The organism is Nostoc sp. LEGE 12454 (assembly GCF_056620565.1).
The window spans coordinates 57,672-115,342 of record NZ_JBWQXL010000012.1 but is presented as its reverse complement, the minus strand read 5'-3'; the positions used below and the strand labels follow the sequence as shown (position 1 = coordinate 115,342).

Genomic DNA, 57,671 nt, shown 5'->3' with positions numbered 1-57,671 from the left:
CAATAACTGTTAGAGGCAATAGTGAGTATATCTGTGGCAAATGGTATGAATATCGAGTGAATGGTCAAGGCAGTAGGAGGACAGAAGAAGAAAGTAGCAATAGATAAAAGCTGATATATTGGCAAACTTTGCACCATTGACTATAAATAGTGGTGTTATTGACGCAAAAACGCAAAAGCTGAACTTAGTGCTTTGGCGTTAAGTTCAAATTTTGAGGTGATGTGTGTTTAAATCTTTCACGAAACTTGATTATCTGCTGAAAGAAACTTTCCTCGGTTTATTGCGGGGAGGTTGGATGAATTGGGCCGCTGTCAGTACTGTGACGGTGTTACTGTTTTTATTCGGCTTGAGTCTGCAAACCTCTTGGCAAGTCGAAAAACTCCTCTATCAGTTTGGTAGCCAGCTAGAAGTATCAGTTTATCTCGAACCAGATACGCAAATCGAAAGTATTGAGCCACTAATCGCCAAAATGCCAGAGGTGGCGGCGATAAAAACCATTACCAAAGAACAAGCTTGGACTAAGTTAGTTAAGGAAATGAGAATTTCTGATATTGAGGGTGCTACCCAGCAGCTGGGTGAGAATCCTTTGGTTGATGAGATGAAGGTGAAAGCACGTAATTCTCAAGTTGTACCAACCTTAGCAACACAGTTGGCTAAATTACGAGGAGTTGAGACGGTGCAGTATGTCGATGAAGCAGTCAAACGCATTGCCCAGTTGCACCGGGGTCTGAACTGGATTACTTTAACAATTACGATGATTCTGACTTTAACAGCGATCGCAGTTACTACCACCACAATTAGGCTGATTGTCATGGCGCGTCGCCAGGAAATTGAAATTATGCAACTAGTGGGAGCGACTTCTGTTTGGATTTACCTCCCGTTTATTTTACAAGGAATTGCTTTTGGTTTGGTTGGTGGTGCGATCGCTTGGAGTTTCATTTCTGTGATTCAACAGTTTCTCGGTAAGTTGCTAGTCAATCAACCTGAGTTTATCCAAGTCATCACCAACAGAGTGCAACTCACGCCAGCAGAAATTTTATTATTGCCTCTGATTCTTTTAAGTTTCGGTGCAGCTGTAGGATTAATGGGGAGCTTATTTGCTGTCCGACGTTTTGCTAAAGGATAGTCATTTGTCCTTTGTCATTGGTCATTTGTCCTTTGTCATTGGAACTTCGACCTCTGAGCTTAGAACTTCGACCTCTGAACTCGGAATTTTGACCTCTGAGCTTAGAACTTCGACTTCTGAACTCGGAACTTCGACTTCTGAACTCGGAACTTCGACTTCTGAACTCGGAACTTCGACTTCTGAACTCGGAACTCCGACTTCTGAACTTGGAACTTCGACTTCTGAACTGGGAACTTCGACTTCTGAACTTGGAACTTCGACTTCTGAACTGGGAACTTCGACTTCTGAACTCGGAATTTTCAAAATTTTAAAAGAATAACTGAAGTTTTGCTTGAACGAATATGAAATTAAACCTACATATCAACTTCTCAGGGCTAATCAAATGACCAATGACAAATAACAAATAACAAATAACAAATAACAAATAACAAATGACAAATGACCAATGACAAATGACAAAATAACTATGAAATCACAATGGGAATGTTTTTTGCAGAATCTTGGTGTTTGGGAAGGTTCATTTACGAATTTTTCCCCCCAAGGAACACTTTTGAATGATACTCCTAGTTGTCTTTCCCTAGAACATTTGAACAATAGCCAGAAAGTGCGTCTCACTCTGAGCCGTTCGGGACAAGATATAATCAGAGAATTTAATTCTGTGGGAGGGGGTCTATTATTTTTTGAAAATGGTTCCTTTTCAGAAGGTTTAATTCAGTTAGGGCCATTTTCCGAATTTGGTGGAGAACTCGCTTTTGTTCATGAAAATCGCCGCTTGCGTCTGGTACAACTGTTTGATAATACTGGTCAGCTAAAGGAATTAATCTTAATTCGAGAACATCTAGCTGGAACCCCAGCAGATGAACGTCCAACTTTGCAGATAAATGATTTGTTGGGAGAATGGCAAGGTCAAGCACTGACAATATATCCAGATTTGCGATCGCCTGATACTTACTCTACAACCTTGAAATTACAACTTGATGATGCTGGGCGATTAATTCAAAGTACCTCTTTTGCAGAACGCACAATTACCTCAACTGCTACCATCAAAGGCCCGATTGTTCTCTTTGACCAAAACCCAGAAAGGCAGGTGCAAGTATTATTTCTACCAGATGGCGCTTCTGCAACATCACCTGTCAAAGTGCAGTTACGCCAACCATTTTTTATAGAAGTGGGTTGGTTAATCCAGCCAAACCTGCGCCAACGGATGATTCGCAGCTACAACGAGAAAGGCGAATGGGTTAGTTTGACATTAGTTACTGAAGAAAGGGTGTAATGAAAAAGCTTTATTTATGTATATTCAAATAGCTGTAGTTGCGATCGCAGTCATCTTAATAGCTGGAGAAAATCTAGAGGCCGTTGCAGACTCGCAATCTTCTACTGAAGATGGCACTAGTAATATTGTGGCAACCAAACCAACATTAGAGATAGAAGGAGGGTATGCAAAATATGGTGACTATATCGGATTAACTCCAGTAGATACCCAGTCTGTGGAATTTTCCCAAAGAATTGTCAAAGACATCCAGATTCGTTTTGTTAATAACAAAGATCAATTGGTCGATGACAAAGGTCAGCCGATCAAAGGACGTACTCAAAAAGAGTTTATCATTGGTCTGCTGAAACTCAAACCTGGTGAGGTATTCCGTGAAGATTTACTAGAAGCAGATTTGCAACGATTGCGGAGATTAGAATCATTTAATGAAGTCAATGTTTATCGACAAGAAGATGGCAACAGCGTTAATCTCATCTATGAAATTAAAGAGCGTAACTTCCCTTCTCTAATATTAGGAGGCGGTAGTAACGAAGATGTTGGATTATTCGGTCGGGTGGGTTATAAAGATGAAAATATCAGCGGTCTTAACGATAAATTAGATACAACTGTGCAAATCAGCGGTAAAGATGTCCAATTTAATGGTCAGTTTACTAGTCGTTATCGTCCTCAAGAACCAAACCGCTTAGGCTACAGCATCAGAGCTTTTCGTAATCGTAATATATCGGGAACCTTCAACGAAGATATCAGATTGTCTAACGGTGACAAAGTACGCGAGGGAAGGTTTGGCGGTTCTGTAGGAGTTTTACGATCTTTTGATGAGTGGGATGCAGCTATAAGTTTGAATTACACCAGAATTAGCCTACGCGATCGCGACTATAACATTGCACAGGTCGATAGTTTAGGGAATCCTTTATCTGTCAGCGGTACTGGCATTGATGACTTATATACAGTATTATTTTCTGTATCCAGAGATCAACGCGATCGCCGAGAAAATCCGACTCAAGGATCGATTCTCACTCTCAGCACAGAACAAGCAATTCCGATTGGATTGGGTAATATTTCTAGCAACCGCCTATTGGGAGATTATATTCAGTATTTACCAGTTAGTTGGATCGGTAATGGTAGACCAACTGACAATCCAGAAATGTTGGCGATTAATTTACAAATTGGTACGACTATTGGAAACTTTCCACCGGCTGATGCTTTTAATATTGGTGGACTAGATTCTGTTAGGGGTTACGGTTATGGAAAAGTTGCCAGTGGTCGGAGTTATGGTTTAGCTTCTGTGGAATATCGTTTCCCAATTTCTTACTCAATCGGAGGAGTTCTTTTTACTGACTTCGCCTCAGATTTCGGGTCTAGCGAAACCGTGCTAGGAGAACCAGGAGTGCTACGAGATAAACCCGGAAGTGGTTTTGGTTACGGTTTAGGATTGCGCGTCAAGTCATCCTTTGGGCTGATTCGAGGTGATTTAGGAATTAGCGATCGAGGAGAACTTAGATTTGAAGTTACAACAGGTCAGCGATTTTAACGGGTGGCGGAAAAGTTCTAGAAAATTACTGAGGATTAGTTTGTAACACACTCAGGGCTGCTTGAGTGTGTCTAGTCCAAAAGGACATAATCAAAATATTGGAGATTACTTGCACATTTGTAACGTGCGGCGATCGCTCGCTGCGATCGAATTTAACTGATAAAAGTCTTGCAGAGCCAGGGAGTAAGCATAAGAATTTGACTCATCCTCACCAACTTTGGGCAGTCTATTGCTTGTAGCTACCTGATTCGATTGTTCAGAACTGGCTTCATTTGACGAAGTATTAACCGTCATCGCCAACTCTCCTGATGGGTTGATTGTACCCTGAAAACAATTCAACTCTGATTGGGGCATATACAACGCACCCCTTACCTTGTCCTGCTGCTTTTGAAATATGATATAACCTTGACCAAGCTGGTTGGGTTTTGGAGATTGACCATAGAGGTAAATCCCATCTTTTACAGGAAAATTTGCTTTTGGTAAAACTCTTGCGCTTTTTGTAGTTCCCCCATCGCCTGGAACCAGCGCTGTGATTGTAGGTACTGTTTTTCCGTCTCCAGAAGCTGCATTAACTTGACTTCTTTGCTCTCGAACTTTTCTAAGTTGCGACAAAAGAGAGTTTTCGGAGGTTTTGTCAATCCGAGCCGATGATAATCGAGAATCTGTAAATGATGTTACTTGAGTTTGCTTGGCTAGAAAGCCCAAACCGAGAAGTAAGCCTAAGCCCGCGAGGGGAATTCCCCACTTTCGGGGAGATAATAACTGATGAAGGTTGTTAAGCACCCTACTTCTCCTGTTAAAAAACTAACTCAGTTCTTTAGAACTTACTTAAATGATAACCAAGTCTTAATTGTTAAAGACTTTATCCACGACTTATATTACTATTGTCCAAAAAAGAAAACTGTCAAAAACAAAAGTTTTTATTGCATTTGGTTCTACAATCTTAGATTACCATCAGTTAGGTCTTTATAACAGAAGGCAGGAGGCAGAAGCCAGGGGGCAGGAGGCAGAAGCCAGGAGTAACCCACGTTTAAAAGCGTGAGATTAAAGTAAGAAGAATTGTATCTCGCTACACTCTACTCAATACAATTCTTCTTTGAAAACTAGGTTTTATACCCAGAACTAAAGTTTTCATATCGTGTCCGGCTAATAGTTATAATTCCCAAATCTACGCAGAAAGCCCAAAAATCCCTCCCTGGTTGTTGAGCATAGTCGAAACACTGCCCCCTGCCTCCTGCCTCCTGCCCCCTGCCTCCTTCAAGAAACTTATATATCTTGTAGCTTTGCCACCATTTCTGCACGCGCGGAAACTTTCAACTTCCGAAACATCCTCTTCAAAGCTTGTTTTACGGAATTTTGCGTAATCCAAAGTTTTTCCCCAATTTCCGCATTCGTTAACCCCTGCGCCACCAAATCGGCGATTTCTAACTCACGCGCTGTTAAAGGACTAACTAAAAGAGAATTGGAGATTTTGGGTTTTGTCCGTAGGGTTGCCATTTTTGATGACAAATGAATACATAAAGCGCTCAAGTCAGCTAAATCGTTACCATTAAAGGCAGGATTTCCCTTGTCACGTGCCAAGTTAAGCGTTCCTACAAGACGACCATCGCAAACAATTGGCCCGGTCATTACGTGTTCGTGGTCGGAACGCGAACAAAAATGCTTCCAGTCTCCTGGCGATAATAATAACTGTTCATGGGCGGGAGCATGACGCTCAACCACATAGCGTCCCACTGGATTGCTCTCTAAGCATACTGCTGGAATGCCTGGAACATTAATCTCAGTGGCTGGCTGCTCATCTAGGAGATAAATACCCCAATTTTGCACGCCAAAATGCTCGCTAATTCGATCCGTGAGAGCGAGTCTTAACTCTTGCTCATTCTGGACATTAGCGATCGCATGAAATACAGCGTGTAGAGAATTAGTCATAAGTGTACCCAGTTGGGGACTATCCAAGCCTCAACAATTACTTCTATGCTAATACCAAGGAAACTAAAACGCTAATTACAGTAGCGACTAGGAGAAGCACATGACAGTTACACAACTCTCTGCTCAGGAACTTTTCCGGGCTGCTTATGAAAACCGCTATACTTGGGACAAGAATTTCCCTGGTTATACTGCAAATATTACCTATAAACATGATGATAAAGTGTTTACAGGCAAAGTTATCATCAGTGGTAATCTCAAAGCCGAAGTTTTGGATGTAGATGACGAGTCAGCCCAGAAAGCAATTCATGGTCAAGCCTGGGAGATAGCAATTCACCGCGTCCGCCGCAGCTTTGAAGACACCCACAGCGCCAATACGTTTAGCTATGGTAAAACTGACGAAACTGGTGCGGTTGAGCTTTTAATGGGTGGTAAGGCTGAGGGCGATAAATACAAAGTCCGCAATAATGAAGTCTGCCATGTTCACCGTTTAATCCACGGTACTTATGTCACAATTGACACCTTTAGCAGTCACGACACCGGCGAAGGCTATCTGTCTCATCGCTATGACTCTGTATACCATGACCCGAAAACTGGGGAACAAAAAGGCGGTAGAAGCGAATTTATTGATGAGTATGAAAAAGTTGGTGACTATTTCATCCTAAATCGTCGGGAGATTCGCACCGAGACAGCAGGAGAATTTTCTACTCAGGAATTTATTTTCTCTGACATTAAATTATTGGAACCTGTTGCTGCTTAAGCTGTATTCTGAAATCGAAAAATTAGCGATCGCTCTTGAGTTAAAGGGAGCGATCGCTTTTATTTTTTGGGCATTCCATGCGTAGCTGTAGCTCCTCATAGACATCGCTCAATCACGTTAAGATACTTAATTAGGTGTTCCTAATCAAGCGGTAATCTACTTTATGAGTCAACTTGAAAACATTCAAGCTGAGTACGAAAAGTTCCCTGAAGCATTTGAGAGTGTAATTATTAGCACTGTGAGCGCACAGGCAATACCCAATGCTAGTTATGCTCCCTTTGTAATGGATGATTCTAAAAATATCTACATTTACGTCAGTGGTCTTTCGACTCATACCAAAAATCTCTATGCCAATCCTCATGTTAGTGTCTTGTTTATCGAGGATGAAGCTAAAAGTAATCTAATTTTTGCCCGTCGTCGTTTGAGTTTTGATTGTACGGCAACTTTGATAGAGCGTGAAACTGATAAGTGGAATCAAATTGTTGAGCAATTTCAAGAGCGGTTTGGTGAAATTGTCGAGGTTTTGCGCGGCTTGTCTGACTTTCGGATTTTCCGGTTAACCCCAAGTGAAGGTCGTTTTGTAGTTGGTTTTGGGGGAGCATATCATATTAGTGGTGATAACCTTCATCAACTTGTTCAAATCACAGGAGATGCCGAGAAAAAGCAAGGATAAATTATGAATTATGAATTGTAATAATTCAGCACCCAGGAGCCAGAAGTTAGAATTTAGAAATAATCTAGTGTAATTGATACGACGAATTTCAAGTTAATGAGGTACACAAGCTAAGTCTAAAAGCCAGGTATAAAGCCTGTTTGACTTTTAAATTCTGGCTACTAAATTCTGAATTATGCTGTATATATATTGATTCATCAAATCTTCTCCTGATTCTTGAACTATTCAGACAGATGTATTTTGAATCCTGAATTAGTTTGACTGTATGTAAATTCAAATAAACTAAACTTTTTAATTTTATGCTTCAGTTTCAACCTCCTGGCTTTGGGCATAAAGTCATCCATACATTCTTGGGAGCAATGGTTTACTATACCCAAACGAATGCACCTTGGACGATTGCTGACACTGAAGAATTACCCCCACTACTATTTCTCCATAACTTTGGTGGGGGAGCGTCTGCCTATGAATGGTCTAAAGTTTACCCAGCTTTTGCCTCGAATTACCACATTTTAGCCCCCGATCTCATCGGCTGGGGAGAATCGGCCCATCCAGTGCGAGATTATAAAATTAGGGATTATCTCAGCACGATCGCAGAGTTTATCATTCAAACTTGTCGCCAGCCGGTGACAGTGGTAGCCTCATCTCTCACAGCCGCTTTTGCTATTCGCCTAGCGATTGTTCAACCCAATTTATTCAAAGCACTGTTTTTAGTTTCCCCCTCTGGATTTGATGATTTTGGGCAGGGTGCTGGACGCAGACTTCCGCTTTCGGTAATCAATGCACCTCTGTTGGACAATTTTATTTATATGCTTGGTGCTGAAAATGAAATTGCAGTCCGAAATTTTTTACAAAGTTTTCTCTTTGCCAAGTCACAACGAGTATCGCAAGAGATGGTGGAGGCTTATTTAACCTCGGCACAACAACCTAATGCCAAGTTTGCTGCTTTGGCATTTTTGCGAGGCGATCTTTACTTTGACTTGAGTTTATATATTCAACAACTAACAGTTCCTACCGTCATTTTGTGGGGAGAAAAAGCACAATTTACCGACATCAAATTAGGACAACGCTTGGCAAATTTAAATCCAAGAGCAATTCGAGATTTTTATGCGATCGCAGATGCCGGAATATTACCTCATTTGGAAATACCAGAAGTTTTCATTGGTCTATTGCAGCGGTATCTTGGGGAAGTGGGGAGCAGAGGGGCAGGGGGGCAGGGGAGCAGGGGAGCAGGGGAGAATAACTAATGACAAATGACAAATGACAAATGACTATTTAGAAACTAACTGTGCGTTTAATGCTTTAGTGATGCGATCGCCAGAAGCTTCTAAGTGAGCTAAGGTGTAAACATCAAGGCTTTCACTTAGTTGTTTGAGTTTGACATCAATGGCTTTTTGGAGTTGGCGCAATTTATACCAAGCCAATGTCCGACCATCTTCAGGTGTATTAGTAGTACCCAACATCATCTGTAACAAAATATTCAGATGCTCCCGTTGCAATGAACGCCGGATGCTAGAAATTGGCTTTGGTTCTCCGGGGGCGAAAATTTCTGTCCAGATGCCTGTTTGCAGGGTGTCGAACAGTTCTGGCATGGAAAGCGCTTCTCCAGGCAGAGTTTTTAATTCTATATCTTGTAACCGATTCAGGCGATCGCTGTCTAATAGCGATCGCAATATCATACTTTGAAAACCCAAAATGCGATCGTGAATTGGATAATCAAGGCGGTTATTAGGTGCAAAACTACCCCAGTGTTCCCAGCGTGATGGTGCTAGTTGATTGAGCAATTGTGGTGAAAAACTAAAAGCATCATCTGCAAATACATACTCTTGCAATTTTGTCAATGCTTGACGTTGTTTTAAAAGTGAAACTGGTACAAATGCCCAAGCAGCATCATTACTGGTATGGACACGCCGAAACGATTGTCCACCAATGTATTTAGAAAGCAAAGTGGCGTTCCGAAAATAATATTTAAGTACTCTATTAAACTTAAGGCGCAGGTTACTATAGCTTTCGCCTTTCGATAGATAACCTTTATCAAGACGCTGCCACATAAAACGAGCATTATCCATTTGCCACTGCGAATAAAGTAGCACATCACTACTCATATCCCAGACATTTGCTAAAGGATTGATGTCCCAGATATCTTCATCGCTTGCGTAAGATAATTCTGGTTGAGGCGACGCTAGGGCAATCTGGTCTAAAAAACTTTTTTCTGATTCTGGAATAGTTACCTTAAGCGCTGTTGATGGGGATCTTTTATAACCATACTCAATTGCCCATTCGTCATAAGGCCCAATAACTCCTGGGTAATAGTCACCTTGCTCTACTCCCTGTGGTGCTATGTTCACAGGTACGTAGTCCATCACCGAACCCACTAAACCTTTGGTGCGAGTGATTTTAATATTATTTAATTCTTCTGGCGCTAACATGGTGCTGCCGTAAAAGTTGTGGCGCAAACCCAGAGTGTGCCCGACTTCGTGAGCGATGAGAGAACGCAAATATTGATGCACATACTCATTCATCGTTTCATTACTAAATGTAGTGTTTGGCAACATTGACAACGCCAGCGCCCCCATAGCTGCTTGATTTGAAGATTCCATACCATAGCAGGACTCTGAGGAGAAAAAGTGAGCAGAGGAAGATGACGCAAATTTATCCAGGAATTTCCCCGCGTCTTCACGTCCTTTCGGATTTTCTTGACATGAATTTGCCTCCATCAGTGCGTGATATTCTTGCTGAACTAAGCGCACCATATTGGCATCCACAATGATATCTGCATCCAATATTTCCCCGGTAAATGGGTTGACGCGCATCGGCCCTTTGGCAAAACCTGCATCTAAAGAATTAAACCAGCGAATGGTGTTGTAATGTACATCTGCTGGTTTCCAATTAGCATCATCTGGCATTTGCTGCACTTCAATGGCATTTTTAAATCCGGCTTTTTCAAATGCTTTGTTCCACATCAAAACGCCTTCACGAATCGCATCGCGGTATTCTAGTGGTACAGCATTTTCAATCCAATACACAATTGGTTTTTTGGGTGGAGATAAGGGGGCATCAGGATCGGATGGTTCTAGATGCCAGCGATTAATATAACGTACAAATGATTCGTGAGCATTATTTTTAGAGAAATCTTGGAAAGCAGTAGTAAAATATCCAACTCTGTCATCGGCAAGTCTGGGAATATAACCATTGTTTTCTCTTAGTTGAGAAAAACTGTAGTGTACCTTTAGAGTGAGTGCCCTGCTATCGGGTACAGCGATTAAATTTGAGCCTTCTAATGATGAAAAACCGTAAATCGAATCAATTTCTACGTTTTCTGGGAAGCTGTTAACATCACCAAAATAGGACTTGCGTACATCTAAGCGGTAATCAGCTTGTAAAGAATATTTTAATAGAGGAGTTAATCCAGGGAAATCCTGCATTAACAGTGCATTCAGGTCGATCAAAATATTTTTATTTTTTGGATCGATAGTAGCTATTTCGAGTGAATAAAGAACTGAATCGCTAAATGAACGAGCAAGCGATCGCTGTTCTGGTATACTATCTGTACGGAATTTTACATTACGCACAACAAAATGCAATCTATTATTTACTCGTCGGAAATAAAAGATAAAATCAGAGAGAGGTAATCCACTATAAATCCCACTTTCCCCAACCCCTGATTCCAATGTCACTATAGCTAGGTAGTTTTTATTTAGCTGCTCTGGCTTAAGTTCTAAGAAAACTTTTCCCGAATCCTCGCTGCAATAAAGCGTGAAGAGTCCCTCTAGTTTATCTATCCGATTAACAATCCCATTAAATCGGCAAAAATCTTCCTTTTTAATCTCAGCAAGATTCTTGTCAGCACTTGCTACGTTTTCAACTACTGGGAGTGTATTTAATTGCTGTACATCAATATTAGAAGTATTTGAAAGTTGGTTTGCTTCTGCATAATCATTTGATAGAAACAAGTTAGACAGTAATACTATACAGATTACTAATTTCGTTATCCAGTATTTCATCCTTTGGCTTTCCACCTGAAGCAGTTATCGTGTTGAGGAAAAATGTGGATTAGTTTGTCATCTGCAAGCCCTTCAAATATCTAAGGACTACCATATAAATCCACTTAGTCAGATAAACAATGTCTCTGACCTAAAAATCTGTGAATATTAATTGTTATTAGTAGCTTTTTAGGAATTACCCATTAAGTATTTATGTCTTAAGGCAGATAAGTTTTACAGCTAAAGGTATATGTTTTTTTTGCTTATATCTGTATTAAAAACCAAATGTAGCATTAAAAATGTATTTAGTGCTACATTTGGCAGCCTAAGCAATATCAAGCATTTTTTATAAAAAAAGAGTAGGGCTTCTAAAAAAGCTGTTATTAAGCAAGTAAATCCTTTTTTCGGATGAATTGTGGAAATTTATGGTAATCTCAACTTTTTTCTCAGATGGTAAATTGGTTCTTCCCAATAGTCTTCAAAGCGGTAGCCCAACAGAAAATCAGCTTTCTTGCCTAGTTCTCGCCCTTTCTCCAGGTTGACGAAAATCGCTTTGATTTGTTGGGGAGCTAAAATTGGATAGAGCAATCTCGCCAAGCACAGACCGATTTTGAGTGATTTACTTTAGTTTTGTGTAGCAGCAAAAGCAAGTACACCAACTTCTCCTGCATAAGTGGTGTCAAAATCAAGCAAGACATGAAAAATATCATGGGTAACTAAATATCGCAGAGCAAATAGATTACGTTTGGCAACGTCTTCTAGTTCAGGGCTGATGTTTAATGGTTTTAGTTGATTTGCTTGCATATAATTGGCATATTCTCGTCCAAAAGTGCCTTGAAGATATTGGCTTAATTGGTTCAAATGAATTGCGGGATAATATCCCACTACTGGTTGTAGTTTGGAAGCGACCTTTGGAGAAACTTTAGTACCAAAAAACTCAGATTTAAGAATGGCAAGATCGCCCAAATTTTCTGAGTTTTTATAAGCCATAATTGCTTTGAGTTGTTATAGCTTTTTGAGCATAATACTTTTCCGTAATGGGCTAACAACAGTTGAGAAAGAACCAGGGGTAGACTTTGTATCAAAGTTATCTAACATCGAATAACTGTTGAGGACATAGTTAGGTGAGCAGGCCAAATAACAGACTAGAAATCTTGACAGATAAAAATCAGAAACCCTTGCTGTGACTAGTTTTTATAAATACAGGTGTAGCTTTATTTGAGGAACGTAGACACCAAGAGGCTTCCCGCAGAGTAATCTAGCACCAAGAATCCTTGCTTTTGTTGGGTTTCGCTTTGTTCAACCCAATCTACAAATATTGTATTTTTTCAGATCCACAAAAGAGCGGAAATAAGTTCTCTCTTCCCCAGGGTTGAAGAAGCTTTTCTTTTTTATAACTAAAATATGCCTTTTGCTAGAAGGATAATTGCCTTTTTGTAGTTAGTGTTTACTAGTACCCCAAAAAATAAGTTAATTGGCATGATAAATTTGATTTCTAGAACGATTAGTCAGATCAATTCCCTGCTTAAAGGACTTCAGATAAAAGGTTTTTTAGCTGTTGTCTTAGTTGGTTTTCTAATGCTGACAACGAATGTTAGTGATGGGCAAAATGACAAAGGCTTAAAAGAGAAAGTTCGTGAAAAGGTAGAGCAGAATGATGCTCAAAGACCGAAAACAGTAGGGCAGTGGTTTAAAGATGCTCGTGAAACAGAAGCTTCTCCTGGCGAACGACTTCAGAAGATTGGACAACAGTCAGGAGAAGCCTTTAAAGAATTTGGATCTGGGTATGTAGAGGGCGCTCAAGAAACTGCTAGTGATGTAGGGGATAGTGCGGCAAAGGCAGGCAGAAATATCACAAACAAAGTTGCACCCTAAATGCGTCACAATATCCTATTGGCAGCAAGTAGTAATAACTTTTCGCCAATAAATTAGTTACGCATAGAGACGTTGGTATTAAATCAACAAAGTCTTCAAACACTTCTTGGGTAACGCGCTTACTCTTCTTGCTGAAAGATTGTAGCGTTTCTCAGTTGCCTAAAATATAAGTCTTTAGTAGGGGCGCATAGTTAGCTATGCGCCCCTACTGCGTGTTGCATTCAAAATACCTCACTTCCATTCCTCTCCTACGGTGTAACTTTTTATAACACTTACTAAATCGGTACAAATAAAGTGAACTAGTAAGGCTTGTCATTTTTTATTTGCAAATGGTAAAGAATGCTTGATACAGAAATGTCAGCACCTTTCCATAGAAATAGCAAAAATGGCAATTGATGTAGTGACGTTTATTTATACCTACCGATCTAATTTTTTTCAAATAGAGGTGTATATTTTTTTACTGATTAGTAAACACTTTAAGAACGGGTAAGTAACTGTTCAATAACTGCTTAAAAACGTGAAACAATGAGGAGATAGCTAAGACGGTCAGAAAAAAAGTAGATAAATAATTAATGACATGAAGCAATCTAAGAGTACACGAAAGCGGGGACTTATCTTAACGATCGCTGGGCTGAAGCGTTTGCAAGGGGCGATTCTGGCTATGGAAAAGGTAGAAAACAATGGACATCGCTTCACTCTAGAAGATTTAGGCGATCGCATGAAGGTATCGACCAAAACTCTAAACCGATTATGGTCGTTGAATACAGGCGTGGATCAAAAAACCTTGAAATTGTGCTTTAGCGCCTTTAACCTAGAATTATGCAGGGAAGACTATGGAATCCTGAGTGAGCCGGATCGTACTGAAGGTTCTCAAACTGTCTCAATGAGTTTATATACAGGAGAAAGAAAATTATTTCCGTCTTTATCCTTAGATTCTCTTGCGACTCAACATCATAATCACCTCGAAAATCTTTGGTCATACCCAGATGGCCCCGTACCTCTAGATTCCCCCTTCTATGTCGATCGTCCCCCCATCGAGGAACTAGTTTATCGAGAAGTAATTCAACCAGGCTGTGTGATTCGGATTCGAGCACCAAGAGAAATGGGAAAAACTTCTCTTGTGCTGCGGCTGTTAGCCTTTGCCAAGATGCAAAGTTATCGCTCGGTGAATGTGAATTGCAACCAAATCGATTCAAAGTGTCTAACAGACTTAAATAAACTTTTGCGTTCTCTTTGTTGGCAAATTGCAACAGAATTAGGCATTGACCCAAAGCTAGATGAAAACTGGGATGAGGAAATAGGTTGTAAGTTAAGTTGCAGTTTATATTTGCAATCTTATTTGCTCAAGCAGTGCAAAAGTCCAGTAGTTTTAGTGTTAAATGAAGTTGACCGCTTTTTTGAATATCCAGAAATTGCTTCAGAGTTCTTTAGTTTGTTGCGCTCTTGGTATGAAGAAGCACGACAAGATACCAACTTGCAGAAACTCAGGCTAGTGGTAGTTTACTCCACAGAAGTATATGTCTCGCTGGATATCAACCGTTCTCCATTTAATATTGGACTACCGATCCGTCTGCCAGAATTTACTGACCACCAAGTAAAATACTTAGCTCTACGACATGGTTTAGATTGGACTTCTGATAACGAAGTTAACCAACTGATGTCTCTCGTAGGGGGACATCCAGCACTGATTCGGATTGCTCTATATTATCTATGCTGTCAAGGAATGACCTTAAAAGAACTGATAGAAGATGCGATCGCTAACGGCGGTATTTATCGCTATCATCTATGGCGACACTGGGCAATCTTACAAGAAAATCCTAGTTTAGTAAAGGCGTATGTTGAAGTTGTAGCCACAAAGCAAAGCATTTCTCTCAATCCCATTAACGCTCATAAGCTCGAAAGCTTGGGTTTGATCGCTTATGAAAGCGATCGCATCCTACCGCGTTGTGAACTCTACCGTGCTTACTTTAAAAAACAACTAGCTGTTGCTGAATTTGAATATAAATCATTGCAAAAACGTGCTTGAGAAAAACTATCACAGACTCTTTCTCTGACGTTCACGTAATGGCTCCCTGACCCTCTAGGGATTAGAAACAAGGTTTCCAACGAAAAATAATTAATTGTTTGACCAATAAAGCTGATAATCCTCGATATAAAATTTTCCATTATTGGAAGACATTTTGAAAAAGAAGTAATAATCTTCTGGCTCCCAAATACCAAATTCTTGCTCTTGTTCTTGAAAACTAGCTGTCGAACCACTATTGGGGATAGTCATGCCAGCAGTTAATGTTCTATTTTGTGCTCTCATTAAAAAAATTTCTAGCAGGCAGAAACCCTCTAGTTCAGCAGAATAACGAATTTTGAAACGGATTCTTCCACCATTGCGTAGGGTCTTTTGAATAGAAAAATTTTCGGTTTTAATGGGATTGCCAGACAAATAAATTCCTTGACCTTGTGTTATTATATAACTTTGTCTTTCGTTGAATGAATTCACAAATTTTTCTCCTCAAAAAAAATATAATTAATTGATATAATTGTATTATTGGCAAATAACTGTTTTTAAAGATGGGTTATTTCTGTGCTTATGAATGTCACGTTTGTATTTTCTCGCTATCTTCAAAAAAATGCAATGACAGTTAAGACAGTTAAGAAGACAGTTAAGAAAATAATGAAAAACTGAATTATGAAGAGCGATCGCAGCCTGCAAAAATAGAGATTAACGATTCGTCATTTGTAATTACTAATAATGTTCGCAAACTCGCTATCACTGCGTTCGCGCAATTACAATTAAGCTAACATCTACAATCAAGCCAACATCTATCCAGGGAAATAGCTTTTAACAATCATTCAATTTGGTAACAGACTTTTAATTGCTAATTCTTTCATTTGGCACTTGTCAAGCATTATTTTGGCTTGGAACGATCTTCTTTATGATTTTCAGACATCTGTCTTCAGTAGGGTAAAACTCTAAATGTACATTTGGTAACATTGCTTAAGAATAAAAAAGTAATTGCAATTGAAGTTAATCATGACATACACACAAACCAACGATCCAACTATTCGCGAACACGTTCAAGCTTGGCAAAATTTAAATGTAGATCAACAACTTGCTTTGTTTTGGTTTATATATAAAGAAATGGGGGGTTCAATTACTCCAGCGGCTCCTGGAGCCAGTACTGTTTCTCCAGAAATAGCTGAAGGTTTATTTAATCAAGTTAAGGAATTATCTCACGAACAACAATTACAAGTTCAGCGTGATTTGATTAATAAAGCAGATACCCAAATTTCTCGTGAGTATGGCTCTTTGGGTGATACCACAAAACTCCTATTTTGGTATCGATTATCTCAAGGGATGGATAATGGTACTATCATTCCTGTACCTGATGATTATCAACTTCCTTCCGAAGCTAAAGCTTTGTTTGGCAAAATTCAAGGATTAGAGTTTGAACAGCAGATTACTCTTTTCCGCGATTATGTTTCGCCAATGGGTACTGAAGCAAAATCAGGTGCTGAAATTTAGCACTTTTGAGGATGGTTAAGGGTATCTATTAAGTTATTTATACCCTTGTTTCAAAGCTTGCTAGATTCGCCAGTCGCTTAATATAAAGCCAAATTTTGATGACTGGCGTATTTATAAATTTTTATTTCATAACTTTGAGATGTTTATGACTTCTATAAACATCAAATTTTTTGAATAAAGTCTATTCAGTATTTGCGAATTTGGATATAACATCTCGCTTGTTAGTTATAGCGTTACTGTATACTGAAACTATCTCATGCAATTCCAGCGATCGCTGCAATAATTAGCTTGGAATAGTAAGGTGTTAATAAGTTTAAGTTTATTCTAGTCTACTAGCAGAATTAACATCTAAAAACAACGTCGCTTGGGGTTGTTGACGGAGAATAGAAGCCGGACAGTCTGTACCGATATAACTTTGCAGCATATCTTTTACCACATTCGCTTTACGTTTTTCTGGAGCAAGACAGATAATTTTTTTAGCCGAACAAATTGTTGGGATGGTGACAGTAAAAGCATACTGTGGAACAGTTTCTAAGTTCGGAAAGTGACCTGTATTTACTTGTTGCTGACGGTTCACGGTATCCAGTTTGACCAGTTTCATGCTGTAAGGATCTTGAAAATTTGCTACAGCTGGATCGTTAAAAGCTAAATGTCCATTTTCGCCAACACCAAGACAGCATAAGTCAATCGGTTGTGCTTGCAATAATTTGGTGTAGCGATCGCACTCTGCTACTGGTTGTAATGTATCACCTTCTATATAGTGAAATTTCTTAGGATTAACCCGTTTCTCTACACGTTCTCGCATATAACGCCGAAAGCTAGCAGAATGGTCAGCATTAATTCCCAAATATTCATCTAGATGGAACAGAATAATCCGCGACCAATCTACACCACCCAATGCAATCAAAGCATCAAGAAATTTGAGTTGGGAGTTACCTGTAGCTAACAATACAGCAGCTGTATCTTGAAGATTAAGAACTTGCTGTAGATACTTTTGCACGATTTCGGCAACATCCTCAGCCATTTCGACTTCAGAGTTGTAAATCTGTACTAGTAAATCGTCAACGCGAAAAAAGTTTGTGGCGGCTACCATTTGCTTACGAAGAAGGTTATCAATTATACGGCAGTTTGCCCAGAGGTTTTACCTGTCTACCTTTATATGCCCTATCCAGTATAGATTTTAGGATTTAGCAGATTAATTTCTGACTCTTGAAATTTTTTTCTCCAGTCCCCAATCCCCGTATTAATGCAGGAACAATCACTAAAGACAAAAAACAATGTAAACTATTTAAATTAAGTTAACAATTATTTACATTTTACCGAAAAATCATGCTGGCTGCAATTCTCTTTGACCTAGACGGCACTATTGTCAACACTGACCCCATACACTACCGAGCTTGGCGGGAAATGCTGTTAAATTACAGCATAGAAATAGATGAAACATTTTATAAATCCCGAATTAGTGGAAGGCTAAATCCAGAAATTGTTAAAGACATTCTGCCACAATTATCAGTAGCAGAAGGGCAACAATTTGCAGACGAAAAAGAGGCGTTGTTTCGCAAACTCGCTCCAAATCTCAAACCGCTAAGTGGATTTTCTGAACTACTAGCATGGACAGAAACACATCAATTAAAACGTGCATTAGTAACTAATGCCCCTAGATTAAATGCAGAATTTATGCTAGAGGTTTTGGGTATAAAAGAAGCTTTCCATATAGTTGTTTTAGCGGATGATTGTATTGCAGGTAAACCCGATCCTGTGCCCTACCAAGTTGCCCTGAACAAATTGGGGATTACAGCAGAAGAAGCGATCGCTTTAGAAGACTCTCCCTCCGGTATTCGGTCAGCGGTGGGCGCAGATATTCGCACCATTGGCATCGCCTCCACCCACGATCCGCAAATTTTGCAGTCAGTCGGTGCATTTATGGCAATTCCAGACTTTACTGATTTGCAGTTATGGACATTGCTAAACTCACTCATCGAGCCAGATTTAAGTGCGATCGCTTCTAATTTTTGAGGATATGGAGAAGAGGAGGCAGGAGGCAGGAGGCAGGAGGCAGAAGGCAGAAATTCTTTAATTTTGAATTTTGAATTTTGAATTGATTTCTCCCCTGCTCCCCTTTCCCCTCATCCCCCATCCCCAAAAACTCCACTTTTTAACCGAGCCATATCACGCAACGGTGGTGCGCCGAACAAGCGACTGTATTCACGGCTGAACTGTGAAGGGCTTTCATAACCCACATAATGACTAGCTGTCGCCGCATCCATACCTTGACCCAGCATCAGGCGACGGGCTTGTTGAAGCCTAAGTTGTTTTTGATATTGCAAAGGACTCATGGTGGTGACTGACTTGAAGTGATGATGAAGCGACGAGGGACTCATGCGCGCTTCACGAGCGATCGTATCAATCCGAAATGGTTTTTCGTAGTTCCATTTAAGCCAGTTGATTGCTCTGCTAATTGCTTGGAGTTGTTTATCGACTAAAGCAATCTGTCGCAATCTAGCACTGTGTTCGCCAGATAACAAACGGTAGAGAATTTCTCGAACAATCAAAGGTGCGAGGATGGCAATATCTTGAGGTGTTTCCAACAATCGTACAAGTCGGATTGCGGCATCAAGCAGTTGCGGGCTAACAGGATTAATAGACAAGCCCGGTTCCGATGGTTCGTTCGCTGGAGCGTCTAGTTTTGCCTCCATCATCAGTGTGCTGAGTTCTCCCATATCTAAATCGAGCCGAAGACACAGATACGGAACGCTTGGCGTTGCTTCAATCACTTGACCGACAACAGGCAGATCGATGGATACCACCAAATATTGGTCTTGACCATAAACATACAGATTGTCTGCCAACATTACCTGTTTCTTGCCCTGAGCGACGATGCACAGGGCAGGCTCATGCAGGGCATGGAGAGGCGCAGTGGGTTGTAAGGAACGGATCAGGAATAACCGCTCGATCGCTGTGGGATGGACACCATCTTCATTACTGTTCTGTGCAATCAGAGCGGCTAGCTCGGACTGCTGCTTTCTAACAGTCTGTTCCATAATGTCGTTTGAAATCCTTTATGAAACTAACATTCAGGGCAGCCGCAATCTCTTCAGCCGCTTCGGTCAGCTTATCTTTTTACGATCAACAATAAAGTAAAATGCAGGATTAGGCAAGAATTTCGTAGGTTCAGATTACCGCATCAAGCTTTGATTCTCTTAGATTAAGAGTGTGCTAGAGAATACAACAACTTGGAGATACGGTTTTATGACTACCAACCAACAGAAAGTAGTACTAATTACAGGCGCAAGTAGCGGTATCGGTGAGGCGACAGCACGTCTACTCGCTCGTAAGGGCATCCACGTCATCCTGGGCGCACGACGCACGGAGCGCCTAGAAACCCTCGTGGCTACAATCCGCTCTGAGGGAGGATCGGCGGAGTATCAGACCCTTGATGTTACCGATCGCGCCGACTTCCAAGCCTTTGTAGAATTTGCTCAGACCAAATTTGGCCGCATTGATGTCATCGTTAACAATGCAGGCGTTATGCCGCTCTCGAAGCTAGAAGCGCTGAAGGTTGATGAATGGGACAGGATGATTGACGTGAACATCCGTGGCGTACTCAATGGCATTGCCGCTGGGCTACCGCTGATGAAACGCCAGGGATTTGGCCAGTTCGTCAATCTGTCCTCCATCGGCGGACATGCGGTTTGGCCAGCCTGCGCCGTTTACTCAGCCACTAAGTTCGCGGTGTTGGCAATTTCGGAGGGGCTGCGTCAGGAAAATACTGACATTCGCGTTACAGTTATTTCGCCGGGCGTAACGGAGTCAGAACTAGCCGATAGCATTACTGACCCCGAAGCTGGCAAAGGTATGCAGGAATTCCGCAAGATTGCGCTTCCGGCTGAAGCGATCGCCAGAGCGATCGCCTTTGCAATCGAGCAACCGGATGACGTTGATGTAAATGAGATTATCGTGCGCCCTACAGGCAGCGTATAGTTACGCAAAGATGCGGAGAATTTTCAACCTAACCTAGCAGTCAAACAACTGAGAACCGCTATATGACTACCCAAAATGAAATTCAACCTCGCCAACTTGGTTCTAAAGGTCTAACTGTTTTTCCCCTAGCTCTCGGATGTATGGGTATGTCGGGCGTGTACGGTGCAGCAGACGAAAACGAAAGCATTGCAACTATCCAAGCAGCTCTCGATCGCGGGATGACATTATTGGATACTGGCGATTTCTATGCCAGCGGGCACAATGAGATGCTAATTGGTCGAGCAATCAAGGAGCGTCGAGACAAAGCACTGGTTTCGGTGAAATTCGGCGCTTTACGTACTCCCGATGGCGGATGGCTTGGTATAGATGCCCGCCCTTCCTCAGTGAAAAACTTTATCGCTTATAGTCTTACCCGATTGGGAGTAGACCACATTGATATTTACCGTCCGGCTCGACTAGACCCGCAAGTTCCCATTGAAGACACCATTGGCGCGATCGCCGAGTTAGTCACGGCTGGCTACGTCCGACATATCGGGCTATCGGAAATGGGAGCGGACACTATCCGCCGCGCCCACGCCATTCACCCCATCAGTGACCTACAAATCGAGTATTCCCTGATTAGCCGTAGTCCTGAGAGCGAGATTTTTCCTGTACTGGAAGAACTTGGTATTGGCGTAACTGCCTATGGCGTGCTTTCACGAGGACTGTTGAGTGGCTCCACTCCAGCCACACAAGGCGATTTTCGTGCCTACTTACCACGCTTCAGTAAAGAAAACCTTGCTCAGAATCAGCGCTTGATCGAAGAACTAAAGCAAATTGCCGCCGAGAAAGGAGTTCTTCCTTCGCAGTTGGCTATTGCCTGGGTACTTGCAAAAGGCAGAAATATTGTGCCAGTCATCGGTGCACGTAAGCGCACCCAACTTTCCGAATCGTTGGCGGCTCTGGATGTGAACCTATCGCCAGAAGACTTAACCCGCATTGAAGCAGCAATTCCCGCATCTGCGATCGCAGGCACTCGTTATGATGAACATCAAATGCAGATGTTGGACAGCGAACGCTAATGCAATTAACAGCGTAAGCAAAGTACGAGAGGGTTTGTAGTAAGCAATTTGCTGCTTAGAAAATAAAGACTAAAGTCTTACTACGAGCCTATACTTATTTTTCAGCCAGAATCGCGTAAATTTCCCGTTTAACTTGCTCTAAAAGCTCTCGCACCCGATTTATCCGCTCCATATTGCCACTACGAGCAACCTGCACCACCGCAGCAGCTAACTCTGTGGCGGCATTCCGCAACTCAATAAACTCTTGGGGCTTACCTGTAACAAAACTTTTGAAGGTATCCCAAGGAGTGTCTGAAGGTTCTTGTTGGGCACGTTCTGCCAATAATTGTTTACCCTCATCCGTAATCGTATAAATCCGTTTGCCTCCTTCCTGTGCGCTCTTGAGATAACCTCCTTCTTCCAACAATTGAAGTGTTGGATAAACTGAGCCAGGACTGAGGCGACGGAAACCGCCGTAGCAAGTTTCCATCTCTTTAATCAGGTCGTAACCATGACTAGGATGCTCGGATAACAATTCCAGCAGAATGAACTTGATGTCACCCCGACGAGTCCGGTGTTCATCTCCCCAACCACGACCAAACATTTCATTATCAAAGCGTTTGTCATGATGTCTACCATGATGCTTGTCATGATGGTTGCCATGTCCAAACCAAGACCTGACAAGCAATGAATCCTCTTCGCTAACTCCTGCCCATGCAGGTGCGCCAAAACGTGACCGAAAATGTCTAAACATAAGTAAATCTCAAATCAACTTTCTCTAATATACGATATATCGGAATATATCGCGATATATCGGAATAGAATTTTGATGAAGATTTATAACGAAAGCAACTTCGACTAGCCAAGAGTCTGCACTTGTTCGACAAAAGACTCTACCCGAATGGCACGAAGAAAGATACAGCCCTTGCTCTGACTGGTTAAGAGCCTCTAGGCTGGGAACCCATTCTGGGAGGCTCCGCCTCCAGTAGCTTGACAAGAGGCAGAGCCTCTTTTAGATACATTCCCAAACTCCAGGCTGGGAACAAGACGACACAAGCCTTTGGGCTTTTCTTAGTTGCCATTCGACTCTACCCATTGCAAAAATGCTTAATCTACGGCGTTTAATCGTAGGTTAAGCATTTTTACTTGATTCTGAAGTGATAGGTGTAACAAAAAGTTCAGTCCACAGATAAAACCCTGTATCTTTAGATGGTTTGCTTTTTTAGTGTCTTGTCTTTCTAGATAAAATATGTATAAATACGAAATATTTTAGTTAAATAATTTATTGGGATCGGTGCTAATTACAGATGTGAATATAAGAATTTATTGCTAGTGAAAATTCTTAAAACTAATTTTGTAAATTTATAAAATAGTTTATTTTTTTGTATAGATTGTGAACTGAACTTGGGAATACTAAGTGTAAGAAAAGTTAAAATTATACATAAACTTATAATTGCTTAACTTTTTTACTAGCATTCGCTGCTAAATAATCTAGATTCCTTTTTTGAACCACAGTAGGGAACTAATCGGGTTCAATCGAAGCTGACTAAGTTCTCTCAAAATTCTCATTGACCCCAACAACAGTTTATTTACACTTGCTTGATTCATATATCCCATTTAGTTAAGAACCACTTTAGGTTCAATACTATTCGGATAAGATAACCCCGCCTGGATTTAAGGGAGTGAAGGAAAAAATAGTCTCCCTTTTAAAGAAAGCCAATGTGTTACGAACTTTCCTAAATTTATAGGAGCAGGTGTCAGCCAAGCTGACTACCAGTTTTCTATTGAAGAAAAGCTAATTAAATATTTTTGTTTTGGTTGAGATAACAATGTTAGGAACTGAGGGTGGCGAACGTGGTAGTGGCAGATAGGACGAGTGTAAATTTCTCTCGATTATTTGCAGGAATTTTTGAGTTTTGCGGTCAAAAAACTGAAAACCCTCATGCTTATAGTCGGAATATAAGCTTAAATCGCAGCAATGACTTTGCTAATGGCACAATTGAATGGTGTGAGTTCGACTTGACGAGTGCCTTCATGTCCATAAGTCAAACTCACGCTCAGATAACTATCTGGTTTGTAGGGCAATCGTTCCGCCCATTCAACTGCCACAATTCCTGGCATCACTTCAACACCTTCCCAGTAACTTTCTAAATTTAGGGTTGCGACTTCTTGCGGTTCCAAGCGATATAAATCCAGATGGTAAAGGGGAAAGCGTCCTTCCGTGTACTCATTAATCAGCGTGAAAGTAGGACTGACAATGAGTTCAGCAATCCCTAAACCTTTACCAATGCCTTGAACTAAAGTAGTTTTACCAGCGCCTAAATCACCTTCTAGTAAAATTACACTGCCAGGTGTCAGGGATTCGCCAAGAGTAATACCTAAGCGCAGCGTCGCTTCTGTATCTGCAAGAAAAATTTTCATAATTTAGGTATTGGGCATTAGTCTAAACAAATGACAAACTTTCATCTTCCTTAATTTTGATTTTCTTAGCGCAGCGTTAGCGAGTCTGTGTACTCTGTAAGAGTTGCAAGCTACGCTTTTAGCGTCTCGTAGAGAGCGTCATTTTGAATTTTGAATTACCCGAAGGGACTGACTTCTACCGTACCACCGCAATAACACTTGTGCTAGTTTCTGCGGATTGTGACGTACAAAACCTGTTTCATCTTCATACAAAACATTAGCTGGAACAATCCGTCGCCCTAGTTGAGTTACGGCTTCTCTATCGAGGAAAACGGGATGGGAGTTTTGTTGAGCGTAGCGGAGAAGTGATTGCTCCGAAGGGGATTTTTTGTGTATTAATACAGCATCGAATAGTCGTCTTTGTCCGCAAGCAGCATCAATTGCTCTGATGTGATCGGCAACAGTGTAGCCTTCAGTTTCTCCTGGTTGAGTCATGATATTGCAGATATAAATACGGGGGGCATCTGATTGAGCGATCGCATCGGCAATTTCTGGTACTAATAAGTTAGGAATTAGGCTTGTATAAAGGCTACCTGGGCCAATAATAATGTAATCAGCTTCTTTAATTGCCTTAATAGCTGCTGGCACCGCCGGAGGATTAGCCGGAATGCAGCCAATTTTGACAATTTTACCGCCAGCTTTGGGAATACTAGACTCCCCCTCAATACGACGACCATCGGCTAATTCTGCCCAGAGGCGAACATCACTGAGAGTTGCTGGTAGTACTTGTCCTCGCACCGCTAGAACTTTAGAACTGGCTGCAACTGCTTGTTCTAAATCTCCAGTAATATCACTCATTGCCGTTAAAAACAAATTGCCAAAACTGTGACCAGTTAACCCATCTCCAGCCCGAAAACGGTATTGAAACAATTCTGTTAATAACTTTTCTTCATCTGCTAGTGCAGCCAAACAATTGCGAATATCCCCTGGTGGTAGCACTCCAAATTCTTGACGCAAACGCCCAGAAGATCCACCATCATCGGCGACAGTAACAATTGCAGTAATATTAGCGCTGTAGGTTTTCAGTCCCCTCAACAATGTAGAAAGTCCCGTACCACCACCAATTACCACTATTTTTGGGCCTCGGTACAATCGACGATGGGCCAGCAAGACATCAATGAGTTCCTCCCCGCCTTCTGCTCTTAATACCTTAGTAATTGAGCCTACTGTGCGAGTTTGCCCCCAAAGCACTAACAGCAAGCCGCCAAGCAGCACCAAAGGCCCACTGATATAGTTCGGTAAGAGGTTGGTGATGACTCCCAAGAAACCTCTAACCAACTCAATCATCCAAAAAATTGGGGTTAGCTTAATCCAAATGGCTAACCCCAAACTCGCCAGCAGTACACCCCCAACACTAATTAACAACCAACGTTTTACCGATAGTCCAGGGGATAACCATTTGAACCACTGGTTAACCCGATAAGTACGAGAGCGCGACTGCTTTTGCAGGGCGTTGAGGGCTTGTCTGAGAAAACCAATTGACATACCTGATTTGGAGCAGTGCTACAAACAATAATTAACAGAAAATTTACCGAAGAAAGGCAGAGGGCTGGAGGCAGAAGGCAGGAGGAAGAAAATATATTTTTTGCCCTCTGCCACAGGGTTTAAAGCCCCTAAATTTATTTATGCAAAACAACAAATATGTATTTTGAGACGCGTAGCGCAAAAAATACGGTTTCCTTGTTAAATCCCCTAAATTTATTTATGAGGATTCCCTCCTGCCTCCTGTCTTCGTCCTCCTGCCTCCTTAAACCGCTTGGTTTAAAAGACCAGGCGTGAAACTATTATATTTATCAATCCTATTAGACTAAGAGCAAGTCGTGAAGATTGCCAGGATTTCTAGTTAAACAATACCCTGGCTTGGTAAAAGTGAATTTAATGGAAAAACGAATTTTAGGATTAGATCCAGGACTGGCAATTTTAGGATTTGGGGCAATTAGCTGCACACAAAATCTCAAAAAGGTGCAAGAGACTACAGTAAATATGCTGGATTTTGGAGTAATTAAAACGTCAGCAGATGTAGAAATGGGACAGCGCTTATGTACCTTGTTTGATGATTTACACACCGTGATGGAGGAATTTCAACCAGATTTAGTGGCGATCGAGAAACTCTTCTTCTATCGGATGTCAAGTACTATCCTAGTTGCACAGGCGCGGGGTATAGTCATTTTAGTGTTGGGGCAGCGTCGTCTTCCTTATGTAGAGTTTACTCCGGCTCAAATTAAACAAGCTTTAACAGGCTATGGGAATGCTGATAAGTCAGAAGTGCAAGAAGCGGTGGCGCGGGAGTTGGATTTAGATGAAATTCCTAAGCCGGATGATGCTGCGGATGCTTTGGCAGTGGCTTTAACGGCTTCTTATCAGCTGTAGGTTTTCATCAAAGATTTGGGTTTGGGGACATAATGCTTTCTTTAAAAGCCCACGAACCATCACCAATACTAGACTCTCTTTCAGAAAACGCTCAAGAGCTAGTCCTGATGATCTTGCTCAATGCGATCGCCTATGGTGGGCGGTTACGCGATCGCAAAAAGTTTTGTTAAATAATTGTAATAATATTTAATATGAGTCTAGGTTGTCTAATTTAGATTAACTATTGCAGAGAAATTCTCTCAGACTGAGTAAAATGACAAATACAATGAGGCAACTATTTTATAGATTAGTTACCCTAGAACTGGAGACTATGTTTTCAGTCCTGAGTTACTTCTGTATTTTGCCTCTGAGGCATACCAATTTAGACTACACCAAATCCTTCATTTAAGAGCTCCCACTAATCATAATGGCTGTGATTGAGAAGAAAAGAACTCGCGATCTGCCCCAAATTAACGAACGAATTCGCTTCCCGAAAATTCGGGTCATTGACACTGACGGTGCCCAACTGGGAATTATGCCCCCACAGGAAGCACTACAACTAGCAGAAGAAAAAGAGCTAGATTTGGTGCTAATCAGCGATAAAGCTGACCCGCCAGTTTGTCGGATTATGGACTACGGGAAATACAAGTTTGAACAAGAAAAAAAGGCGCGGGAAGCCCGGAAAAAACAGCACACGGCTGATGTCAAAGAAGTTAAGATGCGCTACAAAATAGAAGAACACGACTACAATGTGCGTGTTAAGCAAGCAGAGCGCTTTTTGAAAGATGGCGATAAAGTCAAAGCGACTGTGATGTTCCGGGGTCGAGAAATTCAACACAGCGACCTAGCAGAAGATTTGCTCAAGCGAATGGCAACGGATTTGGAGCCTTTTGGCGAGCTTCAACAAGCGCCTAAAAAAGAAGGACGAAACATGATGATGCTCATCTCGCCTAAAAAATAATTCTCTAACTGTTTAATAGACCAAGTTTGAAAATCCCCTGGCTAGAAGTCGGGGGATTTTTTCATCTTTCATTTGAATGCAATATACGCTTTGAGCGCACACTTAGCTATGCACTCCTACGAAAGCGTTTAAATTTATCTAAAATCGATAGTGCTGAACGCTGAATGGGAAACATAATACTCAGTTGCTCAGGACTTTTGCTATTTCCAAGGGATGGAGAGACAAGAGAGCTAGGAAGACAAGGCTACAAGGAGGTATATTTCTTTCCCCTCTGCCCCTCTCTCTGCCCCCCTGCTCCCCTGCCCCCGCTCCCCATTACGCGGTGATACTACCAGAAAATAAAACTGCATGGAACTGAAAAATCACTGGTTGGCTGCAAATAAAGTTGCCTTACCACGACTACTACAGTGGGTGAATCTCCGGCCAGAGGAGAGCGAACGAACCCAGATAATGTTTCTTTTTTACACAATTGTATGTGTAGGGTTGCGGTGGGCAGAAGACAGTACGGTGGCGCTGTTTTTGGATGAATATGGAACTCATCTACTGCCGTGGATGTATATTGCTAGTGCGGTAATGAGTGCCGGTCTGGTTTTTTTATACTCTTGGCTGCAAAAGATTTTTCCCTTGCGTCGGGTAATTGTGGCGATCGCACCTTGCATGTTGATGCCATTAGTTTTATTAGTTGTATTACGTTGGGGATATCATTTTTCCTACCTGGCAGTGATTTCGGCATTTCTGCTGCGGCTGTGGGTAGATGCACTTTATGTGGTCAATGACCTCAACACTTCCATCGTCGCTAACCAAATATTTAATATTCGAGAGATTAAACGGACTTACCCACTGGTGAGTAGTGGTCTTTTGGTAGCAGATGTAATCAGTGGCTTTAGTTTGCCTTGGCTAGTGCAATACACCACGCTGAATAAGATCATCCTCATCGCCTGTATCGTAATTTTATTAGGATCGGGGATTCTATTCTATTTAACTCATCACTATCGAGCCGCTTTCCCTGAAACCCCACAAAGACTAGTTCCCGAACAACAAGCTTCACGAGAGCGTTTCATTAAAAGTCCCCTAAAGCGGTACGTCTGGCAGTTGTTTGCTTTTGTGGGACTGTTGCAAGTTATTGGATTGTTAATAGATTTTCAGTATCTGCGCGAACTTCAATCCAATTTGAGCGACCGAGAACTTGCGAGCTTTTTGGGTCTTTTTGGTGGGATGTTGGGACTGTGTGAGTTGTTGTTGCAGTGGTTTTTTTCCAGCCGACTCATCGAACGCATGGGGGTATTTTTCACTGCGACGCTTTTACCAATCACCGTCGGCTTTTCACTCCCAGGAGTACTGGTATTGCTGCATTTAATTCCAGCCATGCAATCACAAAGCTTTTTCTGGGGTTTGATAATTGTCAAATTCTTTGATGAACTTCTGCGCTACACCTTTGTGATGAGTAGCGGCCCCATCCTGTACCAACCGATTCCAGAAGCAATTCGCAGCCGGATGCAAACTTTATCTGGCGGAACCGCCGAAGCGATCGCCACAGGTTTGACAGGAGCGCTAATTTTTGCAACTATCTTGTTTTGTGGGCGGTTTGTACCCGAACCACTGCAAAAATGGGTGTTGGTAGCAGAAACAATGCTGATAGCTGGCACTTGTTTAACAGTAGTTTGGGAATTGCGATCGCGCTATGTGGAACTGTTAGTCTTGAGTGTGGCGCGGGGTCACTTGAGTGCAAGCAATGTGGGCTTGCGATTTTTCAAACAGGGTGTAGTCAAAGCTTTAGCAGAAAAAGGTAGTGAGGCTGATAAACGCTCTTGTATTGAACTTTTAGCCCAAATTGATTCCCTTGGAGCGGCGGAAGTTTTAGCCCCGCTACTAGTGAAGTTAACCCCAGATTTACAGCGCCAAAGTTTGGAAGTGATGCTGATGGGAGGTGTAAATCCGGTTTATTTAGCCGCCATCCGTCCTTTGTTAGAAGAATCTCAAGAAACTAACCCCGAAGTTTTTGCCTTAGCGCTGCGCTACGTTTGGCTGGCTGAACCAAATCCCAATTTAAGCCTTTTAGAAGAATACCTGAACCCCCGGCAAAACTCACTCATCCGCGCTACCGCTGCCGCTTTAGTCTTACGCCAGGGAACGCCCATGCAAAAGGTAGCAGCGACCCAAACCATGCGCCGGATGCTGACTCATAAGCAAGAACGGGAACGGGTGAATGGAGTTAGAGCGCTGAGAGAAGCAGTTTATTTGCAGGCATTGCGGATTCATATCCCGAATTTATTACAAGATGAGTCGTTACGAGTGCGCTGTGCCGTATTAGAAATGATTTCAGCCACCCATTTAGAAGAGTATTATTCGGCACTGATTGCAGCACTTTATTACAAATCAACCCGCAGTACAGCCATGTCAGCCCTAGTACGACTAGAAAATGAAGCTTTAGAAATGCTGTTGCGGTTGGCTACCAATATTTACAAACCAGAAGTAGTGCGGATGTATGCTTGGCGTACCATTGCTCAAGTCGGTACTCAGCAAGCGTTGGAGACTTTATGGGAAAACTTGGAAATATCCTGGGGTACTACTAGGGATCATATTCTCCGCAGCTTACTAAAAATCCACAAACAACCAGGAATTAAAGGTTTAGTAGATCGATTTTATGAAAGTCGGGTAGAAAATTTAATTAAGCAGGAATTAAAATTTTTAGGTGAAATTTACGCTGCATATATTGACTTCCAAACACTAGACCAAAAAGAAAATCATCAATCCAATCAAAGGATTGTGATTGTCTCGGAATTACTGCAACGCGCCCTTCTAGAATTGGAATTGGATGTGAAAGAGCGGCTGCTACTATTACTGAAACTGCTTTACTCGCCAGAAAAGATGCAGGCAGCAGCATTCAATCTGCGATCGCTCTCAGTGGTAAACTTAGCGCGGGGGTTAGAAATCTTAGAGCATACCGTAACTTTGTCTTCAAAGTCTTTATTGCTGAATATTTTAGATAACCGACCACAGGCAGAAAAATTACAATATCTTGTCGAAGCCAAGATCGTAGAATATGAGAACATGATAGTTAGCGATCGCCTCCACAGATTGCTGATGTTAGGTAATTTCCTTTCTGACTGGTGTCTAGCTTGCTGTTTTCATTATGCTCAAGTGACACGCATCCGACTGACCAGTTCTGAGATTTTAGTGAGCTTACGTCATCCAACCGGCTTTGTCAGAGAAGCTGCGATCGCATATTTAAATATGGTTTCATATCGCGTTCTCCTGCAAATCCTCCCCCAGCTACAAAAAGATCCACATCCTTTGGTGTCCGCTCAAGTTAAAGAGTTACTCGAAAAATACCAATTCAAAAATTACAATTAAAAAACCTCCGCTCCAATAATTTTGTGATTTCCATTGCTGCTAAAGGATTTCAAATAAAAAAACATCTAATAACTGTGCAAGCTATTCTGAAGCAGGGGAGCAGAATTAATGACAAATGACCAAGCCCTGTGGGGCGTGTGTCGGGTGTTGGGTGTTGGGTGTGGGGGAAGAAATAGCCCCAACAACTAGCGGGTCACAAGCCCCGTCATAAAGGACGATTGCATTGGTCGGAGTTCCAAGCTTCGTCCAATGCCGTCTTCTTCCCTACACCCTACCCCCTAGACCCTACCCCCTTCTTCTTGACAAATGACAAATGACTATTTGTTAACCTGTAAACTGAAGTAAAAATTCAAAGAATATCAGGAATCATGTACGTACTCATCGGTGGAGCAGGCTTAGTCGGCTTAAGTTTAGCGCAAAAACTGGTAGAACTAGGACATACTGTTGCTGTAATTGACATTGACCCTATCGCTTGCCGCTACGCCCGCGAACAAGTAGGAGCAATGGCTTTTGAAGGCAGTGCTGTGAGTACAGAAGTATTGTTAGAAGCGGGGATTCGCAAAGCCGGTTCCTTGGCAGCAGTCCTCAGAAGTGATGCCTTAAACTTGGCAATGGTAACTCTTGCTAAACACTACGGCGTCACCCATATTTTGAGTCGGATGCGCCACCCCGACTTTGCCGAACCACTACGGATAGCTGGAGCTAACCATATTGTCAGTACTGTTGAACTATCAGTTTCAACAATGGTGAATGCCATTGAGTATCCCCAAGTGGAATCAATGATGCATTTTGAGCAGGGACAGATTGAGGTTCTGAAACTTGCCATCCCCAACAATTGCTATGTTGCCGGTCGTAGCGTTGCCGAAATTGCTCAAGATCCCCAATTCCCTACTGGTTCGCTAATTATTGGCTATCAATCTCATCCCCACGAAGATTTGATGATTCCTAACGGCAGTACAATACTGGAACCTCATTCAACTGTGCTGATTGTGACTAAACCAAGATGTTTACATCAAGTCATTGATTTTATTGAACAAAGATGTTGAGCGCAGTTCCTACCTAATTGTTTATTAGGTAGGGTTAGCTACACATATAAAAAAATTGGTGAGTTTTGATGAAGCCGTATCGATATATTTGTTTAGCGATCGCTCTTATTTTTCTTGTATCTTGTCAATCAACACCCAAGTCACAACCTAATGCCATTCCAGCAACCCCATTGCAAAAAACAGTGACGCTGGATCAGAATTTTAAGATAGCCAGCGGTCAAACTATTTATGTTCCGGTCTACTCTCATATCTATCATCACAATCGCCAAGAGATTTTTGAGTTAGCAGCTACGCTTAGTATTCGGAATACAGATTTGACCAATCCGATTATTATTACTTCTGTGCGCTACTACAACTCAGAAGGGAAACTAATTAAACAGTATTTAGAGCGCCCTATTCAACTTGATGCGCTAGCTTCAACAGATTTTTTTATCAATAGAAATGACACCAGTGGAGGTTTAGGCGCAAACTTCATTGTCGAGTGGGTAGCCCAAACAGAAATATCCGAACCGATAGTAGAGGCAGTCATGATTGGTACTGACTTTCAACAAGGAATTTCTTTTATCAGTCCTGGTAGGGTAATTAAAAATCAAAATAATGATAAGCGATCGCCTTTAAAATAGAAATCTTAAAAAGCTAATTTATCATTTCCTCGTCCCCATGTTCCTCACGGGAATGCATTCATTGAGTTTCTGACTGCATCTATAGCTGGAGGCAACAGATCCTAATCAGCCAAAACTCAAAGGTTTATCAACGAAGCTCAGAGGTTCATTCACGAAGCTCAGAGGTTCATCAACGAAGCTCAGAGGTTCATCAACGAAGCTCAAAGGTTCATCAACGAAGCTCAAAGGTTCATCAACGAAGCTCAGAGGGTCATTCACAAAGCTCAGAGGGTCATTCACAAAGCTCAGAGGTTCATTCACAAAGCTCAGAGGTTCATTCACAAAGCTCAGAGGTTCATCAACGAAGCTCAAAGGTTCATCAACGAAGCTCGGAGGTTCATCAACGAAGCTCAAAGGTTCATTCACGAAGGCCAGACTATCCCCAATGCCCAATGCCCCATCTTTAATCATCTTCTAATTTCAGTAATTGTTCATCAAGAGTTTGTATCCGCCCGCGCACAATTTCTTCTGAGAGAATTCGCTTCCGCATTGCCTCATTGAGCGCTCCTTTTTCTGCCAACAGTAAACGTCGGCGAATGGCTTCAAGTTTACTGCTCTTGCCACTTCTACCTTCCACCTCATCAGGGCGACGATTATATAGTTCCCGCAGTATTTTTTCTGCACCGGCAATTCGTACCTGATAAGCTGAACGCATCTCTTCATAAACGGCTTTTGGTAATACCCCTGATTTCAATAGGCTATCTAATTCATCTTGTGCCGCCTTACCCGTCATCAACTGGGCTTGCAACTCTTCAACCTGTTGTTGAACTTCGGAAAATTTAGATAACTTTAAGCGTTTAACCACCCAAGGCAAACTTAAACCCTGTCCCACTAACGACACCAGCACACAGCCGAAGACTATAGCTATCAAAACTTCTCGCCCCGGCAGTGTTGTAGGTAAACTCAATGCCAGAGCCATTGAGAGCGAACCTTTGATGTTGCCTAAAAACAGTAAATGTTGCCAGCGCAGCGGAATTGGGCGGTCAATCCAACGAACTAATGCTAGCAGTGGATATACGGTAAGAACTCGCCCGATTTGAAAAGCCAAAACTGCAAGTAGAATTGCAGGTAAAGTTTTCCAGAGTGTTACCAAATTTATTTCTACACCAATCAACAGAAAAATAAAGGTGTTGACAGTGAAACTGGCATATTCCCAGAAACTCAACAAAGTGATGCGGCTAGAAGCAGAAGTATTCTGAGAAAGCCCTAAATTCCCGAAAATTAATCCAGCAACAACTACAGCCACAGGGCCTGATACACCGAGAAATTGCCCAACCTGAAAAGTTCCTAATGCAACTGCGACTGTTAGTAAAAGACTGCTCAGAGCATCATCTAAACGGGCGAATACAGGTATACTCAAGTAGCCTAAGACTAACCCGACAACGCAGCCCCCTACAGAGATAAATAGCAGTTGTTGGATTCCCTCTACAAATGTGAGTGAGCCTGTTGAATATACTTGCACGATCAAGTTGAAGGAAACTAGGGCAGCAGCGTCATTGAATAGGGTTTCTCCTTCAACAATGGTGGAAAGCCGCGAGGGTACTGGTATATCCTTAAATACAGCAATCATGGAAACAGTATCAGTGTTTGCCAGAATTACTCCGACAAATAATGCAGGTATCCAATCCAGTCCCAAGACAAATTTCAACAGGACGGCAATAATCGCACTGGAAATCACAGCCCCGGGCCCAGCTAGTAGAGCAATTGGTTTAAAGGTGCTGCGTAGGCGGCTGACATCTGTATTAATACCAGCTTCAAAGATCAGAATTGGCAAGAAAAGATCCAAAACAAGGGTTGGACTTAAACCAATCCGACGAGACAATAACTCAGTGATGGGCAAACCTGCTATTACTAAACCCGTAACATAAGGGATTCCCAACCGCCGGGACAGCAAAGCTACACCTGTAGCCACAACCAAAAGAATAATTGAAACTTTGACTAATTCGGTAACATCCACTATTGCGTTTTAGAGAGTTAGTTTGACTTGACTGATAGATTCTCTCTTCATTCATGCCAAATTAGCAAGTTCAGGGTGTGAGTTCAGAATAGAACGAGCCAGTACTCGCTATCATAGCTCGGCAATCTTACCAGCAAACCCAGAGCCAAAGCGTAGGCGCAATCATTCGGCTGCGCTCAGGAACCACCTGTCGTTGGCAAAGCCTCTCGTAGAGAAGACATCGCAGCTTTCTCCACTAACCTTGTGAACAAAACGGCTTAAAATAAATGCACAAAGTCAGCAAAAAAAAGCCAGGTTTTTTCGCTATCAAGCCTAAAAAACCCAGCTTTCTGTTGTATCTTTACTGAAACCCGGTAACTCCCGGAATTTCAAGGACAAAATCTGCTCCATATACGGATGCAGGAGTCTGGAATCCTACTTTAATTTCGCCTTGAATAACCCGTTTGATAACAGCTACAGCCGCTAATGCCGTAAAATCGTATGCTTCCGGCCCTAAAAGCTTTGCACTTACTTGTTGACCAGTTTCATCCTCAGCAATACCAATTACTCTAACTTGCCCCTTGGCTCGTTCAGATGCCGTTGGCCCAGTGGGTAAAGTTTTAATTAAACTTGCTAAAGCACTTTGGAATAGAGACGAGTTAAATAACCATTCCAAATTCTGGCTCGACTGCATCAGGAAGCCCACAGGATTAGGAAATACGGTATAAACCTCAATATTGGGAATACCCGTAGTCTGAAACGCAGTGATAATATCAGCACGCCAAGGATTCGTTACTGCTGTCACCGGGCCATAACCAAAATCAACTTTACGACTTTTCGATGCTGGGCGAGATGGGATGAGCTTACCTGCTTCTCGGACTACCCCGATATGATGTAAAGTTGGCAGTACTGTATTTGCAGTTCCCTGAGATACGCCTCCCACTGTTTCGTAGATTAAAATCAGTCGCGTTGCAGCTGCTAACTTCTGTTTGAGGTAAGCAGCTACGCAATCAGTAGGAACAACTCCAAATCCTACACCAGGGAGAAGCATTATCCCTGCACTTTTAGCCTCAGCATCTCGTACTTGTAGCGCCTGAAATTCAGGTACTTCCCCAGCTATATCTAAATAGTGAGTTTTAGTTTGGAGGCAAGCATCGACAAGTGGCTTTGAGGTTTTGGAGAAAGGCCCAGAGCAGTTGATGACAGCAATTATATCCTCAAGAGAGCGAGCGATCGCCTGTCGGTCATCTAAGCCAAAAACCCGAAAGTCCAAACTTAATTCATTGGCTACAGCTGCTAGTGAACTTTGATTGCGTCCAGCTAAAATTAATTTCAGTCCATTATTTTTAGCAGATTCAGCAATGAGTTTTCCAGCATAGCCAGTTGCACCATACAATAACACCCTTGATGTCATTATTATCACCAGCTAGGAATTAATTGTTCGCAATCTGCTGCCATAACCTGACTTCAGGTGGTTCAACTAAAAATTGTCCTGATTTTTCCCCTAAAGCTTTAATATAGGGCTGCTCTAAGTGTTGAGCTAAAATTTCTTGGCTGACCCAGTTTTCATGTAACAGAAACAAAGATGGGTCGTCAACAGATTGGTGTAAATCGTAATTAATACAACCTTCTTCTGCAAGAGTGAGAGCTATTACAGGTTGAAATTCCTGCTTAAAATTGTCTTCCAAACCTGGCTTCACTTTTAATCGAGCGGTGACGGTTACTTTCTGATTTGACATTGTGATTCCTCTTTTTTACTAAAACTAATTCAAGTATTAATGCTGTTAATAATTTGCGAAGGCTTGAAGTAGTTGTAAGGTATGGGACGAGTTTGATTTCTAATGTCTATTTGCCGTTCTATTTCATGCAAATTCTGTTGGAATTGCACCACAATTTCCTGCGCCAATGGATCGGCAAACTCCTCATCATAAAAACCCAATTTATCATAGTGATAGGATGTTAAAATCTCAGTCCACATCACCTGGTCGGCAGCTTGTTTAAAAGGAGGAAGTATCTTCATGATAGTTTCCAAGTCCACGCCCTTAGTTTCTGGAATTGGGTGGTAAGCTGCATAAGGCATATTGGGTACAAAAGCCATATATTCGTACTGAGAAAAATTCAAAGCAGAGTGTAGAGGAGCGCAAGTGAATACTACCACACTGATGATTTCAATCAGTTGTTCTAGAGTCTCAATCTTGGCTGGCATTCCCTTGACTTTACCACCATCTTTAGCTACTAATTCTCCAGCCCAATTTTGCAACTCATAGTCATCAATTAGATCCTGTGAGGTTTTGTAATAGAGTTGCAAGTAATCAGCCACAAACTTTTCAACGGCATTCCAAATTAATATGCCATCGTCCCGGAAAGGAAAGTGCGGTAAAATTTCTGGGTCATCCGTTCGGCGACTTTTTATTAACCGAGGGAAGGTAAACTTTTCAACACTCCATTCTTCATAAACCTTGGCCACAAATCCAAGAGACTCCGCCAATGAACCTGCCATAAACTCATCAACTGGGCCTCCAGGTTGTAAAAACTGAGTGCGTCCCAAATCGTTATCAAATAGCATGAAACGGAAGTGGGGTTTTAACAGTAAGGCGATGGGATGATTTTCTGCTAGTTGCCGCGCAGTTACAATCGCGAACGGAGCCATAACTGCATGGGTATAGGCGAAATGACTACCTAATTCTTGATGGTTGCCATCAGCAATTTGAACGCAGGTTTTTGCCAAAAACCAATCTAAATGGGGGTCATCTGGTGTATAAATCACGCTTTTTGCACCAGAGTCATGATTAATCTGGATGGCAACAGGTACTAAAGAGCCACCATTAGAACTATCATTACTTTGCCAGTAAAATAGAGCTTGTGGCTTGGGAAGGTACTTTTTAACATTCTCATAAACACCACCTTTAATATCAGATAACAAAGGATAATCTAAGAAATACAGCTTGCCTTCCTTGAGTGCCTTTTCCAAAGTAAATTCTGTACCTGCAACCTTTTGAAAATGTGCATCCGTGACAGCAAAATTATCAGGTAGTACATCAATTTTTTGGATAGCTAATGGGTTCGCTCCAGAGAGTCGCTGTTCCGCAAAACAAGAGTCTGTTTTGTAATTTTTTATGACATCGGGTTTTGGTAGGAGTGACAAAAGTTCTTCATATTCTTCCAATTCATCCAATGGGTCTAAGAAATTTCTGGCTTTAGCAGCTAGCATATTTGGCGCAAGACTTGCCATACTTGCCAAACGTTTAGCAGTATATTCCGCCGAGAATATTTCTTTATGAGGAACTTTATCAATGACTGGTAGAGGAGCTAGATAATCGTAATTAAATTTGTATTCTTCTCGATTTTTATCTAGCCAATTGACTCGGAGATTAACATCAGGATCTTTTTGTGGTAAATATGGTTTCACGATTCTCTCCAATTCGGTTTTTGATTGCTTGCTAGTAAATAATTAAGATCGGAAAGTAACTAAATCACGTCAGGATATAGCAACAACTTGAATTACAGAGTTTTCAGATACTCAATCAGAGCTTTTTTATTCTCATCAGATAAATCAGTGCCATAAATATGCCCCTGATTTGAATTAGCAGTTACCGTCGTATCGTATTTAAAACCTATAGCTTTGGCTTCATTCCCATCAGTAATAAAGCCAACTTTTTTCGGGTCGTAGACATCATATCCTCGATAGAAAACTTGAGGACGATTCTCTGGTTTTTCTAACAAATCTTGTAGAGATGGGACTGAACCATTATGTAAATATGGCGCTCTTAACCATAATCCATCTAGAGAAACAGATACATACCCATTGGTTTTACGTAAGTTTTTAAAGTCCCAAGGGTAGCCATCACCAAAATGATTGTAAGTATCCGCTCCTTCTTGCGTCCACATATCTAACCGATGGCGGTCAGTTCCCACTTCATCCACGGGGATAACAGTACCCGTTCTTTCCCCACCAAAAGCGTGACAAGATGCACAAGTATTAGCAAAAATTTGACTTCCTTTTGTAGCCACTTGCTCATCAATCGCAAATGGATATTTAGGAGGTGGTAGTTCTTGAATAAAATCTTCTACCCGTTGTAAATCGGCTACAGGAAGTGATTTTTTGGTAGCACCGTCACCAATTGCTCCAGTTTGAACAGTTTCTGTTAGTGAAGTTTCTAACCCATCCCAATGGAGTGCAAACCCTTTGTGCATCTTTTGATTCCAAAGAGGCATCATATCAGAGTTGCCAATAGTGTTATCTTTGGGCAACTTTAAAGTATTGAATTTAACTGGATTAAAAGGATCAATTCGACCAGGACCCCAGTTAGGACGGGAATCTGTCCAACTATAGTCTTCTTTTTGTTGCAGCAGTGCTTTCTTAGTTTGAGGAATTAGCACATACCGATAAAGTAAATTTTCTAACCAGGAAAGGTTGTAATTATATTTGATTTCGTCAAGGATATAATCTGCTGTAAATCTAGCATCACCAGCAGTTGCACTCAAAAATCGTAAATAGCCTTGCGAATCAAACTTATTAGCAGGAGCAGCAGCTACAATTGTGGGTTTATCTTTCTCTGTTTTTCTATAGGTAGCAGTATGGCAAACAGCGCAAGTTATACCAACGCGAGGGAAGCCAATGGTTTTTTTCGTAAACCCAACTGGCATTTCTTTACCCTCTTCCCATGTGATTCCCAAGGAAGTATAACCACCTGGCCCTGGTAATTTATCAGGGAATATTCGTGGTAGTACCAGCCAAATCCAATAGGGAACACCTTGCGCTTCTTCTGTGCCAATAGAACCATATTTAAAGTGTTCTTCAGGCGATTCATAATATGTGGGAACCTCTCGAAAAAGGTTGTACCATCCCACATACCCAACTACACCAGCTAAAAGGACCACAATTAAAACAATGCTTGTGATTACCCTACCTATTTTATTTTTGAGTATTGTCATGACACTCTTTTGCTCCTTTGCAGAAGAATCTGTTTGTAGTGCAGGAAATATACCCACACTAGACTAGGGATAAAATTAGGATAATTGCTTCACTGGAATTGCAGTGATTGCATTTTGCTACGCATTGCTAGGGTCAGAAGAACTAGTTCCGCTAATCCAAAAAACAGGTCTACAAAGGCAATAGATAAAAATCCTTTATCTTGCCCAAAGAAAAGTACTGCACAAATGAAAAATGTCGATCCAAAAGCTCTTGAAGGAAATATTGATATCCAGGCAGTTGCCTGATATCGGTACGGGTCAAGTGCCCCAGGAATATAAAATGCACTAATAATAAACAACAGCATCCCCGCAGCACGAACCCAGATAATTGGCACTGGTATATGCATTTGAAGGAACGTCAGCATTAATTCTGGAAAGAAGCAAGAGGGAATGACAAAAAGCATATTAACAATAATGCCAACCCAAGTAACGCGACTAAACCATTTAGCGTAATTATTCATTTTTTTATCCTTTTAAAGCTTTTTCATGTACTCAACTAGTGCATTTTTATCTTCTGTAGGAAGATCGGTACCATATAAATGACCACTGTTACTATTTCCAGGTTTTGTGGTATCGAACTTAAAGTATTGCTTACCGTTTTCTATACCGACATCAGATACAAAACCAACTTTTGTTCTGTCAATCACATCGTAGCCACGATAGAATTCTTTAGGTCTATTTTCTGGTGTTTCTAGTAAATCCCGTAAGCTGGGAACTGAGCCATTGTGCAAATAAGGGCCGCGTAACCAAACACCATCAAGGGGCATATTTGCATAGCCATTAGTCTTACGGAAATTCTTAAAGCGCCACGGATACCCTGTATACAGAGTATTTTGGTTAGACATCGTTTTGTAGGTATATGAGTCGAGACGATGAGGGTCTGTACCAATTTCTTGAATTGGGACAACTTTGCCTGTATATGCACCACCAAAAGCGTGACAACTAGCACAATTACTTTCAAAAAGCTGTTCTCCCTTCGCTGCGATCGCTTCGTTAACTTCGTAGGGATATTTTGGTGGTGGTAGTTCCCAAAGCCAATCAGCAACTCTCTGAATTCGAGGCAAATCGATTGTTGTGGGTGTGACTCCAGCGCCTAAAGCCGCACTCTTATTTCGTTCATCAACAGAAGTATTATTACCATCCCAATGTAACTGCAATCCCTCACGGGGTTTTTGATTCCAAACGGAGGGAAAATCAGAAGTACCAATCAGTTCATCCTCACGCAATTTATCCATTGGGAAATGGAATTGAATTGCTTTATAAGGATTAAAAGTATCTACTCTTCCTGGGCCCCAATCTGGTTGTTTTTCAACGAAGTCAAGTCGAGATGCCTGATTAATTAGTGCATCTCTAGTTTGAGGAATTGCAATGAAGCGATAAAGTAATTTTTCAATGGGATTAAGACCCCCACTGATTTTTTCAATTTCTGGCAACATCCGGTTAGCAGTAAAGCGCTCATCTACACCAACTGCTGATAAAAATTTGATATATCCCTGCAAATTAACCACATTAGCAGGCATTGTCGTGATGACTTGATGTTCGCTATTAGGGGTATTTCGCAGCGTTCCTGTATGACATACAGCACAATTCAACCCAACTCTATCGATAAAAACTCGCCGTTGCGAAAAACCTATAGGCAAATCTTTGTCAGGTTCTTTGATAAATCCCAGAGAAGTGTAACCTTTTCCAGGTAATTTATCTGGGAATAATTCTGGTAAAACTTTCCAAATCCAGTAAGGGATGCCATTGACCTGTTCGCTGCCGATTGAACCATATTTAAAGTGGTTTTCAATATCAGCATAATCCACTGGAGAGTTAGACAAAACAGGCCAAAGGAAAAATACTGCTACTGCTACAATACCTACAATTACAACCCAAATCCGCTGGAATATTCCCTTAATTGAGGTTGGAAGTAGGGTAGGGTTTGTTTGTTCTGTCATGAAACACTCCCCATGTTGTCGAGATTATTTGTAAGCGAAATTGCCGATGCGATACGCATCGCTTTTTTATCTAGATAAATTAGCAAACTGAGTTTCATGAAAGACTGACATTACTTCTTCCATCATTTCTTCATAGCTATTGAAGCGATCCTGCTCGTAACAACCCAAGGGATTTTCAATTACATTTAGCAAACATTTATTGCAATATGTACAGGGTTTATCTGCCAAGTCTTTACCTTCTTTAAAAGATTTAACTAGGTCATTATTAGCAATGAGGGTACGAGCCATTGTCACCCCATCACAATAGCGATCGCTAATTGCCTGACGAATATAAGAAGCTTGCTGTAAACCACCTGTACATAATACGGGAATATTAACGTGCTTTTTAATTTCTCTAGAATCTAGTAAGTTTCTACCTTGGTTCTCTATTAGTAGCTGTTTGATTTTCGGGTCTTTTACATCATCACCACTAAATGCTTGAGAAGGCAATTGCTTTTTCACACGATTCCATAAAAAATTGAAAATTGGATGCAAAAATGCTTTGCGAAATAAAATGTAGTTGCGTGTGGTTTCGACACCACTTGACAACATGGCATCATAAGTTCTAGTAATGACATCAAAATTAAAATCACCAATGGGATTGAGTGGGTGAGGAAATAAGCTACCAGTTGACACATGGACGGCATCAGCCCCAGCTTCTTCTGCCCATTGACAGACTTGAATAGAATCTTCTATGGTATTACCTGGTTTTTCCCAAAAGGTGACGGCGTTGTTATAGTCAACGGCACTAATTTTGAATTGCAAATGAAAGTCGTTGCCTACTTCTTTGCGGATTGCTCTAATTACATCTAGCAAAAACCGCGCTCGATTCTCTAATGAACCACCATATTCATCTTGACGGTCGTTAATTCCAGAACTGAGAAATTGATTAAAAAGATATCCATTAGCACTGTGCAATTCTACTCCGTCCAAACCTGCTTCACGGGCACGTCTAGCACCATCGGCGAAGTATTGAATCGTTTCTTTAATCTCTGTTAGTGTCATCGCTTGACACAAAAAGCCGTGGAATGGCTCAGTTTGGCTAGTAGAACTTAAGGCTTTTTTTCCTAAGTTTTCTACACCACCAATATCTTGCTGTCGCCCCGAATGGCTTAATTGCAAAATAAATTTACAGTCATATTCGTGGACTCTTTCTCCTACTTTTCGCCAAAATGGAATGCGCTCATCACAGTTAATGGTGGCGTAATTGGGCATAATTCGTCCCCGGATGGCGACTGGGACAAAGGAACTAATAATCGCTCCTACACCACCACGAGCAAACTTTTCTTCCCAGTTGATTCGGGCTTGAGTACCTGAACCATCATAGTTATCCCATCTGCCAGAAATACTAGAGCGAAATATCCGATTTTTTACTGTGAGATTACGAAATCTCAATGGTTCAAAGATAATATCGTTTTCCATGTGTTCTTCTGTCTTTATCTATTATTTCGGCAATAAAATTAGGCGTCCAAATTATTCGTAGCACTAACAGTCTCGCCAAAGAACTATTATTTCTAGTGTCTCTGGGAAGGTAGTTTTTTATGTCTACAAATCTACAGTGGAGGTTTTCGGATGGGAGCGCTAAGTATTAAGTTTTTGTTACTTAAATTTACTTAACCAGTTTCAGCATGGATATTTATCCTTATTGGTTTTTACAGTTATATAAAGACTTTTGCAATTTGTAAACCTACGGGATTTACAGAGCAATTCTTAAAAAAAGTGAAAATTTCCGCCTTTTATTTCTCTTAAAAGGTTAAGGCAACCTTAAAAGTAGCTAAAAGTAGCCGCTAACAATTTGTTACAAACCTAACCAAGTAGGTAGGAAATCGATATAACCATAGCAAATTGGTTATTGAAGACCATTGTAAATTTACAAATTTTTAAATTTTTGATTTAGAAATGTATAAAAGTTTATTGATGACGTTTTACAAAGTTGTGTAGTAACTTCATATATAACGAACCTCAGTAAGGTACATTAATCATCAAAATATCCCAAGACTAAATCTGGAAAATGGGAAATTGGTGATGAAGCATTAGTGTACCTCTGCAAACGTGAGGTGCAGTGTAAAAGGTTTAGGTGTTATAACCAGAGAGTTTTATGAAAAAGACAAGTCTAATTTTTAAGGGCTGTCTGCTCCTCCTATTCGCGACTATGTTTATAGTCTGCGGCTTTTATGGAACGCCTACAGCTCTAGCTGATGAGTATAGTGAAATACCTACGTCCATAAGTACCGAGTATTCGGATACGGGTGTATCTGAATACCCTGATAACTGCGAGGGCATCGGTTATCTCCCAGAGTACACAAAGGAGAATTTGACAGATGCCGAGAAACGAGGTCGTTGCACTTGGTACTTATGGACTGGCGGTAATTCTAAGTACTATCGTGATTTAGCGAAGCGAACACATGGCGGTGTTGACTTGCTAAAGCTGATTGACTCGCGTATGCATGACGAGCGATTGCAACGTTATGGCGCAATTAACGATCCTGGATGTGAAAAGGCGACAGCACCAGATGAATACGGATTGCTGCTAGATAAATGTAAAGATCCGCTCTCAACTGGCGTAATTGGGTTGCGTAAGTTTCCCAACCCCAACTTCGACTCGGCTAAATGGAACCCTGTTGAATATGCCAAAACCTCACAAATTGAGCCTCCATACGTAATTGGCCAATCCTGCGCCATCTGTCACGTAGCGTTAGATCCCCTCAATCCACCCAAAGACAAAGAACATCCAAAATGGGAAAACCTTGTAGCAGCATTGGGTAATCAGTACATTAAGGAAAATAAATTATTTGCATCCAGCGTTGGAGAAAATAGTTTTGTTAAGCAAGTACTCGATTCTCAAAGACCTGGAACTTCTGATACTTCTCGGATTGCCACCGATCACATCAACAATCCGAATGCGATCAATGCCATTTTTAATTTAGGCGATCGCCCCAGATATCCAGAGGTGATGAACGATGGTTCAACCAAGGATGTTAATCATATTCTCAAGGATGGTGCGGACTCTACAGGAGTGGCAATTGCCTCACTACGCGTCTACGTCAACATTGGGATGTGCGGCGATTACTGGACAAGTCTTCATGAGCCTTTATTAGGCAGAACTCCTCAAAAACCTTTTGATATTGAAAAGGCGCGGAAGGAGTGCGAAGGCTGGAGACAGACAGAAGCACGTATGGCTGATGCCGAAGCATTCTTAAAAACCATTAAGCCGATGCATTTGAAAGATGCACCAGATGGCGAACAGTTCTTGACTAAAGATGAAGAAGTTCTCAAACGTGGCAAGCTGGTTTTTGCCAGCACTTGTGCTAGTTGCCATTCCAGCAAAAAGCCATCGGCTGCGATCGCAGCTGACGCCGAACAGGCTCAAAAATGGTACGAAGAGTCTGTACTCAGTAGTAATTTTCTCGACCACAACTTCTTGTCTGATGACCAGCGTTATCCAGTTACTTTAATTGGTACTAATGTGGCGCGATCGCTAGGGACAAATGCCACTAAGGGGCATATTTGGGATCAGTTCTCGTCGAAGACTTACAAAGAACTGCCCTCACCAGGGACTTTGACGTTGTACAACCCTTTAGATGAGAAAAAACCCATCGAATTTAAGATACCTGACGGCGGTTTGGGATATTACCGTACACCTTCGCTAGTGAGCATTTGGGCAACAGCACCACTTCTGCACAACAATACACTAGGACTTTACAACGAAGATCCTTCAGTAAAAGGACGTGTAGAAGCCTATACGGATGCGATGGAAAAGCTGCTGTGGCCTGAAAAGCGTGAGGGAATTATCAGCAGGACATCTAAAGATACCAAATTAGAGCTTCCCCCAGGAGATCCGAATCCGAGATTTAAACTTCCTGTTCCTAAAGGTACGCCTGTGAATTTGCTAGCAAGCATCAATATGAGAGAGGCGATTACATCTCTCAATCTCGGCAGTCTTTTCCAAGATTTGAAACCAGGCGGTGGAATTAAGGGTAAGTTGGCACGTGTACTTTTAAGAGCCAACAAATCTCCTGACTTTGTAGAAGATGAGGGTCATTATTTTGGCTCAAATCTCCCAGATGAAGATAAGAAAGCCCTAATTGAGTTCGTGAAAACTTTCTAAGTACAGCTTCCGTGTAAAATCGTAGTGTTTTAAACGCAGAGAATTCGCTACGAATTAATAAAATGTTGTACTAAGACAACTTGTCTTGATATTCTGCACTCGTTCCCAGAGTTAACCTGGGAACGAGAAAAAATATTGATTAAATAGCAAGGATATATATGCAGTATTTACCAATCGTCTTCGTTCGTGGATATGCAGGTACACAAAAAGACGTTGAGCAAACAGTCAACGATCCCTTTTATGGATTCAATAGTGGTTCAACCCATATTCGAGTAGATGAGAAGGAAAATCCTCAGAAGTTTTTTTTCGAGAGTCCATTGCTGCGGCTAATGACCGATCATGGTTATCAACCGATTGTTGACAATCAGAATGTGAGCCATCAGATTAAAAGATTGTCCGAGCAACTTCATCAAACTATTTGGATCTATCGATTTTATGATATATCTACACCTAGTTTTGGCTCCTCAAGTGTAGTCCGACAAGAGATGGAGGAGATAGCGAAGGGTTTAAGAGACTTGATCCAGAATGTTAAGAAAACGACGGGTGCTGATAAAATTTATCTGGTTGGCCACTCGATGGGAGGTCTTGTTTGTCGCAGCTTGATTCAAAAGATTTATCCAGAACAAGGCGAGCAAGCTGCGGATCACATTGACAAATTCTTTACCTATGCCACACCTCATGGCGGTATTTATTTTGAGGTTGGAAGTGGCTTGCTGGAAAATCTGAGGGACAAGTTTCAATTGAATAATTCTGATGACTTTGGCCCTCAGCGGATGTATCAGTATTTAACACCTGGTGTCAAGCCAACAACTGAGTTACCCGATGACTTTCAGCTAGAAAAACTACAAAGCATAGAGGATGCATTTCCACCAGACCGCGTTTTTTCTTTAATCGGCACTAATGCACATGATTATGAAGAAGGTTTTGGTTTTTCACGCAAGGTTGTAGGAGTCAAAAGCGATGGTCTAGTTCAGATCGATAAAGCTTATATCGGGGGATCTCATCGTGCTTATGTTCATCGCTCTCATGGTGGACGTTATGGCATATTGAACTCCGAAGAAGGCTATCAAAACCTGCAACGATTTTTGTTTGGTGATATTCAGGTGAAACTCTCTCTGAGCAATGTTGAGTTACAAGATCTGGACAAGAATTTTTATCAACTGGAAACTAGGGTGGCTTTGCGTAGTCTTCCTATTCCTATATATGAGCAAGCGATCGCTCATTATTGCCCAATTACACAAGAGTTAACCCGAACAGATAAACCTGTTCCGCTATTTACAGCTTTCTTAATCCCAAGAAACTCAGTCAGTGATGATAATACTTGTAGATATGCCCTGCGTTTAGCACTGCATTCCTTCACAAAAGAAGAGACGAATTGGTTACGCGACCATCATCTCGACCAAGTACCTCTATGGTCTGATTATCTAATTACTGATGTTGCTGAATCAAATAGCACTTATGAGGCTAAATACAGTTGGAATTCTGAAGAAAAAGAGCCAGTAACAAAGTTAAATCCGACTTCAGAATCTAGTTCTGGTATATATGTTGCGTATGTTTATTTACCTGAACGCGGGCAAAAAGTCTTAGGAACAAATGCAGCAGTTCGCTTGGAAATTTCCCAATGGAAATAAGCACTTATTGTTGTGTAATCAATGATTAGTTGTGTTTACTTAGCAATTTTTAATTATTATGGAGAGATAATAATCCAGCTTAAAGACCGTTAGGTTAATAATGACTAATAACTAATGATTCACAAAAGACATAAGTGAAAAAGAATGGAGAGATGAAGCCTACGTCTTTATAAGGTTTCTGGATTAACACATAGTTATTTCACCTATCTATTTATTTCAAGTTGTTACAAGAGGAAAATTATGCAGACTAATCGCAAACAAACGGCTCTGATTACTGGTGCATCTGGCGGCATCGGTTATGAATTCGTGAAATTATTTGCTCAGGATGGTTACAATCTTGTGTTGGTAGCTAGAAGCCTGGAAAAGTTGAATAAAATTGCCGATGAATTTAAAAAGAAATTTGGCATTGATGTCAAAGTTATTTCCAAGGATTTATCTAACCCAGCAGCCCCAGAAGAAATTTTCACGGAGCTAGAACAAGCATCGATCAATATTGATGTGCTGGTGAACAATGCTGGATTTGCTACCTACGGATTATTTAACGAAATTGACCTGAATGCTGAAATGCAATTACTACAGGTTAATGTTTTATGTCTGACACATTTAACCAAGTTATTTCTCAAAGGTATGGTTAAACGGGGGTCTGGAAAAATATTAAACCTGGCCTCCACTGCTGCTTTTCAACCAGGGCCACTGATGGCAGTATACTACGCTAGCAAAGCCTATGTCTTATCGTTCTCAGAAGCGATCGCAAATGAATTAGAAGGTACAGGCGTTTCTGTAACAGCGCTTTGTCCAGGGCCTACAGAATCTGGTTTTCAACAAAGAGCCGCAATGGAAGACTCAAAGTTGGTAAGCGGTCAAAAAATTATGACTGCGGAAACAGTAGCCCAAATCGGCTATCGCGGTCTATTTGAAAACAAAACTGTTGTTGTTCCTGGAATTAAAAATAAGCTCCTCGCTGAATCTGTAAGATTTACTCCCAGAAAGCTAGTAACAAAACTAGTTAGAAATATGCAGGAAAGCAAGTAATAAGTAGGTCGGCGTAAATAATTAAGGCAGGGACAAGGAGAATTGGAGACAATGGGAAAACTTGTTGCAAGTTCTCACCTCTTGTCCCCCCTGTCCCTCTGCCCCTCTGCTCCCCTGCCCCCCTGCTTTTTCACTAATCCCCCTGCGGATGCTCATCCCACAAGGTTGTCAGTTCCCGTAAACTCTGATGATTGCCATTACCCAAAATCAGATGATCTAGTACCGGAATGCCCAAAAGCTGCGCCCCTGATAATAACTGACGCGTCAATTCTATATCTTCTTGGCTGGGTTCAAGGTTCCCAGAAGGATGGTTGTGGGCAACTATTACCCGCGTTGCGCCTTGACGGATAACTTCTCGAAAAATATCACGGGGAGAGGCTAGGGTTTCGGTTGCAGTGCCAATGGTAATTACTTGCGTACCCAGCAAACGATTCTTGACATCTAACAGCACTACTGCAAAACGTTCTTGTACCTGCCACATCAAATCTTGACTGAGGGTAGCGGCAGCAGCAAGTGGGCTATCAATTAATGTGCCATCATTGGGACGTGATTGAAAAGCGCGTTTACCCAATTCAATTGCTGCTAAAATGCTTGTCGCTTTCGCCGGGCCAACACCAGAAATCTGCATCAACTCAGCAGGGCTAACTTCTCGCAGAACTACCAAAGGATCGCGTTGATGTTTGCCTAATTCGCTCAAGATATATTGTCCCAAACCCACAGCAGACAGTTTTCCTGGCCCTTGACCAGTGCCTAGAAGAATTGCAATTAACTCCGCTGTGGCTAAAATTTTTGCACCATGCGTCATTAATCGCTCACGCGGACGCTCATTTGTAGGTAGGTCGGCAATTCTGAGGCAATAGGTCATATTAAACTAAGAAAATAGCACCACACATAGAACTATCCTTAGTTATCCCTCGTTTGCTCTCAAAATCACCTTTATTTGAGAAAATCTTTAATTTTACCCGCCCCCCGTAGGCGATCGCACTTCCACAATCAACCAATAACAAGTTACTCAAGACTATTTGGGAAGAAAGCAGCAGGTGAAATATGAAAAAACTTCGCCAGTTCTTCAATGTGTCTAGTTGTTAATTTACGCTGCTTTTTCAATATGGCCGATATAATAGATTCTGTTTTGAAAATGGGTACTAAATCTTTTTGAAGTAGCCCATTTTCTTCTATCAAAACCTGAAGTAAATCTATTCCATAAATATCAGGTACAGGTTCTTGCGTTTGTTCAAACTCGTAAACTAGAGTGCCTAAAATATTAAGATAATCTTTTTCATCCAATGTTAACGGAGCGCTATCTATCAAAGAATTAATAACTTTTTGGGTCGCAAATAACTCATCCTCAGTCTTGATAGGACGAGGAGGAAATGCTTGCAGCAGTTCAATGTAGGTAGGACGTTTATTTAAACCAAGGGTCATTTTTCCATTTGTCTGTATCGTACTCTGTATGAGTTAATACGTTGCGAATAAATACTTTTTGACTTTGATAGTCAATATAGGTAATAAGGCGATACTTGTTTCCTTGAATATTAAAAACTGTAAGCTCACCTACTGGATCGGCAGAGTTAAAAGCTTGGCGAACTCCAAGTATATTTTGCCACTTGGCTAATTTTGCAACTTTGTTCCAACCACGTAAACTAGATTCAGCATCGGGATACTTTTGATAAAAAAGTTTTAGTGCTGTATTGGAAATAATATGCATAATAAATAAATTTTTTCAAAGTAAAGCTCATAATAATGTCCTTCTCAGTGTCGTAGTTATTCAAACTTAGCAAATTGCTAAGTTGATGTCAAGAGTTTAATGATTAGGTTTTTCGCTTTACCTCTAACGACAGTAGACTTTCAGTGAAAATATGCTTGTTAGCAAGTTTAATAAGTGCAATTATGTACCTGCTGCCATAGGCGATCGCTATGTTCGATGATTTATTCAACAATCTCAAAGGTTTTATTGACTCTAAAATTCAAGAAGTCGGTAACGATCTGCAAAAACGTTTCGGCGTTCCCGAACCCACAGAGCCATTTACACTGATTCGTCGATTCACACCTGCCGATTCCACCATAACAAAGGGATGTATTGCAATTGTCGGAGAAAGCTGGCAAATTGAAGCTTATGACGATAATAATCAGAGCTTTTTTACGAATAGTACAGATCCTTTGCGAAATGTCATCTTGTTTGAAGTTGCAGAACCCGATGTCCAAGAGTGTGTTTTTGCTTGTCAATTTAACGCGAAAGCGCTAGACACAGAAAAACCAATTAAAGTTAGCTTAGGTTTTCGGAGAACGGGACAGTGGGGCGGAATGACAACAACTTCATGGTTTACAGAAGTTTTACTAACGGAAAGTTTTAAACCTTACGAAGCGCGTGCCCATTTTAAAAAAGAAGCAGATGCTGCCAAAGTTCAGATTAGTGTGCAATTTGAGAGTAGTGGCATTCTTCAGATTAGAGATATTGAATTGCTGCAAGCGCCTGTAAAGTAACAATCATGAGCAATACCTGAAATTTGAATAATTAGCAAAGTGCGTAGTTTACCGCCGTAGGCATCGCTTTATATTGTCACAGACAAAAATCGTAAAGTCGTAAATTAGACGTAATAAAGGATGTTTGAGTGGATGAACAAGAACGCCCAAATATGACAAAAGGCTACTATTTCAAAGGGAATACTAAAAATAATATGATTTAGGGCGATCGCTATGTTTGACGAGCTATTCAACAATCTGACAAATTTTATTCTCTCTAAAGCTAAGGAAACCCTTAAGGAGCTAGAAAAACCCCTCGCTATTCCCGAACCCGCAGAGCCATTTGTGCTGATTCATCGATTCACATCTGCCGATTCCATAGTCACAAAGGGAGGCATTGCAATTGTTGGAGAAAGTTGGCAAATTGAAGCTTATGACGATGATAGACAGCGCTTCCTAACTAATAATACAGATCCTTTGCGAAAAGTCATCTTGTTTGAAGTTGCAGAACCCGATGTTCAAGAGTGTGTTCTTGCTTGTCACTTTAATGCGAAAGCGCTAAACACAGAAGAATCAATTGCAGTGAGTTTGGGTGTAGGTAGACCACGAGAATCGGGCGGACTGAGAACAACTTCATGGGGTAGAGGAGTTTCACCAGAGAAAAATTTTCAGCCTTACAAAGTGCGTGCCTATTTTAAAAAAGAAGCAGATGCTGCCAAAATCCAAATCATTGTGCAATTTGAGAGTAGTGGTATTCTTCAAATTAAAGATATTGAATTGCTGCAAGCCCCCGTCAAGTCACAATCATGAGCAATATATGAAATTTGAATAGTTAAAAGGGCGGTTAGAAACCGCGTGTACATGAGGCTTTACCCACGGAGATGGGTTTCAAATACTCAATTTTTGCTAATTACTGATAAATTTGCGTTGCTTTCAGCATGTGGTAGGTAATGATCAACTGAGTCAAAGCCAGGGGGTAACTTTGCAGTGTTTCTCCAGTTGTACCAGCAATTTTACCCAGTTCTGGATTACTTTCGCGATCGCAAATACTTCGTAAATGGGGCATATCAGAACAAATAACATGCTCTAGCTTATTTACTTGGTCTAAGGTTGCATGGCCATCAACTTCTAAGACATCTACAGGCTTACTCATATCCCTGTCTAACCCCAAGCGAATCGCTGAGTCAGAATTACCATAGCCAGGGTTGATAATCTGGGTAAAATCTGGATGCGGAATTGTCGGACGTAGTACCAAACGCACATTTAAATGTCCATTGGTTTCATCAGCTTCCTCAGTAGGTGGGTAAAAACTAATGACTATATCAGACCATTGCCGCTGCGGACGAATAAATTGTGCTGAATCTGGTTCGCGTTTTTCTAGTTCTGCTATTACCTGTTCAGCACTGTAGCCGCGCTTTTGGGTATCCCGCTTGACTTTCCACTTTGTGCGTAGTTCTTCAGGGGGTGCAAGGTAAACTTTCACGTCATAGGAGTCACGGGCGGCACGAGTAGAATAACCGAGTAATCCTTCAATAATGACGAATTTATTGGGCTTGATATATTGCGGTGGGTCGAATGTGCCGGTTTTATGGCTGTAAACTGGCTTAAGAATTGGTTGTCCTGTGCGTAGCAGCGACAGATGTTGCTGCATAATATCTAAATGATTGCAGTCGGGATGAAGGGCAGTGATGCCAATATCTGCACGTTGTTGGCGATCGTAACGGTGATAATCATCTGTACAAATGAGTGTGACATTTTCTGGGCCGAGTACCTGAGCGATTCCTCGCGTTAGTGTTGTTTTACCAGCCGCGCTATCGCCCACAATACCAAGAATTATTGGACGGCTCATCATAACCTCCCACAATAAAAACAACTTTAGTAATAAAATTACCTACAATAGTTTTTATTCTAGAAGGCTTTAAGCAAGTAACTCAAACAAACACTTGGTATGCAATATCTCTACACATATAGCAATCCTATTTAAGTTGTGAAAAATATAGATTAGAAAACGAACCGCCAAGGACGCAAAGGAAAGAAAGAAGAAAGAGAGATATAATTTTCACGAATGATTTAGGACTGCTATAGAAGGTTTGTGCGATGCCTACGGCGGTAAACTACGCTTTTTGCATAATAATTACAATCTAAATGATTGTTAGAGTTATCTGTACACATCAAAACTAGACATTTTCTGTTGAACCTACTCTCAGCCGCAGATATTCAATTTTGATACAAGCATCCATAACCACATTGAGTCCTGCATCTATAGCTTTTTGTGCTGATGGTTGATGCCAGATACCCAGTTGTGTCCACACAGTTTTAGCAGTGATGGAAATTGCTTCATTTACAATTTCTGGCAAGTACTCAGAACGACGAAACACGTTAACAATATCCACGGGTTCGGGTAATTTCTGAAGTGCGGCATAACTGGGTTGACCGTCAATTTCTTGAATTAGCGGGTTGACGGCATAGACTGTATAGCCTTTTTGTCGCAAGAATTGGGCGATTTGATAACTGGTGCGATCGCGTTTATCAGAGTGACCCACAACAGCGATTGTTTTGGCTTGGATCAACACCTCGCGCAGAGCGTTATCATTTTCTTTAAGGTTTGGCATGATTTAAAATATCCTGAGCGTAGGCGCAGCCCGTCGTAGACATCGCTTTGCTTATCATACTGAGTTGCATTTAAATATAATTTTGACTTTTAAAAAATCATTCACGAGTAAAAAAGACTCGTCAACGAGTATCAAAGACTCGTCCACGAGTAAAAAAGACTCGTCCACGAGTAAAAAAGACTCGTCAACGAGTAAAAAAGACTCGTCCACGAGTAAAAAAGACTCGTCCACGAGTATCAAAGACTCGTCAACGAGTATCAAAGACTCGTCCACGAGTAAAAAAGACTCGTCCACGAGTAAAAAAGACTCGTCCACGAGTAAAAAAGACTCGTCCACGAGTATCAAAGACTCGTCCACGAATATCAAAGACTCGTCCCCTATTTTCCATGCCCAATGCCCAATGCCCATGACAATTAAAACATTAGGACTCGAACAAAACCTCCACGACTATTTACTGTCAGTCTCTCTTCGAGAACCAGAAATTTTAACCCAACTGAGACAGGAAACAGCCCAGTATCCCATAGGTAGAATGCAAATTGCTCCCGAACAAGGGCAATTTTTGGCGTTACTGGTGCAATTGCTAGGAGCTAAGAAAACTTTGGAAATTGGGGTATTTACAGGTTATAGTTCCCTGGTGGTGGCATTGGCGTTACCGAGAGACGGTAAGGTAGTAGCCTGTGATATCAGTGAAGAATTTACAACGATCGCTAGACGTTATTGGCAGCAAGCAGGAGTGGCGGATAAAATTCAATTGCACATTGCCCCAGCTTTGCAGACTTTGGATCGGTTACTGGTAACAGGAGAAGGAGAAACTTTTGATTTTGCCTTCATCGATGCAGATAAGAGCAACTATGATGGCTATTATGAGCGATCGCTGCAATTAGTGCGTCCGGGGGGACTGATTGCGATCGATAATGTTCTTTGGTCAGGCAGGGTTGCCGACCCGGAAGTGCAAGATAATAGAACTAAAAGAATTCGTGCCTTTAATCAAAAACTGCATCAAGACCAACGAGTTAGTCTTAGTGTAGTAGCGATCGCAGATGGCTTTACTCTGGCACTGAAAAAGTAAGTTGAGCGAAAATAGCTTTTTATTGTTCGAGCATTTGGAAAAATCGGGTAAAGTAATCTGGAAAAGTCTTCGCTGTGCAACCAGGATCTTTAATTACAATCCCTGGAACCTTCAAGCCAGTGACAGCAAAAGCCATCGCCATTCGATGATCGTGATAGGTTTCAATTGCTGCTGGGGTAATGGGGCCAGGTTGAATTTTCAGTCTATCTGCGAATTCTTCAACTTCAACTCCTAGCCGACGTAACTCTGTGACAACAGCTTTAATTCGGTCAGTTTCCTTATATCGAATATGTTCCACGTTCCGAATGGTAATCGGGGAACTGGCAAAGGGTGCGATCGCTCCTAATGTTTGCACCAAATCCGATATATCATTCATATCAATATCGATGCCTTGCAATTGCTTCGGCCCCGTCACTTCGGTGTAATCATCCGCATCCTTAATTTGGCAACCCATCTGTTCTAAAACATCCAGCCAGAGAATATCACCCTGACAGGATTGTTTGGTCAAATGTTTGACACGCACCCGTCCACCCGTGACAGCGGCGGCGGCAAAAAAGTAAGAAGCATTTGACGCATCGGGTTCTATTGTGTAATGTCGAGCTTGGTAACGTTGACCTGCTTTAATCTGAAACTTATTATCGCCAATTTGAATCACCTCCACGCCAAAATCTGCCATCAGACGACAGGTCATTTTGATGTAAGACTGAGAAACGAATGTCCCCTCAACCTCAAAAATCGTATCCTGTTGGGCGTAAGGCGCAATCATCAGCAATGCCGAAAGTTGCTGACTTGTTTGGTTGGCTTTCACCCGAAAATTTCCGCCAGCGAATCCCTGGCTATAGAGGGTGTAAGGCATAAACCCGGAGTTCCCCTCAAAATTAACAGTTGCTCCACCCGTTTGCAGCACCGTTAGCATGTCACCCATCGGTCGTTCTCGCATCCGGGGAACGCCATCTAGGCGATATTCACCATTCCCCAGTGCCACCAGTGCCGAAATAAACCGTGCTGTAGTACCTGATAAACCCACAAATAAATCTGCCTGTTTAGCTGGAATCTCGCCTCCCCTTCCTGTAACCTGAATCTGAGCCAGATTAGGATTCAGAGTTATGGGAATACTCAATTGCTCTAAACATTTAGCAAAATACTCGCTGTCTTCACTAAATAAGGCATTTTCTAAAATGGAGTCACCTTGCGCCAAAGCTGCGACAAGCAACGCTCGATTGGTAAGACTTTTAGAACCAGGAATTTCTACCGTGGCATCCACTGGCCGATCTAGAGCAGGAATTGCAATGGTATCCACTTTAAACCTCTACGTAGGCGGTTAGCTACAACTTTATAATATTCCCATATCTTGAGCAAAAGGAGCAGGGGAGTAGGGAGTGTGAGTTACAAGTAAAGTAGTGAGGAATAAGATTTTTAAACTTATAATTTATAACTCGCCTATAACTCAGCAATGGCTCAACGCCAGCTATCCGCTAACAGGACTCTAGAAAGATGCAATTTATCGATCAAGCAAAAATTGAAGTTGAAGCTGGTAAGGGCGGCGATGGTATTGTCGCTTTCCGGCGAGAGAAATACGTGCCGACTGGCGGCCCATCTGGTGGTAATGGGGGACGAGGTGGTTCGGTATTTTTTGTTGCCGAAGAAAACCTACAAACTTTGTTGGACTTCAGATACAACCATCGCTTTCAGGCAGAAAAGGGTACTCGTGGGGGGCCAAATAACTGCACTGGGGCAGCGGGTAAGGATTTGATTATCGAAGTTCCCTGCGGTACAACCATTTATGATGCTGAAACTGGCGAACTGCTAGGGGATTTAATTGAACCTAAGCAGACTTTGCTGATTGCCCAAGGTGGTAAAGGCGGACTGGGAAATCAGCATTTCTTGAGCAACCGTAACCGCGCCCCAGAATATGCCCTCCCAGGATTACCAGGGGAAATAAAGCAGCTGCGCCTAGAGTTGAAACTTTTGGCAGAAGTGGGGATTATTGGCTTACCAAATGCTGGTAAATCCACTTTAATTTCATCTTTATCAGCAGCACGTCCGAAAATTGCAGACTACCCCTTCACTACCCTCATCCCAAATTTGGGTGTAGTGCGGAAACCTACTGGTGATGGTACTGTTTTCGCCGACATTCCCGGACTAATTGAGGGAGCAGCTCATGGTGCTGGGCTGGGACATGATTTCTTGCGCCATATTGAGCGCACGCGGGTGCTACTTCACTTAATTGATGCTACTAGTGATGATGTGGTTAGAGACTACTACACAATTAAGGAAGAATTACAAGCTTATGGACGGGGTTTAGCAGAACGTCCGCAAATTTTGGCGCTAAATAAAATTGATGCAGTCGATCGGGAAACTGTCGATTTGGAAGCGTTAGCTACCCAGTTGAATCATCTCTCCTACGCCCCGGTTTTTGTGATTTCTGCGGTTACTCGCACCGGGTTAGAGCCGATGTTACAAGAAATCTGGAGAATTCTCGACCAAATGAAGGTTCCTGAAGAAGTGGAGGTATTTAGCTAATTCCCAATGACGCTCCTGCGTCGCTAATGTAATTCGTAATTACTACTTTATAAATTACGAATTATGCTGGCTTATCCTGGCTGGATCGGGGGAATCTTAATCACAAACTCAGCGCCTTGTCCTAGCTGCGAAAGACATTCTAAAGAACCGCCATGTTTTTCTGTAATAGACATCTTGCACAAGTAACTTTTGCCAAGATGTTGGGGAAAGGTTAAAGGTTAAAGGTAAAGGGGAAATTCCATCTTTTTTCCCTTTAACCCTTCCCCTTTCCCCCACTTCTGCAAGAAGTCTAATGATTTGGTAGCTAATGGCAAAACCGATCCCCGTACTTTGGCCGATGGGGTTGGTGGTACAACCCAAAGTAGGCATCTTGCAGGTTTATTACGTCTTATCTCGATGCAATACCTGATAGAGTCAAAATTCCTTTTTTATCGACACTTGTTGTAATTTAGTCTCCAGTGGGCAGTCAAATGAGTAGCATTTGGGTAGCGTGAGCGCCACTTGCGATCGCCCAACATCAGGATAAAGCATTTTAAGGTTTTGATACAAAACCTTAAAATGCTTGCGGTATCGTTAAATTCGTGGACTAGACTAGAACCACAGGGTAACAATCAAAGGAAGATTATGATGAGCGATCGCGACTATACCTTAATCATTGATAAAAGCGGTAGTATGTCTACACCCGACCAAATGGGTGGTAGAAGTAGATGGGAAATAGCTCAAGAGTCTACTCTTGCTTTAGCCAGAAAGGCCGAACAGTTTGACCCCGATGGCATCACCGTTTACGTGTTTTCTGGTAGATTTAAACGCTACGATGATGTCACCTCAGC

At 41.6% G+C, this 57,671-nt stretch carries 55 protein-coding genes (1 of these 55 only partly in view); 27 read left to right on the top strand and 28 right to left on the bottom strand.

What is annotated here, in order from left to right:
* Positions 1-223: 223 nt before the first annotated feature.
* The 4 genes from AC1F2U_RS15745 to AC1F2U_RS15730 all read left to right on the top strand — a co-directional run bounded on the left by AC1F2U_RS15745 (position 224) and on the right by AC1F2U_RS15730 (position 3,927).
* A complete protein-coding gene (locus tag AC1F2U_RS15745) occupies positions 224-1,126 on the top strand; it encodes a cell division protein FtsX (RefSeq protein WP_480261941.1) in 903 nt (300 codons plus the stop codon).
* An 88-nt stretch (positions 1,127-1,214) separates the two neighbouring features.
* Positions 1,215-1,445, top strand: a complete 231-nt coding sequence (locus AC1F2U_RS15740; RefSeq protein WP_480261940.1) for a hypothetical protein — start codon at positions 1,215-1,217, stop codon at positions 1,443-1,445.
* 147 nt (positions 1,446-1,592) lie between these two features.
* Positions 1,593-2,399, top strand: a complete 807-nt coding sequence (locus AC1F2U_RS15735; protein WP_480262013.1) for a DUF3598 family protein — start codon at positions 1,593-1,595, stop codon at positions 2,397-2,399.
* A gap of 16 nt (positions 2,400-2,415) precedes the next feature.
* Positions 2,416-3,927 carry a BamA/TamA family outer membrane protein gene (locus AC1F2U_RS15730; RefSeq protein ID WP_480261939.1) on the top strand — a complete coding sequence of 504 codons (1,512 nt, stop codon included), beginning with the start codon at positions 2,416-2,418 and terminating at the stop codon, positions 3,925-3,927.
* A 105-nt stretch (positions 3,928-4,032) separates the two neighbouring features.
* Here AC1F2U_RS15730 and AC1F2U_RS15725 read toward each other — a convergent pair whose 3' ends face one another.
* Together AC1F2U_RS15725 and AC1F2U_RS15720 are read right to left on the bottom strand one after the other, a co-directional pair.
* Entirely contained in the window at positions 4,033-4,710 is a 678-nt protein-coding gene (locus AC1F2U_RS15725; protein WP_480261938.1) for a hypothetical protein, read from the bottom strand.
* A gap of 483 nt (positions 4,711-5,193) precedes the next feature.
* Entirely contained in the window at positions 5,194-5,856 is a 663-nt protein-coding gene (locus tag AC1F2U_RS15720) for a LuxR C-terminal-related transcriptional regulator (protein ID WP_480261937.1), read from the bottom strand.
* Positions 5,857-5,956: 100 nt separating this feature from the next.
* Here AC1F2U_RS15720 and AC1F2U_RS15715 point away from each other — a divergent pair, with 100 nt between their 5' ends.
* Positions 5,957-6,613, top strand: a complete 657-nt coding sequence (locus AC1F2U_RS15715; RefSeq protein ID WP_480261936.1) for a DUF3386 domain-containing protein — start codon at positions 5,957-5,959, stop codon at positions 6,611-6,613.
* On the opposite strand, the gene AC1F2U_RS15710 is transcribed toward AC1F2U_RS15715, so the two are convergent.
* Positions 6,590-6,718: a hypothetical protein gene (locus tag AC1F2U_RS15710; RefSeq protein WP_480261935.1), complete on the bottom strand. Its 129-nt coding sequence runs from the start codon at positions 6,716-6,718 to the stop codon at positions 6,590-6,592. The genes AC1F2U_RS15715 and AC1F2U_RS15710 overlap by 24 nt on opposite strands.
* A gap of 58 nt (positions 6,719-6,776) precedes the next feature.
* Here AC1F2U_RS15710 and AC1F2U_RS15705 point away from each other — a divergent pair, with 58 nt between their 5' ends.
* Together AC1F2U_RS15705 and AC1F2U_RS15700 are read left to right on the top strand one after the other, a co-directional pair.
* A complete protein-coding gene (locus AC1F2U_RS15705; RefSeq protein WP_480261934.1) occupies positions 6,777-7,286 on the top strand; it encodes a HugZ family pyridoxamine 5'-phosphate oxidase in 510 nt (169 codons plus the stop codon).
* A gap of 299 nt (positions 7,287-7,585) precedes the next feature.
* The gene (locus AC1F2U_RS15700) at positions 7,586-8,530 is read left to right on the top strand and encodes an alpha/beta fold hydrolase (RefSeq protein ID WP_480261933.1); all 945 of its coding nucleotides are present in this window, start codon (positions 7,586-7,588) and stop codon (positions 8,528-8,530) included.
* A gap of 24 nt (positions 8,531-8,554) precedes the next feature.
* Here AC1F2U_RS15700 and AC1F2U_RS15695 read toward each other — a convergent pair whose 3' ends face one another.
* The 3 genes from AC1F2U_RS15695 to AC1F2U_RS15685 form a co-directional block, all read right to left on the bottom strand.
* Positions 8,555-11,287, bottom strand: coding sequence for a zinc-dependent metalloprotease (locus AC1F2U_RS15695; RefSeq protein WP_480261932.1), 2,733 nt, complete (start codon positions 11,285-11,287; stop codon positions 8,555-8,557).
* A gap of 402 nt (positions 11,288-11,689) precedes the next feature.
* On the bottom strand, positions 11,690-11,863 hold the full coding sequence (locus AC1F2U_RS15690; protein ID WP_480261931.1) for a hypothetical protein: 174 nt from the start codon (positions 11,861-11,863) through the stop codon (positions 11,690-11,692).
* A gap of 27 nt (positions 11,864-11,890) precedes the next feature.
* The gene (locus AC1F2U_RS15685; protein WP_480261930.1) at positions 11,891-12,256 is read right to left on the bottom strand and encodes a Coq4 family protein; all 366 of its coding nucleotides are present in this window, start codon (positions 12,254-12,256) and stop codon (positions 11,891-11,893) included.
* Between the two features lie 489 nt (positions 12,257-12,745).
* Between AC1F2U_RS15685 and AC1F2U_RS15680 the strand changes: the two genes are divergently transcribed.
* Positions 12,746-13,141, top strand: coding sequence for a hypothetical protein (locus AC1F2U_RS15680; RefSeq protein ID WP_480261929.1), 396 nt, complete (start codon positions 12,746-12,748; stop codon positions 13,139-13,141).
* Positions 13,142-13,718: 577 nt separating this feature from the next.
* Positions 13,719-15,167: an AAA-like domain-containing protein gene (locus tag AC1F2U_RS15675; RefSeq protein WP_480261928.1), complete on the top strand. Its 1,449-nt coding sequence runs from the start codon at positions 13,719-13,721 to the stop codon at positions 15,165-15,167.
* Between the two features lie 90 nt (positions 15,168-15,257).
* On the opposite strand, the gene AC1F2U_RS15670 is transcribed toward AC1F2U_RS15675, so the two are convergent.
* Positions 15,258-15,635, bottom strand: a complete 378-nt coding sequence (locus AC1F2U_RS15670; RefSeq protein WP_480261927.1) for a hypothetical protein — start codon at positions 15,633-15,635, stop codon at positions 15,258-15,260.
* Between the two features lie 534 nt (positions 15,636-16,169).
* On the opposite strand from AC1F2U_RS15670, the gene AC1F2U_RS15665 reads away from it, so the two are divergent.
* Positions 16,170-16,661, top strand: coding sequence for an orange carotenoid protein N-terminal domain-containing protein (locus AC1F2U_RS15665; RefSeq protein ID WP_480261926.1), 492 nt, complete (start codon positions 16,170-16,172; stop codon positions 16,659-16,661).
* Between the two features lie 319 nt (positions 16,662-16,980).
* Here the strand turns inward: AC1F2U_RS15665 and AC1F2U_RS15660 are convergent, their stop codons facing one another.
* Positions 16,981-17,754, bottom strand: a complete 774-nt coding sequence (locus AC1F2U_RS15660; protein WP_480261925.1) for a glucosamine-6-phosphate deaminase — start codon at positions 17,752-17,754, stop codon at positions 16,981-16,983.
* Between the two features lie 236 nt (positions 17,755-17,990).
* Between AC1F2U_RS15660 and AC1F2U_RS15655 the strand changes: the two genes are divergently transcribed.
* A complete protein-coding gene (locus AC1F2U_RS15655) occupies positions 17,991-18,677 on the top strand; it encodes an HAD family hydrolase (RefSeq protein WP_480261924.1) in 687 nt (228 codons plus the stop codon).
* A 110-nt stretch (positions 18,678-18,787) separates the two neighbouring features.
* On the opposite strand, the gene AC1F2U_RS15650 is transcribed toward AC1F2U_RS15655, so the two are convergent.
* Positions 18,788-19,702 (bottom strand): AraC family transcriptional regulator, encoded by a 915-nt coding sequence (locus tag AC1F2U_RS15650; RefSeq protein ID WP_480261923.1) that lies wholly within the window; start codon positions 19,700-19,702, stop codon positions 18,788-18,790.
* Positions 19,703-19,910: 208 nt separating this feature from the next.
* Between AC1F2U_RS15650 and AC1F2U_RS15645 the strand changes: the two genes are divergently transcribed.
* Positions 19,911-20,642: an SDR family oxidoreductase gene (locus AC1F2U_RS15645; protein WP_480261922.1), complete on the top strand. Its 732-nt coding sequence runs from the start codon at positions 19,911-19,913 to the stop codon at positions 20,640-20,642.
* Positions 20,643-20,704: 62 nt separating this feature from the next.
* Complete coding sequence (locus AC1F2U_RS15640; protein WP_480261921.1) at positions 20,705-21,703, top strand: aldo/keto reductase; 999 nt, start codon at positions 20,705-20,707, stop codon at positions 21,701-21,703.
* Between the two features lie 94 nt (positions 21,704-21,797).
* On the opposite strand, the gene AC1F2U_RS15635 is transcribed toward AC1F2U_RS15640, so the two are convergent.
* The 3 genes from AC1F2U_RS15635 to AC1F2U_RS15625 form a co-directional block, all read right to left on the bottom strand.
* The gene (locus AC1F2U_RS15635; RefSeq protein ID WP_480261920.1) at positions 21,798-22,436 is read right to left on the bottom strand and encodes a PadR family transcriptional regulator; all 639 of its coding nucleotides are present in this window, start codon (positions 22,434-22,436) and stop codon (positions 21,798-21,800) included.
* Between the two features lie 1,211 nt (positions 22,437-23,647).
* Positions 23,648-24,103, bottom strand: a complete 456-nt coding sequence (tsaE, locus tag AC1F2U_RS15630) for a tRNA (adenosine(37)-N6)-threonylcarbamoyltransferase complex ATPase subunit type 1 TsaE (protein WP_480261919.1) — start codon at positions 24,101-24,103, stop codon at positions 23,648-23,650.
* Positions 24,104-24,241: 138 nt separating this feature from the next.
* On the bottom strand, positions 24,242-25,627 hold the full coding sequence (locus AC1F2U_RS15625) for a gluconeogenesis factor YvcK family protein (RefSeq protein ID WP_480261918.1): 1,386 nt from the start codon (positions 25,625-25,627) through the stop codon (positions 24,242-24,244).
* Between the two features lie 393 nt (positions 25,628-26,020).
* On the opposite strand from AC1F2U_RS15625, the gene ruvC reads away from it, so the two are divergent.
* From ruvC to AC1F2U_RS15595, 6 genes are all read left to right on the top strand, one after another.
* Positions 26,021-26,512, top strand: a complete 492-nt coding sequence (gene ruvC / locus AC1F2U_RS15620; protein WP_104908654.1) for a crossover junction endodeoxyribonuclease RuvC — start codon at positions 26,021-26,023, stop codon at positions 26,510-26,512.
* 32 nt (positions 26,513-26,544) lie between these two features.
* Positions 26,545-26,682, top strand: coding sequence for a hypothetical protein (locus AC1F2U_RS15615; protein WP_480261917.1), 138 nt, complete (start codon positions 26,545-26,547; stop codon positions 26,680-26,682).
* A 236-nt stretch (positions 26,683-26,918) separates the two neighbouring features.
* The gene (gene infC / locus AC1F2U_RS15610; RefSeq protein WP_104908867.1) at positions 26,919-27,452 is read left to right on the top strand and encodes a translation initiation factor IF-3; all 534 of its coding nucleotides are present in this window, start codon (positions 26,919-26,921) and stop codon (positions 27,450-27,452) included.
* Between the two features lie 348 nt (positions 27,453-27,800).
* Positions 27,801-30,806 (top strand): MFS transporter, encoded by a 3,006-nt coding sequence (locus AC1F2U_RS15605; RefSeq protein ID WP_480261916.1) that lies wholly within the window; start codon positions 27,801-27,803, stop codon positions 30,804-30,806.
* Between the two features lie 368 nt (positions 30,807-31,174).
* Complete coding sequence (locus tag AC1F2U_RS15600; RefSeq protein ID WP_480261915.1) at positions 31,175-31,852, top strand: potassium channel family protein; 678 nt, start codon at positions 31,175-31,177, stop codon at positions 31,850-31,852.
* 68 nt (positions 31,853-31,920) lie between these two features.
* Complete coding sequence (locus tag AC1F2U_RS15595; protein WP_480261914.1) at positions 31,921-32,475, top strand: DUF3124 domain-containing protein; 555 nt, start codon at positions 31,921-31,923, stop codon at positions 32,473-32,475.
* A gap of 105 nt (positions 32,476-32,580) precedes the next feature.
* Here the strand turns inward: AC1F2U_RS15595 and AC1F2U_RS15590 are convergent, their stop codons facing one another.
* From AC1F2U_RS15590 to AC1F2U_RS15550, 9 genes are all read right to left on the bottom strand, one after another.
* Positions 32,581-32,925 (bottom strand): hypothetical protein, encoded by a 345-nt coding sequence (locus AC1F2U_RS15590; RefSeq protein WP_480261913.1) that lies wholly within the window; start codon positions 32,923-32,925, stop codon positions 32,581-32,583.
* On the bottom strand, positions 32,918-34,471 hold the full coding sequence (locus AC1F2U_RS15585; protein ID WP_480261912.1) for a cation:proton antiporter: 1,554 nt from the start codon (positions 34,469-34,471) through the stop codon (positions 32,918-32,920). The genes AC1F2U_RS15590 and AC1F2U_RS15585 overlap by 8 nt, the downstream gene beginning before the upstream one ends.
* Positions 34,472-34,811: 340 nt before the next feature.
* Positions 34,812-35,864: a saccharopine dehydrogenase family protein gene (locus AC1F2U_RS15580; protein ID WP_480261911.1), complete on the bottom strand. Its 1,053-nt coding sequence runs from the start codon at positions 35,862-35,864 to the stop codon at positions 34,812-34,814.
* 19 nt (positions 35,865-35,883) lie between these two features.
* Positions 35,884-36,189 (bottom strand): putative quinol monooxygenase, encoded by a 306-nt coding sequence (locus tag AC1F2U_RS15575; protein ID WP_480261910.1) that lies wholly within the window; start codon positions 36,187-36,189, stop codon positions 35,884-35,886.
* 29 nt (positions 36,190-36,218) lie between these two features.
* Positions 36,219-37,859 carry a lipoxygenase family protein gene (locus tag AC1F2U_RS15570; protein ID WP_480261909.1) on the bottom strand — a complete coding sequence of 547 codons (1,641 nt, stop codon included), beginning with the start codon at positions 37,857-37,859 and terminating at the stop codon, positions 36,219-36,221.
* Positions 37,860-37,951: 92 nt separating this feature from the next.
* Positions 37,952-39,385 (bottom strand): c-type cytochrome, encoded by a 1,434-nt coding sequence (locus AC1F2U_RS15565; protein ID WP_480261908.1) that lies wholly within the window; start codon positions 39,383-39,385, stop codon positions 37,952-37,954.
* A gap of 89 nt (positions 39,386-39,474) precedes the next feature.
* Entirely contained in the window at positions 39,475-39,885 is a 411-nt protein-coding gene (locus AC1F2U_RS15560) for a hypothetical protein (protein ID WP_480261907.1), read from the bottom strand.
* Positions 39,886-39,897: 12 nt separating this feature from the next.
* Positions 39,898-41,364, bottom strand: coding sequence for a c-type cytochrome (locus AC1F2U_RS15555; RefSeq protein ID WP_480261906.1), 1,467 nt, complete (start codon positions 41,362-41,364; stop codon positions 39,898-39,900).
* Between the two features lie 66 nt (positions 41,365-41,430).
* Positions 41,431-42,825, bottom strand: coding sequence for an NADH:flavin oxidoreductase (locus AC1F2U_RS15550; RefSeq protein ID WP_480261905.1), 1,395 nt, complete (start codon positions 42,823-42,825; stop codon positions 41,431-41,433).
* A 730-nt stretch (positions 42,826-43,555) separates the two neighbouring features.
* On the opposite strand from AC1F2U_RS15550, the gene AC1F2U_RS15545 reads away from it, so the two are divergent.
* From AC1F2U_RS15545 to AC1F2U_RS15535, 3 genes are all read left to right on the top strand, one after another.
* Entirely contained in the window at positions 43,556-45,511 is a 1,956-nt protein-coding gene (locus tag AC1F2U_RS15545; protein ID WP_480261904.1) for a hypothetical protein, read from the top strand.
* Positions 45,512-45,669: 158 nt separating this feature from the next.
* A complete protein-coding gene (locus tag AC1F2U_RS15540) occupies positions 45,670-47,142 on the top strand; it encodes an alpha/beta hydrolase (RefSeq protein ID WP_480261903.1) in 1,473 nt (490 codons plus the stop codon).
* Between the two features lie 240 nt (positions 47,143-47,382).
* Positions 47,383-48,174, top strand: coding sequence for an SDR family NAD(P)-dependent oxidoreductase (locus tag AC1F2U_RS15535; RefSeq protein WP_480261902.1), 792 nt, complete (start codon positions 47,383-47,385; stop codon positions 48,172-48,174).
* A 133-nt stretch (positions 48,175-48,307) separates the two neighbouring features.
* On the opposite strand, the gene radC is transcribed toward AC1F2U_RS15535, so the two are convergent.
* The 3 genes from radC to AC1F2U_RS15520 form a co-directional block, all read right to left on the bottom strand.
* Positions 48,308-49,039 (bottom strand): RadC family protein, encoded by a 732-nt coding sequence (radC, locus tag AC1F2U_RS15530; RefSeq protein WP_289798306.1) that lies wholly within the window; start codon positions 49,037-49,039, stop codon positions 48,308-48,310.
* Positions 49,040-49,182: 143 nt separating this feature from the next.
* Entirely contained in the window at positions 49,183-49,599 is a 417-nt protein-coding gene (locus AC1F2U_RS15525; protein ID WP_292817013.1) for a helix-turn-helix domain-containing protein, read from the bottom strand.
* Positions 49,580-49,882 (bottom strand): type II toxin-antitoxin system HigB family toxin, encoded by a 303-nt coding sequence (locus tag AC1F2U_RS15520; protein WP_480261901.1) that lies wholly within the window; start codon positions 49,880-49,882, stop codon positions 49,580-49,582. The genes AC1F2U_RS15525 and AC1F2U_RS15520 overlap by 20 nt, the downstream gene beginning before the upstream one ends.
* Before the next feature lie 209 nt (positions 49,883-50,091).
* Here AC1F2U_RS15520 and AC1F2U_RS15515 point away from each other — a divergent pair, with 209 nt between their 5' ends.
* Both AC1F2U_RS15515 and AC1F2U_RS15510 read left to right on the top strand, forming a co-directional pair.
* The gene (locus AC1F2U_RS15515) at positions 50,092-50,658 is read left to right on the top strand and encodes a hypothetical protein (protein WP_480261900.1); all 567 of its coding nucleotides are present in this window, start codon (positions 50,092-50,094) and stop codon (positions 50,656-50,658) included.
* A gap of 213 nt (positions 50,659-50,871) precedes the next feature.
* Positions 50,872-51,447 carry a hypothetical protein gene (locus tag AC1F2U_RS15510; protein WP_480261899.1) on the top strand — a complete coding sequence of 192 codons (576 nt, stop codon included), beginning with the start codon at positions 50,872-50,874 and terminating at the stop codon, positions 51,445-51,447.
* Between the two features lie 100 nt (positions 51,448-51,547).
* Here AC1F2U_RS15510 and AC1F2U_RS15505 read toward each other — a convergent pair whose 3' ends face one another.
* The 3 genes from AC1F2U_RS15505 to AC1F2U_RS15495 all read right to left on the bottom strand — a co-directional run bounded on the left by AC1F2U_RS15505 (position 51,548) and on the right by AC1F2U_RS15495 (position 53,637).
* Complete coding sequence (locus tag AC1F2U_RS15505) at positions 51,548-52,486, bottom strand: phosphoribulokinase (protein ID WP_480262012.1); 939 nt, start codon at positions 52,484-52,486, stop codon at positions 51,548-51,550.
* Positions 52,487-52,814: 328 nt separating this feature from the next.
* Entirely contained in the window at positions 52,815-53,249 is a 435-nt protein-coding gene (locus AC1F2U_RS15500) for a CoA-binding protein (protein WP_480261898.1), read from the bottom strand.
* 247 nt (positions 53,250-53,496) lie between these two features.
* Positions 53,497-53,637, bottom strand: coding sequence for a hypothetical protein (locus tag AC1F2U_RS15495; protein WP_480261897.1), 141 nt, complete (start codon positions 53,635-53,637; stop codon positions 53,497-53,499).
* Positions 53,638-53,655: 18 nt separating this feature from the next.
* Between AC1F2U_RS15495 and AC1F2U_RS15490 the strand changes: the two genes are divergently transcribed.
* A complete protein-coding gene (locus tag AC1F2U_RS15490; RefSeq protein WP_480262011.1) occupies positions 53,656-54,318 on the top strand; it encodes a class I SAM-dependent methyltransferase in 663 nt (220 codons plus the stop codon).
* Between the two features lie 19 nt (positions 54,319-54,337).
* Here the strand turns inward: AC1F2U_RS15490 and aroA are convergent, their stop codons facing one another.
* Positions 54,338-55,618 carry a 3-phosphoshikimate 1-carboxyvinyltransferase gene (gene aroA, locus AC1F2U_RS15485; protein ID WP_480261896.1) on the bottom strand — a complete coding sequence of 427 codons (1,281 nt, stop codon included), beginning with the start codon at positions 55,616-55,618 and terminating at the stop codon, positions 54,338-54,340.
* 194 nt (positions 55,619-55,812) lie between these two features.
* On the opposite strand from aroA, the gene obgE reads away from it, so the two are divergent.
* Complete coding sequence (gene obgE / locus AC1F2U_RS15480) at positions 55,813-56,841, top strand: GTPase ObgE (RefSeq protein WP_480261895.1); 1,029 nt, start codon at positions 55,813-55,815, stop codon at positions 56,839-56,841.
* Between the two features lie 624 nt (positions 56,842-57,465).
* Positions 57,466-57,671, top strand: the start of a protein-coding gene (locus AC1F2U_RS15475; RefSeq protein WP_480262010.1) for a vWA domain-containing protein. It continues 400 nt past the right edge of the window; only the first 206 of its 606 coding nucleotides appear in the window; it begins with the start codon at positions 57,466-57,468; the stop codon falls past the right edge of the window.

Coding starts and splice junctions, on each gene's coding strand:
- AC1F2U_RS15735 (WP_480262013.1), top strand. CDS start 1,593: ATGAAATCACAATGGGAATGTTTTTTGCAGAATCTTGGTGTTTGGGAA.
- AC1F2U_RS15730 (WP_480261939.1), top strand. CDS start 2,416: ATGTATATTCAAATAGCTGTAGTTGCGATCGCAGTCATCTTAATAGCT.
- AC1F2U_RS15720 (WP_480261937.1), bottom strand. CDS start 5,856: ATGACTAATTCTCTACACGCTGTATTTCATGCGATCGCTAATGTCCAG.
- AC1F2U_RS15715 (WP_480261936.1), top strand. CDS start 5,957: ATGACAGTTACACAACTCTCTGCTCAGGAACTTTTCCGGGCTGCTTAT.
- AC1F2U_RS15710 (WP_480261935.1), bottom strand. CDS start 6,718: ATGTCTATGAGGAGCTACAGCTACGCATGGAATGCCCAAAAAATAAAA.
- AC1F2U_RS15705 (WP_480261934.1), top strand. CDS start 6,777: ATGAGTCAACTTGAAAACATTCAAGCTGAGTACGAAAAGTTCCCTGAA.
- AC1F2U_RS15700 (WP_480261933.1), top strand. CDS start 7,586: ATGCTTCAGTTTCAACCTCCTGGCTTTGGGCATAAAGTCATCCATACA.
- AC1F2U_RS15695 (WP_480261932.1), bottom strand. CDS start 11,287: ATGAAATACTGGATAACGAAATTAGTAATCTGTATAGTATTACTGTCT.
- AC1F2U_RS15685 (WP_480261930.1), bottom strand. CDS start 12,256: ATGGCTTATAAAAACTCAGAAAATTTGGGCGATCTTGCCATTCTTAAA.
- AC1F2U_RS15680 (WP_480261929.1), top strand. CDS start 12,746: ATGATAAATTTGATTTCTAGAACGATTAGTCAGATCAATTCCCTGCTT.
- AC1F2U_RS15675 (WP_480261928.1), top strand. CDS start 13,719: ATGAAGCAATCTAAGAGTACACGAAAGCGGGGACTTATCTTAACGATC.
- AC1F2U_RS15665 (WP_480261926.1), top strand. CDS start 16,170: ATGACATACACACAAACCAACGATCCAACTATTCGCGAACACGTTCAA.
- AC1F2U_RS15660 (WP_480261925.1), bottom strand. CDS start 17,754: ATGGTAGCCGCCACAAACTTTTTTCGCGTTGACGATTTACTAGTACAG.
- AC1F2U_RS15655 (WP_480261924.1), top strand. CDS start 17,991: ATGCTGGCTGCAATTCTCTTTGACCTAGACGGCACTATTGTCAACACT.
- AC1F2U_RS15650 (WP_480261923.1), bottom strand. CDS start 19,702: ATGGAACAGACTGTTAGAAAGCAGCAGTCCGAGCTAGCCGCTCTGATT.
- AC1F2U_RS15645 (WP_480261922.1), top strand. CDS start 19,911: ATGACTACCAACCAACAGAAAGTAGTACTAATTACAGGCGCAAGTAGC.
- AC1F2U_RS15640 (WP_480261921.1), top strand. CDS start 20,705: ATGACTACCCAAAATGAAATTCAACCTCGCCAACTTGGTTCTAAAGGT.
- AC1F2U_RS15635 (WP_480261920.1), bottom strand. CDS start 22,436: ATGTTTAGACATTTTCGGTCACGTTTTGGCGCACCTGCATGGGCAGGA.
- tsaE (WP_480261919.1), bottom strand. CDS start 24,103: ATGAAAATTTTTCTTGCAGATACAGAAGCGACGCTGCGCTTAGGTATT.
- AC1F2U_RS15625 (WP_480261918.1), bottom strand. CDS start 25,627: ATGTCAATTGGTTTTCTCAGACAAGCCCTCAACGCCCTGCAAAAGCAG.
- ruvC (WP_104908654.1), top strand. CDS start 26,021: ATGGAAAAACGAATTTTAGGATTAGATCCAGGACTGGCAATTTTAGGA.
- AC1F2U_RS15615 (WP_480261917.1), top strand. CDS start 26,545: ATGCTTTCTTTAAAAGCCCACGAACCATCACCAATACTAGACTCTCTT.
- infC (WP_104908867.1), top strand. CDS start 26,919: ATGGCTGTGATTGAGAAGAAAAGAACTCGCGATCTGCCCCAAATTAAC.
- AC1F2U_RS15605 (WP_480261916.1), top strand. CDS start 27,801: ATGGAACTGAAAAATCACTGGTTGGCTGCAAATAAAGTTGCCTTACCA.
- AC1F2U_RS15600 (WP_480261915.1), top strand. CDS start 31,175: ATGTACGTACTCATCGGTGGAGCAGGCTTAGTCGGCTTAAGTTTAGCG.
- AC1F2U_RS15595 (WP_480261914.1), top strand. CDS start 31,921: ATGAAGCCGTATCGATATATTTGTTTAGCGATCGCTCTTATTTTTCTT.
- AC1F2U_RS15590 (WP_480261913.1), bottom strand. CDS start 32,925: ATGATTAAAGATGGGGCATTGGGCATTGGGGATAGTCTGGCCTTCGTG.
- AC1F2U_RS15580 (WP_480261911.1), bottom strand. CDS start 35,864: ATGACATCAAGGGTGTTATTGTATGGTGCAACTGGCTATGCTGGAAAA.
- AC1F2U_RS15575 (WP_480261910.1), bottom strand. CDS start 36,189: ATGTCAAATCAGAAAGTAACCGTCACCGCTCGATTAAAAGTGAAGCCA.
- AC1F2U_RS15565 (WP_480261908.1), bottom strand. CDS start 39,385: ATGACAATACTCAAAAATAAAATAGGTAGGGTAATCACAAGCATTGTT.
- AC1F2U_RS15560 (WP_480261907.1), bottom strand. CDS start 39,885: ATGAATAATTACGCTAAATGGTTTAGTCGCGTTACTTGGGTTGGCATT.
- AC1F2U_RS15555 (WP_480261906.1), bottom strand. CDS start 41,364: ATGACAGAACAAACAAACCCTACCCTACTTCCAACCTCAATTAAGGGA.
- AC1F2U_RS15550 (WP_480261905.1), bottom strand. CDS start 42,825: ATGGAAAACGATATTATCTTTGAACCATTGAGATTTCGTAATCTCACA.
- AC1F2U_RS15545 (WP_480261904.1), top strand. CDS start 43,556: ATGTTTATAGTCTGCGGCTTTTATGGAACGCCTACAGCTCTAGCTGAT.
- AC1F2U_RS15540 (WP_480261903.1), top strand. CDS start 45,670: ATGCAGTATTTACCAATCGTCTTCGTTCGTGGATATGCAGGTACACAA.
- AC1F2U_RS15535 (WP_480261902.1), top strand. CDS start 47,383: ATGCAGACTAATCGCAAACAAACGGCTCTGATTACTGGTGCATCTGGC.
- radC (WP_289798306.1), bottom strand. CDS start 49,039: ATGACCTATTGCCTCAGAATTGCCGACCTACCTACAAATGAGCGTCCG.
- AC1F2U_RS15525 (WP_292817013.1), bottom strand. CDS start 49,599: ATGACCCTTGGTTTAAATAAACGTCCTACCTACATTGAACTGCTGCAA.
- AC1F2U_RS15520 (WP_480261901.1), bottom strand. CDS start 49,882: ATGCATATTATTTCCAATACAGCACTAAAACTTTTTTATCAAAAGTAT.
- AC1F2U_RS15515 (WP_480261900.1), top strand. CDS start 50,092: ATGTTCGATGATTTATTCAACAATCTCAAAGGTTTTATTGACTCTAAA.
- AC1F2U_RS15510 (WP_480261899.1), top strand. CDS start 50,872: ATGTTTGACGAGCTATTCAACAATCTGACAAATTTTATTCTCTCTAAA.
- AC1F2U_RS15505 (WP_480262012.1), bottom strand. CDS start 52,486: ATGAGCCGTCCAATAATTCTTGGTATTGTGGGCGATAGCGCGGCTGGT.
- AC1F2U_RS15500 (WP_480261898.1), bottom strand. CDS start 53,249: ATGCCAAACCTTAAAGAAAATGATAACGCTCTGCGCGAGGTGTTGATC.
- AC1F2U_RS15495 (WP_480261897.1), bottom strand. CDS start 53,637: ATGGAAAATAGGGGACGAGTCTTTGATATTCGTGGACGAGTCTTTGAT.
- AC1F2U_RS15490 (WP_480262011.1), top strand. CDS start 53,656: ATGACAATTAAAACATTAGGACTCGAACAAAACCTCCACGACTATTTA.
- obgE (WP_480261895.1), top strand. CDS start 55,813: ATGCAATTTATCGATCAAGCAAAAATTGAAGTTGAAGCTGGTAAGGGC.